This is a genomic window from Gordonia hirsuta DSM 44140 = NBRC 16056, assembly GCF_000333015.1.
In the GTDB taxonomy this organism is placed as follows: domain Bacteria; phylum Actinomycetota; class Actinomycetes; order Mycobacteriales; family Mycobacteriaceae; genus Gordonia; species Gordonia hirsuta.
In genome coordinates, this window is sequence record NZ_BANT01000043.1 from 1 (window position 1) to 45282 (window position 45282).

42 protein-coding genes, 4 tRNA genes, 1 other RNA gene and 1 pseudogene are annotated in these 45282 nt (G+C 68.8%); 20 read left to right on the forward strand and 28 right to left on the reverse strand.

What is annotated here, in order from left to right; genetic code table 11:
• The 8 genes from GOHSU_RS13660 to GOHSU_RS13690 all read right to left on the reverse strand — a co-directional run.
• The coding region (locus GOHSU_RS13660; RefSeq protein WP_005942952.1) for a DNA polymerase III subunit gamma and tau at positions 1 to 1186 on the reverse strand (1186 nt) is incomplete at its 3' end.
• Between the two features lie 46 nt (positions 1187 to 1232).
• The gene (locus GOHSU_RS13665; protein ID WP_245551753.1) at positions 1233 to 2513 is read right to left on the reverse strand and encodes a glycosyltransferase 87 family protein; all 1281 of its coding nucleotides are present in this window, start codon (positions 2511 to 2513) and stop codon (positions 1233 to 1235) included.
• 53 nt (positions 2514 to 2566) lie between these two features.
• Positions 2567 to 3835, reverse strand: a complete 1269-nt coding sequence (locus GOHSU_RS13670) for an aspartate aminotransferase type Ic (protein ID WP_005942957.1) — start codon at positions 3833 to 3835, stop codon at positions 2567 to 2569.
• 51 nt (positions 3836 to 3886) lie between these two features.
• An RNA gene (gene ffs, locus GOHSU_RS16645) (signal recognition particle sRNA small type) lies at positions 3887 to 3983 on the reverse strand.
• A gap of 90 nt (positions 3984 to 4073) precedes the next feature.
• Positions 4074 to 5519, reverse strand: coding sequence for a catalase (locus GOHSU_RS13675; protein ID WP_005942960.1), 1446 nt, complete (start codon positions 5517 to 5519; stop codon positions 4074 to 4076).
• Positions 5520 to 5732: 213 nt separating this feature from the next.
• Positions 5733 to 5817 (reverse strand) — tRNA-Ser (locus tag GOHSU_RS13680).
• A gap of 92 nt (positions 5818 to 5909) precedes the next feature.
• Entirely contained in the window at positions 5910 to 7181 is a 1272-nt protein-coding gene (locus GOHSU_RS13685; protein ID WP_005942963.1) for an AI-2E family transporter, read from the reverse strand.
• An 84-nt stretch (positions 7182 to 7265) separates the two neighbouring features.
• Positions 7266 to 8351, reverse strand: coding sequence for an HtaA domain-containing protein (locus GOHSU_RS13690; RefSeq protein ID WP_005942967.1), 1086 nt, complete (start codon positions 8349 to 8351; stop codon positions 7266 to 7268).
• 94 nt (positions 8352 to 8445) lie between these two features.
• Here GOHSU_RS13690 and GOHSU_RS13695 point away from each other — a divergent pair, with 94 nt between their 5' ends.
• The gene (locus tag GOHSU_RS13695) at positions 8446 to 8829 is read left to right on the forward strand and encodes a VOC family protein (protein ID WP_005942970.1); all 384 of its coding nucleotides are present in this window, start codon (positions 8446 to 8448) and stop codon (positions 8827 to 8829) included.
• A 28-nt stretch (positions 8830 to 8857) separates the two neighbouring features.
• Here the strand turns inward: GOHSU_RS13695 and GOHSU_RS13700 are convergent, their stop codons facing one another.
• Positions 8858 to 9922 carry a DNA polymerase domain-containing protein gene (locus GOHSU_RS13700; protein ID WP_005942972.1) on the reverse strand — a complete coding sequence of 355 codons (1065 nt, stop codon included), beginning with the start codon at positions 9920 to 9922 and terminating at the stop codon, positions 8858 to 8860.
• Between the two features lie 2 nt (positions 9923 to 9924).
• Complete coding sequence (locus tag GOHSU_RS13705; protein WP_005942975.1) at positions 9925 to 10977, reverse strand: ATP-dependent DNA ligase; 1053 nt, start codon at positions 10975 to 10977, stop codon at positions 9925 to 9927.
• Between the two features lie 40 nt (positions 10978 to 11017).
• On the opposite strand from GOHSU_RS13705, the gene gluQRS reads away from it, so the two are divergent.
• On the forward strand, positions 11018 to 11926 hold the full coding sequence (gene gluQRS, locus GOHSU_RS13710) for a tRNA glutamyl-Q(34) synthetase GluQRS (RefSeq protein WP_005942976.1): 909 nt from the start codon (positions 11018 to 11020) through the stop codon (positions 11924 to 11926).
• A gap of 111 nt (positions 11927 to 12037) precedes the next feature.
• On the opposite strand, the gene tgt is transcribed toward gluQRS, so the two are convergent.
• Entirely contained in the window at positions 12038 to 13285 is a 1248-nt protein-coding gene (gene tgt / locus GOHSU_RS13715) for a tRNA guanosine(34) transglycosylase Tgt (protein ID WP_005942978.1), read from the reverse strand.
• 28 nt (positions 13286 to 13313) lie between these two features.
• On the opposite strand from tgt, the gene GOHSU_RS13720 reads away from it, so the two are divergent.
• The gene (locus tag GOHSU_RS13720) at positions 13314 to 13778 is read left to right on the forward strand and encodes a hypothetical protein (protein ID WP_005942980.1); all 465 of its coding nucleotides are present in this window, start codon (positions 13314 to 13316) and stop codon (positions 13776 to 13778) included.
• 7 nt (positions 13779 to 13785) lie between these two features.
• Here GOHSU_RS13720 and GOHSU_RS13725 read toward each other — a convergent pair whose 3' ends face one another.
• The gene (locus tag GOHSU_RS13725; RefSeq protein WP_005942982.1) at positions 13786 to 15102 is read right to left on the reverse strand and encodes a UDP-N-acetylmuramoyl-tripeptide--D-alanyl-D-alanine ligase; all 1317 of its coding nucleotides are present in this window, start codon (positions 15100 to 15102) and stop codon (positions 13786 to 13788) included.
• A gap of 67 nt (positions 15103 to 15169) precedes the next feature.
• On the opposite strand from GOHSU_RS13725, the gene GOHSU_RS13730 reads away from it, so the two are divergent.
• Positions 15170 to 16249: a D-alanine--D-alanine ligase family protein gene (locus GOHSU_RS13730; protein WP_005942984.1), complete on the forward strand. Its 1080-nt coding sequence runs from the start codon at positions 15170 to 15172 to the stop codon at positions 16247 to 16249.
• Between the two features lie 56 nt (positions 16250 to 16305).
• Here GOHSU_RS13730 and GOHSU_RS13735 read toward each other — a convergent pair.
• The 4 genes from GOHSU_RS13735 to GOHSU_RS13750 all read right to left on the reverse strand — a co-directional run bounded on the left by GOHSU_RS13735 (position 16306) and on the right by GOHSU_RS13750 (position 17719).
• A tRNA-Ser gene (locus GOHSU_RS13735) sits at positions 16306 to 16390 on the reverse strand.
• A 68-nt stretch (positions 16391 to 16458) separates the two neighbouring features.
• A complete protein-coding gene (locus GOHSU_RS13740; protein ID WP_005942986.1) occupies positions 16459 to 16668 on the reverse strand; it encodes a hypothetical protein in 210 nt (69 codons plus the stop codon).
• A gap of 75 nt (positions 16669 to 16743) precedes the next feature.
• The gene (locus GOHSU_RS13745; protein WP_005942988.1) at positions 16744 to 17199 is read right to left on the reverse strand and encodes a nucleoside deaminase; all 456 of its coding nucleotides are present in this window, start codon (positions 17197 to 17199) and stop codon (positions 16744 to 16746) included.
• 4 nt (positions 17200 to 17203) lie between these two features.
• Positions 17204 to 17719: a tRNA adenosine deaminase-associated protein gene (locus GOHSU_RS13750; protein WP_029759833.1), complete on the reverse strand. Its 516-nt coding sequence runs from the start codon at positions 17717 to 17719 to the stop codon at positions 17204 to 17206.
• A 52-nt stretch (positions 17720 to 17771) separates the two neighbouring features.
• Between GOHSU_RS13750 and GOHSU_RS13755 the strand changes: the two genes are divergently transcribed.
• On the forward strand, positions 17772 to 18755 hold the full coding sequence (locus tag GOHSU_RS13755; protein WP_029759834.1) for a prephenate dehydrogenase: 984 nt from the start codon (positions 17772 to 17774) through the stop codon (positions 18753 to 18755).
• 9 nt (positions 18756 to 18764) lie between these two features.
• Here the strand turns inward: GOHSU_RS13755 and GOHSU_RS13760 are convergent, their stop codons facing one another.
• Genes GOHSU_RS13760 through GOHSU_RS13770 form a run of 3 tightly spaced genes read right to left on the reverse strand, consistent with a single transcriptional unit; the run spans position 18765 to position 21175 of the window.
• On the reverse strand, positions 18765 to 19355 hold the full coding sequence (locus tag GOHSU_RS13760) for a putative glycolipid-binding domain-containing protein (RefSeq protein WP_005942995.1): 591 nt from the start codon (positions 19353 to 19355) through the stop codon (positions 18765 to 18767).
• A gap of 19 nt (positions 19356 to 19374) precedes the next feature.
• On the reverse strand, positions 19375 to 20106 hold the full coding sequence (locus tag GOHSU_RS13765; RefSeq protein ID WP_005942997.1) for a hypothetical protein: 732 nt from the start codon (positions 20104 to 20106) through the stop codon (positions 19375 to 19377).
• Between the two features lie 49 nt (positions 20107 to 20155).
• Complete coding sequence (locus GOHSU_RS13770) at positions 20156 to 21175, reverse strand: AraC family transcriptional regulator (protein WP_024332617.1); 1020 nt, start codon at positions 21173 to 21175, stop codon at positions 20156 to 20158.
• 342 nt (positions 21176 to 21517) lie between these two features.
• Here GOHSU_RS13770 and GOHSU_RS13775 point away from each other — a divergent pair, with 342 nt between their 5' ends.
• Together GOHSU_RS13775 and GOHSU_RS13780 are read left to right on the forward strand one after the other, a co-directional pair.
• Entirely contained in the window at positions 21518 to 23086 is a 1569-nt protein-coding gene (locus GOHSU_RS13775) for a long-chain-fatty-acid--CoA ligase (RefSeq protein ID WP_005943004.1), read from the forward strand.
• Positions 23087 to 23114: 28 nt separating this feature from the next.
• A pseudogene (locus GOHSU_RS13780) lies at positions 23115 to 23845 on the forward strand (SDR family NAD(P)-dependent oxidoreductase).
• On the opposite strand, the gene GOHSU_RS13785 reads toward GOHSU_RS13780, so the two are convergent.
• The 3 genes from GOHSU_RS13785 to GOHSU_RS13795 all read right to left on the reverse strand — a co-directional run bounded on the left by GOHSU_RS13785 (position 23842) and on the right by GOHSU_RS13795 (position 25819).
• Positions 23842 to 25449 carry a hypothetical protein gene (locus tag GOHSU_RS13785; protein ID WP_024332618.1) on the reverse strand — a complete coding sequence of 536 codons (1608 nt, stop codon included), beginning with the start codon at positions 25447 to 25449 and terminating at the stop codon, positions 23842 to 23844. The pseudogene GOHSU_RS13780 and the gene GOHSU_RS13785 sit on opposite strands and share 4 nt — an antisense overlap.
• 134 nt (positions 25450 to 25583) lie before the next feature.
• A tRNA-Arg gene (locus GOHSU_RS13790) sits at positions 25584 to 25659 on the reverse strand.
• Between the two features lie 71 nt (positions 25660 to 25730).
• Positions 25731 to 25819, reverse strand: a tRNA-Ser gene (locus GOHSU_RS13795).
• A gap of 118 nt (positions 25820 to 25937) precedes the next feature.
• On the opposite strand from GOHSU_RS13795, the gene hisC reads away from it, so the two are divergent.
• The gene (hisC, locus tag GOHSU_RS13800) at positions 25938 to 26996 is read left to right on the forward strand and encodes a histidinol-phosphate transaminase (protein WP_005943011.1); all 1059 of its coding nucleotides are present in this window, start codon (positions 25938 to 25940) and stop codon (positions 26994 to 26996) included.
• Here the strand turns inward: hisC and GOHSU_RS13805 are convergent, their stop codons facing one another.
• Positions 26997 to 27980 (reverse strand): alpha/beta hydrolase, encoded by a 984-nt coding sequence (locus GOHSU_RS13805; RefSeq protein ID WP_005943015.1) that lies wholly within the window; start codon positions 27978 to 27980, stop codon positions 26997 to 26999.
• A gap of 94 nt (positions 27981 to 28074) precedes the next feature.
• On the opposite strand from GOHSU_RS13805, the gene GOHSU_RS13810 reads away from it, so the two are divergent.
• The 4 genes from GOHSU_RS13810 to GOHSU_RS13825 all read left to right on the forward strand — a co-directional run bounded on the left by GOHSU_RS13810 (position 28075) and on the right by GOHSU_RS13825 (position 31663).
• Positions 28075 to 28512, forward strand: a complete 438-nt coding sequence (locus tag GOHSU_RS13810; protein WP_005943017.1) for an acyl-CoA thioesterase — start codon at positions 28075 to 28077, stop codon at positions 28510 to 28512.
• A gap of 140 nt (positions 28513 to 28652) precedes the next feature.
• Positions 28653 to 28892 (forward strand): FeoA family protein, encoded by a 240-nt coding sequence (locus GOHSU_RS13815; RefSeq protein WP_005943019.1) that lies wholly within the window; start codon positions 28653 to 28655, stop codon positions 28890 to 28892.
• Complete coding sequence (feoB, locus tag GOHSU_RS13820; protein ID WP_081597799.1) at positions 28885 to 31017, forward strand: ferrous iron transporter B; 2133 nt, start codon at positions 28885 to 28887, stop codon at positions 31015 to 31017. Before GOHSU_RS13815 ends, feoB begins: the two co-directional genes overlap by 8 nt.
• 1 nt (position 31018) lies before the next feature.
• Positions 31019 to 31663: a NifU family protein gene (locus GOHSU_RS13825; protein WP_005943024.1), complete on the forward strand. Its 645-nt coding sequence runs from the start codon at positions 31019 to 31021 to the stop codon at positions 31661 to 31663.
• 52 nt (positions 31664 to 31715) lie between these two features.
• On the opposite strand, the gene GOHSU_RS13830 is transcribed toward GOHSU_RS13825, so the two are convergent.
• Entirely contained in the window at positions 31716 to 32930 is a 1215-nt protein-coding gene (locus GOHSU_RS13830) for a hypothetical protein (RefSeq protein WP_005943026.1), read from the reverse strand.
• A 90-nt stretch (positions 32931 to 33020) separates the two neighbouring features.
• Positions 33021 to 33767, reverse strand: coding sequence for a LysR substrate-binding domain-containing protein (locus GOHSU_RS13835; protein ID WP_024332620.1), 747 nt, complete (start codon positions 33765 to 33767; stop codon positions 33021 to 33023).
• 81 nt (positions 33768 to 33848) lie between these two features.
• On the opposite strand from GOHSU_RS13835, the gene GOHSU_RS13840 reads away from it, so the two are divergent.
• From GOHSU_RS13840 to GOHSU_RS13870, 7 genes are all read left to right on the forward strand, one after another.
• Positions 33849 to 34616, forward strand: a complete 768-nt coding sequence (locus GOHSU_RS13840) for a hypothetical protein (RefSeq protein ID WP_005943037.1) — start codon at positions 33849 to 33851, stop codon at positions 34614 to 34616.
• 66 nt (positions 34617 to 34682) lie between these two features.
• On the forward strand, positions 34683 to 35933 hold the full coding sequence (locus GOHSU_RS13845) for a helix-turn-helix domain-containing protein (protein ID WP_005943040.1): 1251 nt from the start codon (positions 34683 to 34685) through the stop codon (positions 35931 to 35933).
• A gap of 280 nt (positions 35934 to 36213) precedes the next feature.
• The gene (exaC, locus tag GOHSU_RS13850) at positions 36214 to 37737 is read left to right on the forward strand and encodes an acetaldehyde dehydrogenase ExaC (protein ID WP_005943041.1); all 1524 of its coding nucleotides are present in this window, start codon (positions 36214 to 36216) and stop codon (positions 37735 to 37737) included.
• 80 nt (positions 37738 to 37817) lie between these two features.
• Positions 37818 to 38240 (forward strand): DUF779 domain-containing protein, encoded by a 423-nt coding sequence (locus GOHSU_RS13855; protein ID WP_005943044.1) that lies wholly within the window; start codon positions 37818 to 37820, stop codon positions 38238 to 38240.
• A gap of 156 nt (positions 38241 to 38396) precedes the next feature.
• Positions 38397 to 39926, forward strand: a complete 1530-nt coding sequence (locus GOHSU_RS13860; RefSeq protein ID WP_005943047.1) for an FAD-dependent oxidoreductase — start codon at positions 38397 to 38399, stop codon at positions 39924 to 39926.
• 3 nt (positions 39927 to 39929) lie between these two features.
• The gene (locus GOHSU_RS13865; RefSeq protein ID WP_005943049.1) at positions 39930 to 41123 is read left to right on the forward strand and encodes a hypothetical protein; all 1194 of its coding nucleotides are present in this window, start codon (positions 39930 to 39932) and stop codon (positions 41121 to 41123) included.
• Between the two features lie 13 nt (positions 41124 to 41136).
• Entirely contained in the window at positions 41137 to 41727 is a 591-nt protein-coding gene (locus GOHSU_RS13870; protein WP_005943052.1) for a TetR/AcrR family transcriptional regulator, read from the forward strand.
• Positions 41728 to 41759: 32 nt separating this feature from the next.
• Here GOHSU_RS13870 and GOHSU_RS13875 read toward each other — a convergent pair whose 3' ends face one another.
• Entirely contained in the window at positions 41760 to 42782 is a 1023-nt protein-coding gene (locus tag GOHSU_RS13875; protein WP_035739588.1) for a YeiH family protein, read from the reverse strand.
• 107 nt (positions 42783 to 42889) lie between these two features.
• Between GOHSU_RS13875 and GOHSU_RS13880 the strand changes: the two genes are divergently transcribed.
• Positions 42890 to 43813: a LysR substrate-binding domain-containing protein gene (locus tag GOHSU_RS13880; RefSeq protein ID WP_005943056.1), complete on the forward strand. Its 924-nt coding sequence runs from the start codon at positions 42890 to 42892 to the stop codon at positions 43811 to 43813.
• Here the strand turns inward: GOHSU_RS13880 and GOHSU_RS13885 are convergent.
• Both GOHSU_RS13885 and GOHSU_RS13890 read right to left on the reverse strand, forming a co-directional pair.
• The gene (locus tag GOHSU_RS13885) at positions 43810 to 44763 is read right to left on the reverse strand and encodes a D-isomer specific 2-hydroxyacid dehydrogenase family protein (protein ID WP_174293549.1); all 954 of its coding nucleotides are present in this window, start codon (positions 44761 to 44763) and stop codon (positions 43810 to 43812) included. The two genes, GOHSU_RS13880 and GOHSU_RS13885, sit on opposite strands and share 4 nt — an antisense overlap.
• Positions 44732 to 45148 carry a CBS domain-containing protein gene (locus tag GOHSU_RS13890; protein WP_005943060.1) on the reverse strand — a complete coding sequence of 139 codons (417 nt, stop codon included), beginning with the start codon at positions 45146 to 45148 and terminating at the stop codon, positions 44732 to 44734. Before GOHSU_RS13890 ends, GOHSU_RS13885 begins: the two co-directional genes overlap by 32 nt.
• Positions 45149 to 45282 lie beyond the last annotated feature (134 nt).

Sequence of the window (45282 nt, forward strand, 5' to 3'; positions counted from 1 at the left end):
CGGGCGCTCCGGCAGCGAGCGCCGGGCCGGCCGCGGCAGGTCGTCGTTCCAGGGTCTCCACCCGCTGCAGGAGTGCGGCATCGTCAGCGGATGCGGCCGGCAGCAGCAGCCGGGCGCACATCACCTCCAGCAGCAGCCGCGGCGAGGTGGTGCCTCGCATCTCGCCGAGTGCCGCGTGCGCGACCTCCGCGTAGCGGGTCAGGGTGGCCGGCCCCAAAAAGTCGATCACCGACCGCATCCGGGTGACCTGATCGTCGGGGGCCTCGACCAGCCCGCGTTCGGCGGCGTCCGGGACGGCCTGCAGCAGCAGCAGGTCCCGGAACCGGTCCAGCAGATCGATGGCGAAACGGCGCGGGTCGTGCCCGGCATCCACCACGCGTTCGACGACCCCGAACAGCGCGGCGCCGTCGCCGGCGGCGAGTGCGTCGACCGCACCGTCGATCAGCGCGACATCGGTGACACCCAGCAGCGATAGCGCGCGCGTATAGGTGACACCGTCGGGTCCGGCACCGGCCAGCAGCTGATCCAGGATCGACAACGAGTCGCGCGGCGATCCCCCGCCGGCCCGGATCACCAGTGGGAAGACCTCGGGCGCCACCGTGACGCCCTCGCGCTGGCAGATGTTCTCCAGCAGGCCCCGCATCACCGGCGGCGCCAACAGCCGGAACGGGTAGTGGTGCGTGCGCGAGCGGATCGTGGTGAGGACCTTCTCCGGCTCGGTGGTCGCGAAGATGAAGATCAGGTGCTCGGGCGGCTCCTCCACGATCTTGAGCAGCGCGTTGAAGCCGGCCGAGGACACCATGTGCGCCTCGTCGATGATGAACACGCGATACCGGGATTCGGCGGGCGCATAGAACGCCCGATCGCGCAGCTCCCGGGTGTCGTCGACACCGCCGTGGCTGGCCGCATCGAGCTCCACCACGTCCAGGTTGCCCGGACCGCCGGGGCCCAGCGCCACACACGAGGCGCACACCCCGCACGGGGTCGAGGTGGGGCCCTGTTCGCAGTTCAGCGACCGCGCCAGAATGCGTGCCGAGGACGTCTTACCGCAACCGCGCGGACCCGAGAACAGGTAGGCGTGGTTGATCCGTCCACTGTCCAGCGCTCGGCTGAGCGGAACGGTGACGTGCTCCTGCCCGACGACCTCGGCGAACGTCGCGGGCCGGTAGGTGCGATAAAGAGCCACGTGCCAACCCTACCGGCGGCCGGGGACAGTCGACCGCCGGACCCGGTCAGACCGCCGGTGCCATCTCCGCCGGGTCCCCACGTCCCCCCGCACGCCGGCGATCGGCCCACCAGAGCCCGCCGACGGTGGCCACGACGGCGATCGCATACACCCACAGATAATGGTTGACGACGAACCACTGCAGTCCGCCGATACCGTCCTTCACATACAGCCCCACCAGGTAGGCCTCACCGTACGGTTTCGCGATCCTGGTCGGCCAGATGAACGACACCAGGAACACCGCGATCGTGCCCGCACCGCTGAGCAGCCGTGCCGGTGTCGGCAGATCCGTCCGGAGGGCCAGGTCCGCGCCGATCACCAGCAGCGGAACGAACCACACCCAATGATGTCCCCAGGTCATCGGCGAGACGGCGCAGGAGCTCATCCCGATCAGCGTGATGGCCAGCAGTTCCTGACCGCGCCGGTGCGCATAGAGCGCCGCCCCGAATCCGGCGATCAGGGCGATCGCCACCAGTGTCAGCCACCACGCCGTGCTCGGCTCGGTGGTCTGCAGATGGTTGGCCAGCATTCCGCGCAGCGATTGGTTACCGCGCAGCCGCGCGCTTCCCACCCGCTCGGATTCGAAGAGTTTGTCGGTCCAGTACTGCCAGGAGTCCCGCGGCAGCACCGCGAAGCCGACCACCACGGTCGCGGCGAAACCGGCCAGCACCCCGGCGGTGGCGGTGCGATTGCGGCGCACCGCGCAGTAGACGGCGAAGATCATCGGTGTCAGCTTGATCCCGGCGACGATCCCGGTACCCACCCCCTTGAAGCGGGCACCGTCGGGGCGGGTCAGGTCGGCGATGATCACCAGCATGATGAAGATGTTGATCTGCCCGTACCAGATCGTGGTGCGCACCGGCTCGATCAGCATCAGCACCGCCACCAGCGCCACCGCGACGATCCGCAGCGTCGCGGTCGGGGTGCGGCCCAGGCTGCGCAGGCTCAGCATCACCACCGCGTACAGCGCGACCAGGATCCCGGCGCTCCAGACGACGCTGGCCACCCCGAACGGCACCCAGCCCAGCGGCTGCATGATCAGCGCCGAAAACGGCGAGTAGGTGTAGTCCAGTCCGTAGTGCAGCGGGGTGTTGTACAGATCGCCGCCGCGGCGGACCAGCAGCGCACCGTCCCGGTAGACACCCAGGTCGAGCTGGTTGTCGAACAGCCCCCAGAACGGGACGGTGTAGGGCACCACCCGGCCCTGCAGCCACAACGCCACCACGGCGACGACCACGGCAGCCGCCCCGATCAGGCCCGATCGGTAGCGCAAAGGCGTTTGAGTCACCTTGACACAATGCCATGTCCGATGCCCCGGACAGGGGAGGCTCCGGTCAGGAGTCAGGAATCGCGCTCGGCCAGCGTCTCCGCCGCGGCCAGCAGCGCGCAGGTGGCGACCCCGTCCATCGCCACAGCGAGTTCGTCGATCGGCGGGAAGGTCGGCGCCAGCCGGATGTTCCGGTCGTTCGGATCCTTCTTATAAGGGAACGTCGAACCGGCCGCGGTCAGTGCGATCCCGGCGTCCTTGGCCAGTTGCACGGTGCGCGCGGCGGTACCGTCGATCACGTCCAGGCTGATGAAGTAGCCACCGTCGGGTTCGGTCCAGCTGGCGATCTTGGCCTCGCCCAGCCGCTTCTCGAGGATGTCGAGCACGAGTGCGAACTTCGGTGCGATCAACTCCCGGTGCCGGGCCATATGCGCCCGCACCCCGTCGGCGTCGACCAGGAACTGCTGGTGCCGCAGATGGTTGAGCTTGTCCGGACCGATCTTGGCGATCGACAGCGACCCGGAATACCAGTCCAGATTCTCCGTCGACGATCCGAAGAACGAGACGCCCGCACCGGCGAAGGTGATCTTGCTGGTGGAACCGAAGACGTAGACGCGGTTGGGGTTGCCGGCCTCGGCGGCCATATCCAGGATCGGCAACGGCTCCGGTGCCTGATCGATCAGCGTGTGCACCGCGTAGGCGTTGTCCCAGTAGATCCGGAAGTCCGGTGCGGCCGGCATCGAGACCAGCGCGCGGGCCACCTGCTCGGAGACGGTGTATCCGGTCGGGTTGGAGTAGGTCGGCACCAGCCACATGCCTTTGATCGCCGGATCGGCGGCGACCAGTTCTGCGCAGATGTCCACATCCGGACCGTCCGGGTTCATCGGGACGTTGATCATCTCGATGCCGTACCGCTCGGTGATCGCGAAATGGCGGTCGTACCCGGGAACCGGGCAGAGGAACTTGATCGGGCCCGGTTCCTGCGACCACGGGCGCTCCGAATCGGGGGTGCCCAGCAGCAGGGCGAAGACCGTCAGGTCGTGCATGATCTGCAAGCTGGCATTGTTCTCGGCCAGGATCCGGTCCGGTCCGGTGCCCAGCAGCTCGCCGAAGATCGCGCGGATTCCCGGCAGCCCGTTGATCCCGCCGTAGTTGCGGCAGTCGACGCCCTCGGGGCTCAGATGGTTTCCCTCGCCCGGCAGCGCCAGCATCGGCTCGGACAGGTCGAGCTGGTCGGCCGCCGGCTTGCCGCGGGTCAGATCCAGTGCCAGCCCGGCGGCGCACAGGTCGTCGTACTGTGCGCGCAGCGCATTCTGGGTGTCGCGAAGCTGATCGGCGCTCATCGAGTGAAAATTCAACGGGGGCCTTCCCGGACAACCCAAGAGACGGTGCGAAGTTAGCGGACCCCGCGCACCCGAGAGAGCCCGTTGACCCTTGCTGCCTTCCGGCCCTGGGGGAGTTCACAGGATGCACGCCGCGCGGGATCCGTGGTCCAGTGTAGCCGGTAGCGGCGGCCACCTCGAAACGAGGCTGTGTCGAGGTGGCCGCCGCCGACCGTCAGGAACGACGCCGTCGCCCGGTTCAGTCGGCCCGGACTGCTGCCTCGATCCGCGAACCCAGGTCTGCGTCGATGTTCCGCCAGTATTCGAAGGCCCGCTCGAGTACCGGCTCGGATACACCGCCGCGCAGGTGCCCGGCCGCATTCGAGACCAGTCGGTCGCGAGCGGCGTCGTCGAGCACCTCGCGCACCAGGGTGCCGGCCTGGCCCCAGTCGTCGTCCTCGGCGTGCAGCTCGTAGGCGCTGCGCACGATCTCGCCGTCGGCGGCCCACTGTGGCTCCGGCTGCCCGGGATAGTCGGCGGCCGGGCCGCCCTTGGAGTTGGGCGCGTATACCGGATCGCTCACCGGATCGACCCGCATGGCGCCGTCCTTGGAGTACGAGTTCACCTGGTTGCGGGGCCGGTTCACCGGGATCTGCTGGTAGTTGGCGCCGATCCGCGCACGGTGGGCGTCGGGGTAGGAGAAGACCCGACCCAGCAGCATCTTGTCCGGGCTGAAGCCGATGCCGGGCACCACATTGCTCGGCGCGAAGGCGGCCTGCTCGATCTGGGTGTGATGATCGACCGGATTGGTGTGCAGCGTCATGCGGCCGACCTCGATCAGCGGGTAGTCCGCGTGCGGCCACACCTTGGTCAGGTCGAACGGGTTGAAGCGGTACGTCTTCGCGTCGTCGAACGGCATCAGCTGTACGTGCAGAGTCCAGCTGGGGTGGTCACCGGCGGCGATCGCGTCGAACAGGTCCCGCGTGTAATGGTCGCTATCGGTCATCGTGTAGCGCGCGGCCTCGTCGTCGGTGAGGTTCTCCACGCCCTGATCGGTCTTGAAGTGGTACTTGACCCAGTGCTTGATGCCCTCGGCGTTGACCCACAGGTAGGTGTGCGAGCTGTAGCCGTTCATATGCCGCCAGGTCGACGGCGTCCCGCGGTCGCCCATCAGCCAAGTGACCTGGTGCGCCGTCTCCGGGGACAGCGTCCAGAAGTCCCACTGCATATCGTGGTCGCGCAGGTTGTTGTCCGCACGGCGCTTCTGCGACCGGATGAAGTGCTGGAACTTGAGCGGGTCCCGCAGGAAGAAGATCGGCGTGTTGTTGCCGACCATGTCGTAGTTGCCCTCGTCGGTGTAGAACTTCAGGGCGAAACCGCGCGGGTCCCGCCAGGTGTCGGGGCTGCCCCGCTCGCCGGCGACCGAGGAGAAGCGGGCCATCATCTCGGTCTTGCGGCCGGGCTGCAGGAAGTCCGCGCAGGTGTAGGCGGAGACGTCCTGGGTGGTCTCGAAGGTGCCGAAGGCGCCGCTGCCCTTGGCGTGCGGCTGCCGTTCGGGGACGCGCTCGCGGTTGAACTGGGCCATCTGCTCGATCAGGTAGTGGTCGTGCAGGACGATCGGGCCGTTGGGTCCGACGGTGAGCGAATGGTCGTCGCTGCCCGCGGGCGCTCCCGAATCTGTGGTCGTGTACCGCTTTTCCGACATGACTGTCGCCTCCCGGTGATCGGCTCTCGATGGGCTGAGGAGGGGCCCGGAGCCTTAGAGCCCCTGCATTTCCACCGTACCGCGAGGCGGCGCCGCTGACCGGGGATCACCGCGGACACCCGCCCGGGGCCGGACGGCGGGGATTGCCGGTCCGCGCGTACCGATGCATTCGGCCCCCACCCGAGAACCCGGAATGGGGGCCGAACTCATCTGCGGAGGATAGGGGATTCGAACCCCTGAGGGCGTTAACCCAACCCGCGTTCCAGGCGAGCGCCATAGGCCACTAGGCGAATCCTCCAGGCGTCGATGGTAGCCGCTGGCGGCGCGCGACCCAAAACCGGTGGTCTCGATCGGCGGGGGTGGCCGCTATCGCACCGGGCACCGGGGCACCTACGACGACGATGCCGATTCCGGCGCCGCGGCCACGTCCACCGGTTCGACCGTCGTCGCCTGTCTACCCGTCTTCCGACGCAACCACGCGGCGAACCTGCTGTCGCGGTGCACCGGCGGCGGCTGTCCGGGGCGCCACTTGGCGGCGGTGTAGACGAAGGACAGCAGCGGCACCGCCAGCAGACCGCCGACGATGCCGGCCAGCATGATGCCCAGCGCGATGGCCAGGATGATCGCGACCGGATGCAGTTTGACCGAGTGCCCCAGCACGAACGGCTGCAGGATGTGCCCCTCGAAGGCCATCACGAAGACGAGCACGCCCAGCACGATCAGGGCGTTGACCCAGCCCTGCGTGGTCAGGGCGACGAACACCGCCAGCGTGCCGGCCACGAACGAGCCCACGATCGGGATGAACGAGCCCAGGAAGATGATCGCGACCAGCGGCAGCACCAGCGGCACGCCCAGGATCGCCAGCCCGATACCGATGACGGCGGCATCGATCGCCGCGACGATGACCGTGGCGCGGACGTAGGCCTCCAGGGTGCCGAAACCGGCCGCACCGGCACCGCGCACCCGGGCACGACTGCCCTCGGGCACCACGCGGGTGACGTAACGCCAGATCTGCGGTCCGTCGTACAGGAAGAAGACCAGCAAGAACAGGGTCAGCAGCAGGCCGGTGCTCACGCGTCCGGCGAAGGCCGCCGTACCCAGGGCACCGCTGGCGATCTTCCCTTCGTGCGACTGCAGCCACTGCAGGATCTCGTCGGCCACCGACCGGATGTTGTTCGCATCCAGGTGCAAGGGGCCGTCGATCAGCCACCGTTTGGTGTCGTTGATCGTCTCGGTCAGCTGGGCGATCAGCTCGGGGCCACCGGCGATGCCCTGCTGGATCGCAAACCCGAGGATCGCGATGACGGCCGCCAGGGTGACCAGGATCGAGGCCAGGACCGCGACGATCTTGGGTACGCCGCGGCGCACGGCCCGGTCGACGACCGGCCGCAGCAGCGCGGCGAACAGCAATGCCAGCGCCATCGGGAAGAAGACGTCCTCGAAACGCTTGAAGATCGCGCCCACGGCGACCACGAGCGCACCGATGACGAGCACTCGCCAGCTCCAGGCCGCGGTCTCGCGCACCCCGCGGGGAACGGAGTCGGCGATCGGCCGGTCCGGCGACGTCTCCGTCCGCGTCTCTGTCGCGGCCACGGCCGGCTCCCGGTGTTCCGGACCCGGCTCGCCGGCGACCGGATCGGTAGAACGCGGCTCGGTAGTCATCTGCCGAGCTTAACCACTTTCGTCGAGACACCGGCCCCGGGATCGCCGTGGCGGTCCCGGGGCCGGAAATCATCGTCGTACCGATCAGAACAGGATGTTGACCGGGGAGGCCTGGCTCAGCGAGAGGGCCCCCAGCAGCGGCGGGGTGACCCCGCTGCGGAAGGTCGCCGGCACACCGAGCACATCCTGGCCGTTGTTGAGGCGCTGCAGCTGTGCACGGGTCAGCGTCAGATCGGCCACATCGATTCGGCGCAGCACATCGGTGCCGTTCTGGTCGGTGGTCGAGGTCTTCAGGCTCAGCACGGCCTTGGCCCCGTTGACGCGGATGATCGGGTCGACCAGCGCGATCTCGTACAGGTGGAACTTGGTGTAGGCGACGATCGAGCCCTTGTAGCGCAGTTCGCCCTTCCCGTTCTGCACGGTGTTGGCGGCCAGTTCGTAGCCGAGCTTGCCGTCCTTCACCGAGGCGCCGTCCCTACCGACGACGGCACCCTGGGTGCTCTTGGCGAAGGTCGAGTAGAAGTTCGGCGAGTAGCCCCAGACGATGTTGCGGACGGCCGGCTTCGGGGTGTTGGGGCCCGGTTCGGTCGAGTAGTTGATCGGGACGTACCGCTCCTGTGCGGCGTTGATCGCATCCGCACCACCGAAGGTGTAGATGCCCCAGCGTCCGTTGGCCGGCGCATCCTTCGGGGTGGTCAGCGTGATCTTGGCGGTGAAGGTGCCGTTCTTGTTCAGCGGCACCGAGCCCACCCGCACCGTCCGGCGCATATCGAACGGAACGTTCGGCACCTGGTTGAGGGCGTCGTGGGAGATGGCCCACTTGGTCTGCGAGCGGTCGGTGGTGCGCGCGGACTCCGGGGCACCCTTGGACGGGCGCCAATTCTGGTCGAACTTACCGAAGGTCACGAACGTGCCGTGCGGAACACCCGGCGGAACCGGGACCGGCAGACCGCCCTCGCGGTTGGCGTTCGGATCGAATCCGGTGCCCTTGACCACGACGACGTCGCCCGGATGCATCTGCGTCTGGCCGACCGGTGTCACACCGTCGGCGAGGAAGACCTGGATGACCGGAGTGAACGGTGCGGCCTGCACCGGCGCTGCGAGCGCGGCCCCGGCGACTGCGGTGCACATCGCCAGCAGGCTGATGACGACGAAACGAACGAATTTCATTAGCTGAGCCTAACCGATCTAGATTTCGGCCGACAAAGGACCTAAGGCCCAAAACCGGCGGCACGCGTGTGGCATCGGCCCCATACTTGATGGTATGAGTGCCGCCACCGACCACAACATCTGGCCCGGTCTGGTGTACCGGGATCCGTTCGCCGCCCGCCAGTGGCTCACCCGACTGGGTTTTGAGCCCGGCGTGCTGGTCGACGGCGATACCCCGGGCGCGGTCCGGCATTCGGAGATGCGGTGGCCCGAAGGGGGGCGCGTGATGCTCAGTTCGGCCGGGGGCGATCTGCCGTCGGCTCCCGGCGCCGGCAACGTCTACGTCGTCGTCACCGATCCGGATGCGGTGTATGCGCGGGCTCGCGAACTCGGGGCGGTGTTCCTGCGTGAACTGAAGGACGAGGAGTACGGCTCCCGCGGCTTCACCATCGCCGATGCAGAAGGCAACGCCTGGAGCTTCGGCACCTACGCCGGCTGACCGGACCGTCCGGTGCGCACCTGCCGGTTCACTCGATCCGGTTGCCGTCGGCGTCCCAGTGTTCGGCGACCATCCGGCTCGGCTGCACCCGCGGCGGCTCGCCCGGCATCTTCGGGTAGGTCGGCGGATAGGGCATATCGCCCAGGCCGTCGGCGTCGTCGCGCTGGACCATCTCCAGCAGCGGCTCGATCCCCACGCGCCGCCGGTCGATGTCCGACCACGGGTCGCCGCGCCGTTCCAGCAGCGCCGGGACCGTGGTCATCGTGAAATCTGCCGGACCGGCGTCGGCCAACTCCTCCCAGCTCAGCGGGGTGGAGACGTGCGCCTGCGGAGTCTTGCGCACCGAATACGGGGCGGCCATCGTGCGATCGCGCGCGTTCTGGTTGAAGTCGATGAACACCCGGTCGCCGCGCTCCTCCTTCCACCACGAGGTGGTGACCGCCTGCGGATCGCGGCGCTCGAGTTCGCGGGCCAGGGCGATCACCGCCCGGCGGGTGGCGATGAAGTCCCAGTCCGGCTCGATCGGGATGTACACGTGGACGCCGCGTTTACCCGAGGTCTTGGGATATCCGGGCATGCCCAGTTCGTCCAGCAGCGGACGCAGGAGCTCCAGGGCGACCCGGCGGGCATCGGCGTAACCGGTGTCGCCGGACGGATCCAGGTCCAGCCGCAACTGGTCGGGATGATCGTTGTCGGGATCCAGGGTGGGCCAGGTGTGAAAGGTGACCGTCCCCAGGTTCGCCGCCCACACCGCATCGGCGGGGATCGCCGGGCAGAACGCATGGCCGGTTCGCTTGGACGGGAACTGCACGGTCGTCGATCGCACGTGCTCGGGGTGATACTTCGTCAGGTGCTTCTGGTAGATCTGTTCACCGTCGATGCCGTCGGGGTAGCGCTCCAGATAGGTGGGGCGACCAGCGATCGCGGTCGTCAGCGCCTCGGTGGGTCCGGCCGCCACCGCGCGGTAGTAGTCGACCAGATCGCGTTTGCGGCCGCCGTCGTCTCCCAGGTCGGGGAAGTAGATCTTGTCCGGGTTGGTCAGGCGTACCTCGACGCCGTCGACATCGAGCAGTTCCGGGGCGGGTTTGGGCACGGTCAGGCTCCTTCCAGGACGTCGTAGACGTCATAGGTCAGCGGCACGTCCAGCTGGTCGTAGGTGCAGCTGCGCGGGTCGCGGTCGGGCCGCCAGCGCAGGAACTTCACCGTGTGCCGGAAGCGCCGGTTCTCCATCTGGTCGTAGGCGACTTCGACGACCAGGTCCTGGCGGATCGGGATCCACTCCCCCGACGCCGAACTGCGCCAGCGGCTGGGTTCGCCCGGTGCGACGGCATCGGGGTCGAGCCGGAGCCGTTCGAGCTGCGCCTGCAGTGCGAGTCGTTTCGCATCCGAGAAGGCGCTGGACCCGCCGACCAGGTGGGCTTCGCCGTCGTCGTCGTACAGGCCCAGGAGCATCGACCCCAGGCCGGTGCCGCTCTTGTGGACGCGGTAACCCAGCACCACGCAGTCGGCGGTGCGTGTGTGTTTGATCTTGAGCATCTCGCGTTTGCCCGGAACGTAGCGGCCGTCGAGCCGTTTGGCGACGACCCCGTCGAGGCCAGCGCCTTCGAACGCGGTGAACCAGTCCTGCGCCTGCTCCGCGTCCCGGGTGGTCCGGCCCAGCCGCAGTCGCGCATCCGGTCCGGCCGGGCCGATCGCCTCGGCCAGTGCCCGGCGCCGCTGCACATAGGGTTCGGGCATCAGGTCCTGCGTACCGAGGGCCAACGCGTCGAAGCCGATGAACAGCGCCGGGGTCGCCGCCGCGAGTTCGGCGACGCGGGAGGCGGCCGGGTGGATCCGCTGGGACAACTGATCCCAGTCCAGGCGGGTGACCCCACCGATCATGCGGGGAACGCAGATCTCCCCGTCGATCACCGCCCGGCTCGACAGCTCCGTCGCGGCGGCCGCTACCAGCTCTGGGAAGTAGCGGGCCAGATCTTTCCCGCTGCGCGAGGAAATCGCGATCTCGTCCCCGTCGCGGAAGATCACTGCGCGGAAACCGTCCCATTTCGGCTCGTACGACCACTGCGGCTCGCCCGGCGGCTGGGTGGGCACCGCAGCCACCGCTTTGGCCAGCATCGGCGCGATCGGCGGGTTCACTGGCAGGTCCATGTACTCACGCTACCGCCGCTGCTCGGTATCGTCAGGGCTCATGAGCGCCGCCGGCCGTTTCGCACCGTCCCCGTCCGGAGACCTGCACCTCGGTAACCTGCGGACCGCGCTGCTGGCCTGGCTGTTCGCCCGGTCGACCGGCCGGGACTTCGTGATCCGGATGGAAGACCTGGACCGGGTCCGTCCCGGCGCCGCGCAGCGGCAGCTGTCCGATCTGGCCGCGATCGGGCTGGACTGGTCCGAGCCGGTGATCTGGCAGTCCGCCCGCCGGGAGGTCTACCGCGCGGCGGTGGCCGAGCTGACCTCCGCCGGCGAGACCTTCGAGTGCTTCTGTACGCGCCGGGAGATCCAGGAGGCGCCGTCGGCACCGCACGCGCCGCCAGGCGCCTACCCCGGTACCTGCCGGGATCTGACCGAACCGCAGCGTGCGCAACGCCGCGGCGACCGGCCCGCCGCGATCCGGCTGCGCGCCGACACCGCCTCGTTCACCGTGCACGACCAGCTGCACGACCAGCTGCACGGCGACTACACCGGCGAGGTCGACGATTTCGTTCTGCTGCGCGGGGACGGTACCCCCGCCTACAACCTGGCGGTGGTGGTCGACGATGCCGCCGCCGGCATCGACCAGGTGGTCCGCGGCGAGGATCTGCTCTCGTCGGCACCGCGGCAGGCGTATCTGGCCGTGCGTCTGGGATACCCGGTACCCGAGTACGCCCACGTACCGATGGTGCTGAACACCGACCGGATCCGGCTGTCCAAGCGGGACGGCGCGATCACGCTGGCGCAGCTGGCCGACCACGGGATCGACTCCGCCCGGGCGCTGACCCTGATGGCAGAGTCGCTGGGTCTGGCCGCTCCCGGCGAGTCGGTGGACGTCGAGACGCTGCTGCGCCGCTTCGATCCGGCCCGGATTCCCCGGGAGCCGTGGCTGTTCACCCCGCCCGGATGAACTTGTGTTCCGTTTCCGACCTCTCCGGGGAGGAAACGGAACACGAGATCGCGCTGCGCCCGCCCGGTGTATCGAACAGCGGCATTTTTCCTCCGGCTCTGCGTGACGCGGTCAGGTCCGGCGGGCGGCTCCCGCGTAGTACCGGGCCAGGAATTCGTCGCGGTATTCGAAGTAGTTCCCCGCGTCGATGGCGCGGCGGGCACGGTCGACCAGAGTCACCGTGAACGACAGGTTGTGCAGGGTCGCCAGCGTCGCGGCGAGACCTTCCTTCGCCCGGAACAGATGGTGCAGGTAGGCGCGGGTGTACTGGGTGGAGTAGTTGTCCAGTTCGGCATCCAGCGGCGAGAAATCGGCCTTGTATCTGGCGTTGGTGATGTTGTAGCGCCCGTCGAAGGAGTAGATCGCGCCGTTGCGGGCGACCCGGGTCGGTGACACGCAGTCGAAGGTGTCGGCACCGTTCTCGATGGCCGTGAAGATGTCGTCGGGTTCGCTGATGCCCAGCAGGTGGCGCGGCGCATCCTCGGGCAGCTCGTCGGTGACCCAACCGACGATGGTGCCCAGGTTCGCCTTCTCCAGCGCCCCGCCGATGCCGTAACCGCCGAACCCCTTGCCGCCGGCGTCCCGGTCGATCCGGGACAGTTCGAGCAGGTCCCGGGTGGCCTTACGGCGCAGGTCCTCGTACTGGGCGCCCTGCACGACTCCCCACAGCGACTGCTGCGGCCGATGGGTCCGGGCGGTCGAGAGCCGGTTGTGTTCGGCCAGGCAGCGGATCGCCCACTGCCGGGTGCGCTCGAGCGAACTCTCCTGGTAGCCGCGGGTGTTCATCAGCGTGGTCAGCTCGTCGAAGGCGAAGATGATGTCGGCGCCCAGCTGGTGCTGGATCTGCATGGACACCTCGGGGGTGAACCGGTGGCGGGATCCGTCCAGATGGGACTTGAAGGTGACGCCGTCGTCGTCGACGTCGGCCAGCCGTTCCTTTCCTTCAGCGACTGCCGAGTCGTCCTGGCGACCCTCGACATCCATCGAGATGACCTTCTTGAAGCCCACGCCCAGGCTCATCACCTGGAAGCCGCCGCTGTCGGTGTAGGTCGGTCCGGGCCAGTTCATGAAAGCGCCCAGACCGCCGGCGGCGTCGACGATCTCCGGACCCGGCTGCAGATAGAGGTGGTACGCGTTGGCCAGTACCGCCTGAGCCCCCAGCGCGGCCACCGCTTCGGGCAGCACCGTCTTGACCGTCGCCTTGGTGCCGACCGGGATAAAGGCGGGGGTGGCGATGTCACCGTGCGGGGTGCGGATGATCCCGGTCCGTCCCGCGGTGCCGTGCAGGGTGCTGCGTGCAACGAACTCACTGGTGGTCACGCGGGCGATTCTCCCATAGCGTAAGGGAATGACGCCGATATGCATCGCCGGGTCGACGCGCACCCGCGCGCGAGCCGCCACCGTCCTGTTCGCCGCCGGGCTCGGCCTGATCCTGGCCGGCTGCGGCACCGAACAGCAGGCCCCCGATTCCAGTCAGGCCGCCCACACACCACCGGCCGACCGCAGCATTCCCGTGGTAGGCGGCGTGAGCCCACCAAGCCGCGACTCGGCGGAGTCGCCTTCCAGTGCACCCAAGGACGCCGACGAATGCGGCCGGGTCGGGGGCCCCGACGGCTCTCTGTTCGTGCGGCTGGCCGGCGGCGATGTGACCTGCGAGACCGCGATGTCGATCGCCAAACAGTACAGCCCGCTCATCTCCACCGGCGAGCCGCAGACCGTGTCCGGCTGGGATTGCGGGCCGTCGGCCGAGACACACGGCGAGTTGGCCCGCTGCACCAAGGACAACCAGATCATCGCGTTCACCGCGATCTGAGGCGGCCTCAGATCAGCGCATCGGCCACACGCTCGAGTGCGGCGACCCGGCTGCCCTTGACCAGAACCGCGTCCCCGTCGGACAGGTCCCCCAACGCGGCGACCGCGGCGTCCACATCGGCGACGTGGGTCACCGACTCCCCGTAGTCGGGCTCGTCGACGGCGATCACCGTGATACCCAGCGCACGCGCGTGTTCGGCGATGCCCCGGTGCGCGGCCGGACCGTCCGCACCGAGTTCGGCCATGGTGCCCAGGACCGCGAACCGGCGCGCGGCCGTCAGCCGCCCCAGTGAATCCAGTGCGGCCGCCATCGACGTCGGATTGGCGTTGTAGGCGTCGTTGATCACCCGCACGCCCGCGGCGGTGGTGGTCAGTTCCATCCGGAGTCCAGACAGCCGGGCCTGCGCCAGACCGGCGGCGATCGCCTCGATCGGCACTCCCAGGCCGCCGCCGGCGGCCGCGGCGGCCAGTGCATTGGGGACCTGGTGTTCCCCGCGCGCCCCGAGTGCCACCCGGGTGGCGCCCCACGGAGTCACCAGATCGAAGCTGGCGCGCAGCTGATCGTCGAGCAGAACGTTCTCGGCACGCACATCGGCGCCGCCCCCGGATCCGTAGAACAGGGTCCGCGCCTGGGTGCGGGTGTGCATCGCGGCCACCAGTTCATGGTCGGCGTTGAGCACCGCCAGCCCGTCGGCAGGCAGCGCTTCGACCAGTTCCCCCTTGGCGCGCGCGACATCGGCCAGCGAGCCGAACATCTCCAGATGCACGCCCTCCACGCGGGTCAACACCCCGACGGTGGGCGAGGCGATCTCGCACAGCAACTGGATGTGCCCGACGCCGCGGGCGCCCATCTCCAGCACCACCGCTTCGGTGTCGTCCGGCGCACCCAGCAGGGTCAGCGGCAGACCCAGTTCGTTGTTGAAACTCTTCTCGCTGGCGGCGGTGCGGAAAGTCGTCTCCAGCACCCCCGCCAGCAGATCCTTGGTGGAGGTCTTGCCGACCGATCCGGTGACCCCGACGACCCGGTCGGGTACCTGGCGGCGCGCCTCGCGCCCCAGCGCGGCCAGCGCGATCGCGGTGTCGGCGACCTGGACGGCGGTGGCCCGCACTGCGGGGTCGGGGGCACGATCGGTCAGGTAGGCGGTGGCTCCCGCCGCGACGGCGGCGCCGATGAAATCGTGCCCGTCGCGGGCGGCGACGATCGGAACGAACAACTGGCCCGGCCGGGCCGAACGCGAATCGATACCGGCCGAGTCGACCCGGACATCGGGGCCGTGGAGGACGCCGCCGGTGGCGGCCGCGATCTGACTGGTGAACAGGTGCACACGCCAAACGCTACCCGCCGGGGCCAGCGCGGCGGCAGCCGATATCACCGATCAGTATCCTGACCCCATGAGTTCTCCCCTCCTGCGACTGGTGGTCCTCTACGGCGGGGTCTCCGCCGAACACGATGTCTCCCGGATCTCGGCCGCGCACGTACTGGCCGCCGCCGATCGCACCAGGTACACCCTGGTTCCGGTCGGCATCGCCAAGGACGGGACCTGGCATCGCAACGACACCGCCGCCGCTGCGCTGACCGCCGGCGAGGATCTGGGTTCCAGCCTGGACATCACCGGACCGGTGGTCGATCCAGTGCAGGTCCTCACCGACGCTCCCGCCGGCAGCGGCGAGACGGTAGTGCTGCCGCTGCTGCACGGACCGCACGGCGAAGACGGCACCGTCCAGGGGCTGCTCGAGATGCTGACCGTCCCCTATGTGGGCTGCGGTGTGCTCTCCTCGGCCCTGTGCATGGACAAGGGAATGGCCAAAGAGGTCGCCGCGCGCGCCGAGATCCCGCAGTGCCGCTGGCTCACCCTGCGGTACGGAGTCGACGAGCCGGAGACCTTCGCCGCCGAGGCGATCGCCGTCCTGGGCCTGCCGGTCTTCGTCAAACCCGCCAATATGGGCTCGTCGGTGGGCGTCACCCGCGCCGAGTCCGCCGCCGAACTGTACGACGCGATCACCCTGGCACTGCGGTACGACGATGTGGTCGTGGTCGAGGAGGCCGTGACCGCCCGCGAGATCGAGGTCGGCGTGCTCGGCAACGGTATCGGCGCGACCACCCTGCCCGGCGAGGTCCGGCCCGGCAGCGACTTCTACGACTACGAGGACAAGTACATCACCGGCGCCGCCGAACTGGTGATCCCGGCTGAACTGTCCGACGCCGCCATCGCCGAGGTCCGCCGGCTGGCCGCCCGCGCCTTCGTCGCCCTGCGGTGCGCGGGGATGGCCCGGGTCGACTTCTTCTACGAGGAAGGCGGCCGCGGCTGGCTGCTCAACGAGATCAATACGATCCCCGGGTTCACCCCGGCGTCGATGTACCCGAAGATGTGGGAGGCCACGGGGGTCTCGTACCCGGAGCTGATCGACCGCCTGGTGGAACTGGCTCGGGCCACCCATCGTCGTCGTAGCGGCTTCTCCCTGGAGCACTGACCGGACCCGCGCAGTGAAAAGGCCCCTGACCTGCATTGCAGATCAGGGGCCTTGCGCGGTGGCGAGGGGATTTGAACCCCTGGTGCGTTGCCGCACACAGCATTTCGAGTGCTGCACCTTCGGCCACTCGGACACGCCACCGCGGAAAACTGTACCCGAGCGCCGACCGGGAATTAAATCCGCTGGTCAGCTACCCGCTGCACGCGAATTCAGTTGCCCGCCAGCTTGTCCTTGACCTCGCCGGCCTTCTCGGTCACGCTGCCGATGACACCCTTGACCTGCTCGTTATCGGCCAGCTCGCCGACCTTCTCCTTGACCTGGTCGACGACACCGGAGACGGTCTCGTTGTCGGCGAGCTCGCCGACCTTGTCCTTGACCTGGTCCACGATTCCGCTGATCTTGTCCGACAGTTCCGACATGTTGGTTCCCTTCGTCTACTGGCGCGTCGCAACGACGGCGCACGTGTCCGATTCTAGTCCGCGGCACCGGCTTCGTCACCGGGGACGCCGGACGGCGAAGAACTCCTCGAGCAGGGCGGCGCACTCGCGCGCCAGGACCCCGCCGCGTACCTCGGGACGCCAGCTCAACCGCCGGTCACGCAGCAGATCCCACTGCGAACCGACCGCACCGGTCTTGGGCTCGTAGGCGCCGAAGACCAGCGAGGAGATGCGGGCCAGACCGATCGCTCCGGCACACATCGCACACGGCTCCACCGTCACCGCCAGCGTGCATCCCTCCAGCCGCCAGCCGTCCCCGTGGACACGGGCGGCTTCGCGCAGGGCGAGGATCTCGGCGTGGGCGGTCGGATCGCCGTCGGCTTCACGACGGTTGGCGGCGCGGGCCAGCTCCCGGCCGTCGGGGCCGAAGACGACCGCACCGATGGGCACGTCTTCTGCGGGCGCGCTCCGTGCCGCGGCCAGCGCCGCGCGGATCTGCGCCTGCGCGGGCACCGGCTCAGTCCCCGAGGTCGTCGAGCACCCCGGACAGTTCGTCGGCGAACCCCAGGCGTGCGGCGATCATGCCGAGCTGTTCGTCGGCATACAGGTCGGTGTCACCGACGATGATGCTCATCACCCCGTCGGGCAGACCCAGATCGGCCAGCACCGCCACATCGCCTTCCTCCCACGGGTCGACGTCGTCGACGTCGTCCGGATCCAGATCGGGGACGTCGATGTGTAGACGCTCGAGCACGTCCTCGGCGATGTCGTAGTCGACGGCGGCGGTGGCGTCCGAGAGCAGCAGTCGCGCACCACTGGGGGACGGGCGAATGACGATGAAGAACTCGTCGTCCACGTTCAGCAGCCCGAAGACCGCACCGGCCGCCCGCAGCTCCCGCAGCTGCTGCTCGGCCTCCTGCAGGCTGTCCAGGGCCCCGCCGGACAGCGGAGTGACCTTCCAGCCGGTCTCTTCGCGGACCACCGCGACCGCGTAACCATCGATATCGGAGGTGTGGTCGGCGGCGGATCCCATGCAGGCCACGGTAGCCGGTTTCACCCCCTCCCCCAAGTCATATCGCCCCGTGATGTGCGACGCTGAATCGGTGGTTCACGACAATGCACGCCCGGTCTGCATCCTCGGTCTCGGCCTGATCGGCGGATCCCTGCTGCGCAGGCTCGCCGACCCCGCGGCGGCCGAGCCGCGGCCGGTCTACGGATACAACCGGTCCCCCGGCACGGTCGCCGACGCGACCGCGGCGGGCTACGACGCCACCGCCGATCTGGCCTCCGTGCTGACCCGCGCGGCCGCCGACGATGCCCTCGTGGTGCTGGCCGCCCCGCTGCCGGCGCTGCCCGCACTGGTCGTCGCCGTTGCCGAGCACGCCCCCGGCTGCCTGCTGACCGATGTGGTCAGCGTCAAGGAGGAGGTCGGCCGGATCGTCGCCGAGCATCATCCGCGAGCCCGCTACGTCGGCGGCCACCCGATGGCCGGCACCGCCGAGTCCGGCTGGGCGGCGACCGATCCGGAATTGTTCACCGGCGCGATGTGGATGGTGACCACGCACGACGGCACCGATCCGGACGACTGGCTGAGGGTGGCAGATCTGGCCCGGGCCGCCGGCGCCTACGTGGTGCCGGCCGCCGCCGACGCCCACGACCGGGCGGTCGCAGCGATCTCACACAATCCGCATCTGACCGCCGCGGTCACCGCGACGGTCGGCGCCGGGGAGAGCGAACTGGCACTGCGGCTGGCCGCCGGCAGTTTCCGGGACGGAACCCGGGTCGCCGGCACCGCTCCGCAGCTGCAGCGCGCCATGCTCGAGGGCAATGCGAACGCGCTGCTGAACACGTTGAGTGAGACCATCGACCGGTTGACTGCGGCCCGCGATGCGCTGCGCGATCACGGCAGTGTCGAGGTGATCGTCGACGACGGTCACCGGGCTCGCCGCCGGTACCAGCAGATCGCCGCCGCCGAACCCGCACCGATCGAGAACGTCCGGGTCGGCGAGGCCGGTTGGGCGCAGGAGCTCCGGAGACAGGCCCACCAGGCCCGGGTGTGGGTCGGCTGACCGGACGGATCAGATCCGGTCGGCGATGCCGGGGAAGTCGGTGACCAGACCGTGTTCGTCGACCTTCAGTTCCCAGCTGCCCCGCATCGAGGTGAGCCGGGCGACACCGCCGTCGGCCCCGAGGCCGGCGAAGTCGTACGACTTGTCGATCAGGTCGACACTGCAACTCGGCAGGATCAGTTCGACCACCGGGATGTCGATGGCGGCACGCTCTTCGATCAACCCGTACCGACGCACCACCAGCGACTTGAGGAACGGCGAATGCCACAGGTCCACGGTGTCGGCGCCGCCGAACTCGCTGTGGACCACGCTGTCGGGGGTCTGCACCATCCAGCGGCCGTCCATATCGCGGCTGATGTCCAGCGAGATCTCCCCGCTGGCTTTGAGCATCCGCGCCGACAGTCTGCGGGTCGCTCCCGAATCGGTGGTCACCAGCTCGTACGAGACCGAAAAAGCTTCGTACTCGTCGGTGGCCGCGCTGATGATCCGCCCATAGGCACGGATGCGTGCGCCGCGAAGATTCAGCCGGACCTGCTCCATGCTGCCGGCGTCGGCACCGCGCCAAGTGAGCATGGCCTTGAGGTTGGAGGTTGCAGACACGCCTCTACGGTAACCCTTGTCAGCCCCGGCAGGTGAGTATCCCCGGCCCAGACGTCGGATCGAGCCGCTCGGCGGCCACCTCCCGGCCGCCGACGACGATCGAGCACTCCGCAGCACTGCCCTTTTCCACGAAGACGGTGATCTGCCCGTTGCCCTGCGTCTTGGTGATCAGCTCCCACCCGCCGGCGGGGATGCGGGCCCACCGGGAGCGCCCCTGATCGGCGAAGAAGACGGTCGCCGGAACCTGCGTGACCACTTCGTAGCGGACCTCTTGCAGCGGCCCCTGCGGCCGTGCCGACCGGGGTGCCGACGGCAGGGACCGCGGTGTACTCGGACGTGGGGGCAGCACCGTTTCCGGCGGGTTCGGGTCCTCGTTGCCGTCGAGGTACGGGTCGTCGAGCGGCTGGCTGGCAGGCGGTGCGGATCGGATCTGATCGGCGGTGTCGTCCCCGCCGGAGCTGAACAGGGTGAGGGCGAAGGCGACCACCAGGATCCCCGCCAGCGCCACGGCCAGCCAGGTCACCACCTGCCGCACCGGGTCTCGTTTCGGCGGGGGCGGGGTGGCCGCCGGCGGTTGCGGAGGGGCCGGCGGCTGGTCCGGCGGCGGTGTGGCGGCGGCCGGGGTCGGCGCGGTGTATTCGTAACGCGGGGTGCCGTCGTCGGCGAAGCCCAGCGGCGGGTAGCTCTGCCCACGGGCGACCGGCGGCCGGTACGGCGGGGCGGGTCGCGGGGTGTGCGGAGGCCGGGTCATGGTCTCCATTGTGACCGACGGGTATCGGACTCACCGACCTGTCGCGGGTTCACAGCGGTCGCGGATGAGACTCCTGGCGCCCGAGTTCACGTCGTACCGCCAGCGGCGTGACACCGAACCAGCGCCGGCAACTGCGGGTCAGCGAACTCTGTTCGCTGTAGCCCAGGCGGGTGGCCACCACCGACAACGGCAGATCCGGTACCGCCAGCAGTTCCCTGGCTAGGGCCACCCGCCGCTCGTCGAGGAGTCCTTCGAAGGTCGTACCGGCCTCGGCGAGCTGACGCTGCAAAGCGCGCGGGTGCATCAACAGCACCCCGGCGATGTCTACCAGGGTGGCCTGGCCGACGGGCAACAGCTTGCCGATCAGCTCCACCACGTGCTTGTCGACGCTCGGGTAGCGGTGCTGTTCGCCCAGGTATCGGGTGGCCAGCGCATAGGCGAGCCCGTCCTTTCCCGGGATCGCCCGACTCAACAGCCCGGTGGGGAACACCAGCGCGTCGGCTTCGGCATCGAATTCGACCGGGGCCTGAAAGCAGTCCAGATAGGTGTCGGCGCTGGAGATCTGCGCATGCTGGAAGGCGATTCGCGAGGCCCGGAATCCGGCATCGGTCATCAGCTCGAACATGCCGCTGATCACGCCCAGCGACAATTCGACCATCTGGGCGCGGTAGGGCACCCGGGGAAGCACGATCTCGAACTCGAACGACGACAGCCGGGCCCCCACCCTCAGGTGCGACCGAATCGCCGGGGAATACGTATGCAGATATTTGATGACACCGAGCAGGCCGGCCTCGACCGAGTCGGCATTGCGCGCCAGCGCGGCGATCGGTCCGAGCATCTCCAGATTCTGCCGCCGCGACAGGCGCAGGCCCAGATCGGCCAGACCGAGCTCTTCGGCCGCGGTCCCCAGCGTCTTCGCCAGCGCCGAGTACCGGATGTAGCGGTTGTAGTCGCCGACGCTGCGCAGATCGATACCCGCACCCCGCAGATATATCTCCGGGTCGCCCCCGTGCGCAGTGATCAGTTCCGGCAGGTTCGTCAACGACGATCCTCGAATCAGGTCCGCCATAGTCGCCAAATGTAAAAACATCGTCGTCTTGTGTCAAGAAATGCCCAGGACTTGCTGTGAGTCTGAACACAGGCGACGAATTCGAGTCCGCCAGCCCACAGAAGAACGAAGGAAGATCCCATGACCACCATCGACATCCCTCTGGCCCTGACCATGCAGACCAAGACGGTTCCCTGGGCCCACGACATCCTCGCAACTTCGTCGGCCACATGGATGCGGCCAACACCCGGGAGGCCTACCGCGCCATCCTGGAGGCTCAGGGCGATGAGGTCCCCGAGTTCGTCATCGGCGGCAGCTGCATCTACAGCCGCTGACCTGCACCGTCCCGAGGAAGGCATCGTGATGACAGCGAACATCTCTGCAGCACTGGACCGCGCCGTCGCCCTGTTCGGCGATGAGACCGCCATGGTCGACGGCGACCACCGATGGACCTACCGCGATCTCGATGCGCGCGTTCGTTCCTTCGACGCCGCACTCGGCGAGGCCGGTCTCATCGCCGGCGACGTGGTCGGCGTGCTGGCCCTCAACAGCCGGGCACACCTGGTCGCATGGCTGGGCGTACCGCGGAGCGGCCGCGTACTCAACGAGATCAACACGCGGCTCTCGGAGACCGAAATCGCCTACATCATCGACGATTCGGCCACCCGGCTATTGCTCGTCGACGATGCCTTCCTCGAAACGGGACGGGCCCTGCGCACCCGCTGCCCCTCTCTGGACACCCTGATCTACTGCGGCGGCGGGACAGCGCCGGAGGACTGCCTCGACTTCGAGGTGTTCACAACCAGCGGGCGGTCACCGCAGCCGGTGATCGTCGGCGGCGACGACGTGGCCGGCATCTTCTACACCGGCGGAACGACGGGACGCCCCAAGGGGGTGCTGCTCTCACACGACAATCTGATCGCGAACGCCAAGCACGCCCTGATCTGCTTGCGCTACACCCACCACGACACCTACCTGCACGCCGGGCCGATGTTCCATCTGGCCGACGGAGCCTCGACGGTCGCGCTGACCTGGGTCGGCGGCACGCATGTGATCATCGGCGGGTTCGACCGAGAACTCTGGCTGGAGACCGTCGAACGCGAAGGTGTCACCCGCGCGATGCTGGTGCCGACGATGCTGACCATGCTGCTCTCCGAGCCGCTCGGCGACCGCGACCTGAGCACCCTGCAATCGGTGCTCTACGGCGCCTCGCCGATGCCGACGGCCCTGCTGCGCACCGCGATCCAGACTCTGGGGTGCGACTTCTGCCAGGTGTACGGCATGACCGAGGCCGCACCGATCGTCACCTTCCTGACGCACGAGGACCATCGCGACGGTATCGCCGCGACCAGTCCGGAAGCGCAGGCACGACTGCGGTCGGCGGGCCGGCCCATCGTGGGCGTGGACGTGGTCATCCGCGATCCGCAGGGCTCGCCGTTGCCGACCGGCGATGTCGGCGAGATCACCGTGCGGGGGATGAACGTGATGCAGGGATACCTGAACAAGCCCGACGAGACCGCCGACGTGCTCATCGACGGCTGGTTCCACACCGGCGATATGGGATACCTCGACGGCAGCGGCTACCTGTACGTCGTCGACCGGCTCAAAGACATGATCATCACCGGCGGTGAGAACGTCTATTCCACCGAGGTCGAGAACGCGCTCTACCGGCATCCCGACGTCATCGAGGTCGCGGTCTTCGGGACTCCGGATCCACGGTGGGGCGAGGCCGTCACCGCGGCGGTGGTGCTGCGGCGCGACGGCGACGAGCTGGTCGAGGAGCTCCGGGACCACTGCCGAGATCTGATCGCCGGATACAAGGTGCCGCGGGTGATCCACATCGTCGACGAAGCCCTGCCCAAGTCGGGCGCGGGCAAGATCCTCAAACGAAATCTCCGTGACCGCTACAGTCCCGCAGGCCAGCTGCGCTGAGTCCCCACTACCGACAGGAAAGATTCTCATGACCGACCCGACCACTCCCTTCGCCGGCCACACCGTTCTCGTCACCGGCGGGACCTCCGGAATCGGCGCCGCCACCGCCGAACACGTCGCTCGCCTCGGCGCCACCGTCCACGCGGTCGGGCTCGGCGCCGACGCCGCCGGGTTCCCCGACGGCCTGGACATCACCGCCACCGAACTCGATGTCACCGATCGACCGAAGGTCGACGAGTTCTTCGACCGGCTCACCGAACTGGATGTCCTCGTCCCCGCCGCCGGGGTCACGCTCGGCGAGGCCGAGCTGACGCCGGACGGCTTCGACAAGGTCATCGCGATCAATCTGCTCGCAGTGCAGTACTTCGCCTACAAGAGCGCTCCGCTGCTGGCGCGCAGCGGCCGGGGAACGATCGTGACGCTGGCCTCCATGCTGAGTACCTTCGGTTCGGCCGACGGACCGGGCTACGCGGCGAGCAAGGGCGCCGTGGTCCAGCTGACCAAATCGCTGGCACAGCTGCATGCAGGTTCAGGCATCCGGTGCAATGCCGTGGCCCCCGGCTGGATCGAGACGCCACTGCTCGAGTCGGTGCAGACCGTCGCTCCCGAGGTCTACACCGGGCTCCTGGCGCGCACTCCCCTGGGCGTTTCGGCGCACCGGTCGAAGTCGCCAAGGCCATCGCCTTCCTCGCCGGTCCGGACTCGTCCTTCGTCACAGGCGTCGTACTGCCGGTCGACGGCGGCTATCTGACGGTCTAGCCAGTTCGGCGCGTCAGCGTGACCATCGGCTGGGTGAGCAGCCCTGCCGGTGAGATCACCAGCCTGCTCTTCGTGGCCGACAGGCTGATCTCGTAGATCCTGCGGCCGTCCAGCACCGAGTTGACGAACCGGGTCAGTTCCGGCGAGGCACCGGCCTTGGTCACGTCGAGGGCACCGGCCAGCGTGCGCGGCTCGGTGTCCAGGCCGGAGCCGCGGGGAACGAACCGCAGACCGTCGGTGGTGTGCATGAACGCCCGATAGGTACGCCCGGACGGCGCGGTGAGGGTGACCGGGTTGGTGGTCTGCGCCCAGTCGTAGTCGTCGATGCGCGCCGTCCACCCGCCCGGCAGACGGCCGGCGAAGTCCACTCCGCTGGGTGCGGCCAGGGTCTGGGCCGACTGGTCGGTGGACGGATCGGCACCGGTGAGCACCTCGTCGACCAGGTTCTGGCCAGTGGCGGTGAACGTCCAGGCCCGCTCGTTCAGGCCCTTGTGCCAGTAGCCGGTGCGGCCGTTGCTGCGGCCTTCGACCCGCAACTGGCGGTTCTCCATTCGGCGGCCGTCGTCGTGGATGGAGATCCGCGAGGTGATCTCGCCGGGGATCTTCGGCTGGTGCTGCCACTCCGGAGCCGGCAGCGAGATGGCCGCGAATCCCGGGTTGAACCGCTCCTGCAGCTGATCGGGCGCCGACGGGGTGTTCCGGGGCTGGATCTGCCAGGTGTAGCGGCCCGGGATCTCGTTGGAGCCGGCCAGGTCCAGATCGTATTTGCGGGTGTACATATCGCCGTAGCGGTTCATCACAAAGGTGACCGAACCCGAGCCGGAGATCGATTCGGCGATGAACCGGCCGCCCAGCGGGCCGCCGATCTCGTAGCTGTGGTCGGGCGGCAGCCATGGATCCTGGTAGACGATGCGTGAGCCGTCACCGGCCAGGCTGACCAACTGGACCAGTCCGGCCTGGGTGGGATGGGTGAAGCCGCGCGCATCGACGAAGCTCTCCGACATCCGGTGGCTGATGGACCACTTGTTGCGGTCCTGCCCGTGCTCGGGGACCTGGATGCCGGGCCAGAGCCAGATGGGTGAGCCGAACAGCCGGGTCCAGTTCCAGAGCATCGGCCCCGACAGCACGTTGTCCATCGAGTAGATCCAGCCGTTGCGATCGAGTGCGACCACCATGTTGGAGTCGACCGACATCGAGACGATCCGCCCGTCGAGGCAGCCCGGGGTGGCGACCTTGCGCCAGGTGGCCCCGGAGTCGCGGGCCCGGGTGTACAGCGAACCGCGGCGCAACGCGAATTCGGCGAAACCGTTGAAACCCTGGCTCGCGTCCCGGTAGTCGACGCGGGTGGGCAGGTTCAGACCGTGCGGTGCGGCGGGCAGGTCGCGGAACTCCGACACTCCCCGAATGCTGGGGAGCGGCAGGAACAGACCGGGCAGAGGCAGGACCACCTGAAAGGTGCTCAGCATCGGCACGCAGGCCAGCGGTCCGGCGGTCGCGGCGGGTTTCGGTTCGGCCGAGGCCGGGGCCGGAACGCCGATCCCGCCCAGTGCCGTCATCGCCGCGATCGTCATACCGATCATCGCCCTGATCACGCCGTGCCTCATCGTCGGACCCCTCGCAGAATTGGAACACGTTCCATCGACTGTTTCTCCGGAATCGTAGCCTGCGGGATTCTCAGCCCGTGCCCGCCGACGACAGAGGCCCTCCCCCGGCGATCCGGGAAGGGCCTCTGTGCTGGTGGTGCGCCCGTAGGGATTCGAACCCCAAACCTTCTGATCCGTAGTCAGATGCTCTATCCGTTGAGCTACGGGCGCGTGTACCTCGAACGACTATACAGAACGTCTGTCGTTCGACGCTATTCGGTTGTCCGGGCGAACCCGGTCAGCGGAGACGAGAGGATTTGAACCTCCGGTCCCTTTTTCAAGAGACAACTCATTAGCAGTGAGTCCCATTCGGCCGCTCTGGCACGTCTCCTGGTCTCAAGTCCTTGCGGACTCGCTCGCCGTGGAGAAAGGTTACACAGGGCCCACAGCGGGGGCAAATCGCCCGGGTACCGGCTGGGCACAGCAACCGCGAGGCCTACATTGGATGGGTGACGCTGCGCATCCGACCCGATCTCGACTCGCTGCCCACCTATGTTCCCGGCAAGAACTTTCCCGGCGCGCTGAAGCTCGCCAGCAACGAGGTCGTCGAACCCCCGTTGCCGGCGGTCACCGAGGCGATCGCGGCCGCTGCCACCGGGATCAACCGCTACCCCGACAACGGTGCGGTGGCCCTCACCGAGGCGCTGGCCACGGCGCTCGGGGTGACCACCGACCAGATCCAGGCCGGCTGCGGTTCGGTGATGCTGTGCCAGAACCTGATCACCATCACCAGCGGACCGGGCGACGAGGTGCTCTTCGGCTGGCGCAGCTTCGAGACCTACCCGCTGGCCACCCGCGTCGCCGGGGCCACGCCGGTGCAGGTGCCGCTCACCGGCGACGCGGTCTACGACCTGGAGGCGATGGCCGCGGCGATCACCGACCGCACCCGGCTGATCTTCATCTGCAATCCGAACAACCCGACCGGCACGGTCGTGGAGGCCGCCGATCTGCGCCGCTTCCTCGAGCGGGTACCCGACGATCTGATCGTGGCGCTCGACGAGGCCTATATCGAGTACACCCGGCCCGACCAGGCCCACGCCTACGACGCCCTCGAACTGCGCCGCGAGTTCCCCAACGTCGTCGTGCTGCGCACCTTCTCCAAGGCGTACGGGCTCGCCGGTCTCCGGGTCGGCTACGCCGTGGCCGATCCGCAGGTGATCACCGCACTGGGCAAGGTGCACGTTCCGTTCTCGGTCAACAGCCTCGCCCAGGTGGCCGCGATCGCCGCGCTCGGCGCCCGGGAGCAGCTGCTGGCGCGCACCGATCTGGTCGCCGCCGAGCGCGGCCGGGTGACCGATGCCCTGCGGCAGGCCGGCTATCGCGTCGCCGACAGTCAGGCCAACTTCGTCTGGCTGGAACTGGGCGAGGAGGCGGCGCCCTTCGCGGCCGCCGCCACCGCCGCCGGGCTGGTGGTGCGCCCGTTCGCCGGCGAGGGTGTGCGCGTGACGGTCACCGTGCCGACCGAGAACGACGTCTTCCTCGACTTCGCCCGGAACTGGATTCGCTGATCAGGCGATAGCCGGGGCGATCGCCCGCCACGCCTCGGGCAGGTCCTGCTTCCAGTACGCCCAGTTGTGGGTGCCGATCAGCCGGAAGCCGGGGGTGAACGCGATCCCCGCCGAGGTGAGCTTGGTCGCGAACTCCAGCGAGCAGCGGTAGGCACCGATCTCCAGCGCCGAACCCGCCGCGATCTGCGCGTCTTCGGGCCCCTCGGCGGGATCACGTTTGACGGTGAAGTCCAGCGGGCCCACCGCACCCGAACCGGCGCCCAGGAAGATGGCCTTACCGCGCAGAGCGTCAAGCTTCAGCGAGGGGTCGTGGCTGCGCCAGCGCTTGGCTCCCGACGGTCCCCACATGTTGTTCGCATCACCGCCGGCCTTGGCCACCGTGGTGCGCACATAAGCCTCGTTCGCCGGACTGGACACCGGCGGGCAGCCGCTGAGCGAGGCGACCCCCCGATACAGCTGCGGGTGCCTGGTCGCCAGGGCGAACGCGGACTGCCCGCCCATCGACAGGCCCATCACCGCATTGCGCCCGTTGGCGCCGAACTGCTCGGCGATCACCGGCGGCAGTTCTTCGGTCAGGAAGGTCTCCCACTGCGGTTTGCCCAGCTTGGCGTCCTTGCGCATCCAATCGGTGTAGAACGAGCCGGCACCACCGGCCGGCAGCACCACGTTCACGTTCTGGCCGGCGAAGAACTTCGCGGCACCGCCCTTGGTGATCCAGTCGCTCACCTCGTCGCCGCCGTCGGCGCCGTCGAGCAGGTACAGGGTGCCGCGCGGTCCCGGCCCGCCGGGCGAGAGAACGGTGACCGGCACCGTGCCGCCCATCGCGCGACTCTTGATGTTCAGATCCGTCCGGTGCAGCCCTCGCTGTACCTTCTTGAGCACCTTCGCTCCCGGCGGGGCGGCGAACGCCTCGGCCGGTGCAGCGAGGGCACCGAAGGCAACGGTGACGGCGGCCAGGATCGAGATGAAGCGGCGCGGGGTCATGACGCACCACGGTAGTGATCGGATGTTGCAGCCCGGTAAAGGTTGGCTGTGGATCACCTTAAAACGACGCGTACACGGCCGATACACTGCGGCAATGAGTGCTGAGCAGAGTCGGTATGCCTTCGTCGCCCACGTCCCGGTGCGTTGGTCGGACATGGATGCCTTCGGCCACATCAACCACGCGCGCATGGTCACGCTGATGGAAGAGGCACGCATCCAGTGGCTGCTCAGCGCGGGCGAAGAGTACAGCCCGCTGATCAAGAGCGCGATGATCGTGCATGTGGAAATCCGCTACCAGGCGCAGCTGCGGCACGACGACTCTCCGCTGTCGATCGCCATGTGGATCAAAGGCCACCGCAGCGTCGACTTCACCATCGGCTACGAGATCCGCGGCGCCGAAGCCGGGCTGGAAGGGCGGCCGGCCTGCGTGGCGAGCACCCAGATGGCCGTGGTCGACGTCGAGGCACACACCCTGCGGCGGCTCACCGAGGTCGAGAAGGGCTATCTGGCCGAGTGGGGCCGCCGCAGCTGAGGCGCCCTAGTGACATACGAGACTCATGCACCGGGACCAAATCCCCTGCCGAGGATAGGCAAGCCTTGGTTAAAATTGGCGTACCGCATTCGCCCGTGTCCGCATACTCAGACCGGGATGGACCAAGGAGGATGGACGCGATGACACCACTCTCCCGGGTCGCCGTCGGCGCGACCGCGACCATCCGCGATGTCTCGGATTCCTGCCCCGAACCTGTGCGGCGGCGCCTGGCCAGCCTCGGATTCGACGACGCCACCCGCGTCAGGAAGGTTCGCCGCGCACCGATGGGTGATCCCAGTGTCTACGAAGTGATGGGGTACCAGATCTGTCTGCGCGACCGGGAAGCCCAGCACATCGTGTGCGAACTCGCTGATGAGTGACTGCTGCACATCGGCCGGGGGATTGACTGGAGACGACGATCCTGGACGAACGCGCGCCCACGATGCTTCGTGCGCTCACCACAGCGACCACGCCGCCGAACCCGCCGCCGGTGACACCCGCACCCGTATCGCGCTGATCGGCAGCCCGAACGCCGGAAAGACGTCGTTGTTCAACGCGCTGACCGGGCTGCGACTGAAGACCGGCAACTATCCGGGAGTCACCGTCACCCGTTCGGTCGGCCGGGTGCGCGTGCGGCCGCCTTCGGTCCGGCTAACACGGGCCGGCAACACGCCCGGAGGCCGGGCCTCCACGGTGCACCGGCACGTCTACCTCGAAGACCTGCCCGGAACCTACAGTCTGGCGCCGATCTCCCCCGACGAGCAGGTCGTGGCCGATCTACTGGCCGGGCAACTGCCCGGGGTGGCGCGTCCGGACGCGGCACTGATCGTCGTCGATGCGACGGTACTGGAACGGTCTCTGGCACTGATCGCCGAAACCCTGGGACTCGGGATCCCCGTCGCCGTCGCCCTGACCATGAGCGATGAGATGGAGCGCCGCGACGGCCACGTCAACGCCGCCGCCCTCGAGGACGCCCTCGGGGTACCGGTCCGAGCCGTGATCGGCACCCGCGCTTCCACGCTGGAACCGGTGCGCGAACTACTCGCCGATCCGTCGGCCTGGCCGCGGCCCGTCGTTCCGCCGCCGGCCGAACCGGGGCGCGAGCGAGCCGACTGGGTGGCCTCGACACTGTCCGAAGCCGGCTATCGATCTCCCCGTGCGCATTCGCGAACCACTGCGGTGGACCGCCTGCTACTGCATCCGGTGTGGGGCACGCTCGCCTTCCTGGCCGTCATGTTCGTCTTTTTCCAGGTGATCTTCACCGTGGCGGGCCCGCTGCAGGGCTATATCGAGACCTTCTTCGGCTGGCTCGGCGCCCTGGTCGCCGACCATGTGAGCATTCCGCTGCTGGCAGATTTCCTGGGCACCGCCTTGATCGGCGGCGTCGGCGGCATCCTGGTGTTCGTCCCGCAGATCATGCTGATGTTCCTGCTGATCTCGCTGCTGGAGAACGTCGGGTACATGTCACGGGCCGCTTTCCTGACAGACCGGGTGATGAGCCGGGCCGGATTGGAGGGTCGGGCCTTCGTGGCGATGCTGTCGTCCTTCGCCTGCGCGGTTCCCGGCATCATGGCCACCCGCACGCTCCCGTCGTCCCGCGACCGCATCGCGGTGGCGATCACCGCCCCGCTGATGACGTGTTCGGCGCGCATCCCCGTCTACGTGCTCCTGATCGGCATGCTGGTTCCGGCCGACACCCGTTTCGGCCCGTTCCAGGCGCAGGGTGTGGTGATGTTCGGGCTGTACCTGCTCGGCGGGATCTCGGCGATGACGGCCGCCGCGATCTTCAAACGCAGCCGGTCTCTGCGCAGCGACTTGATGCCCTTCTACATGGAGATGCCGCCCTACCGGGTGCCTGGGATCAAGACGGTGCTACTGACCATGTGGGACTCGTCCAAGCAGTTCCTGCAGAAGGTCGGCAAGATCATCCTGGCGACGGCGATCGTGCTGTGGGTCCTGTTGTCGTTGCCGGCGCACACCGAGCAGGCACAGGCCATCCACGACGACGCAGTGGCGGCTGCACTCGCTGAGGGCGCCGACCCGGAGGAGGCCGAAGCCGTCGGCGAGGCACAGTCGCGGTCGTTCGTCCTGGACAACAGCATCGCGGCGTCGATCGGCAAGGCCGTCGAACCGGTCTTCCGCCCGTTGGGCTTCGACTGGCGTATCGACATCGGCATCCTCGGCTCGTTCGCGGCTCGCGAAGTGGTGGTCTCCACCCTCGGGCAGATCGCCGCGGCCGAGGATCCGGAGAGCCCGGAAACCGCCCTGGCGCAGATGCGCTACACGCAGGGACCGCATACCGGCCAGATTGTCTTCAGCCCACCCACCATCGTGGCGATGCTGCTGTTCTTCGCCTACGCGCTGCAGTGCATGTCGACTGTCGGCGCGATCCGCCGGGAGACCAACTCGTGGAAGTGGCCGCTGATCTCCTGGGGCTACATGTTCGTCTTGGCTTGGGTGGCCGCCTACCTCGGCTACACCATCACCGCGGCGATCACCGGCTGACGTGCGCGAACAGCCCGTTCACCTGCGGCCCGAATCCGTCGGCGAAGACCCCAGCGCCATCCGCTGGAGGATCGCACCGGGCCTGATCCGCCACACCGGTGATGTCCCCGCGTCCCTCGCCCCGCCGTCGATCCGGCGACTGTTCGACGACGGTGTCCTGGCCTCGGTGCACGTGCGCCCGGGCCACATCACCACCCGGCTGTGCCCCGGGCTCGCCGCGGCCGATGCGGGTCGGGCCGTGCGTTCGGCCTTGTTCGAGGTGCTGTCGGCACCCGGCGGCTGGCCCGACGACGCTGCCGCCGGCGCACCGGGGCCGCGCGAGACGGTCGCAGCGGCCGCCGACCGGGAGATCGCGGCAGCGGTTCAGTCGGTGCTCGACGGCGAGTTCGGCTCGTACACCTCTGCGCATGGCGGTCTGGTCACGCTGTTAGGCGTCACTGACGGACAGGTCCGCGTGCAGCTCGGCGGACGTTGTCACGGCTGCGCTTTCGCCGACAACACCATCCGTAACAACCTGGTAGCCCGACTCTCCCCGATCCCCGGATTTCGCGGTGTGACCGTTGCCGGTGACTCCGAGTGCTCAGCTTCCGCTGAGATCGGACGGATACGCCTGTCACTGCCGCGTCTGCGCCGGAGCGTGAACTAAGACGGACGGTGATGCGGTCATGCTGTCGCTACTCGCGGCAGCAAGATTGCCTCTAGGGCTCGTACCGTTGCGGAAGTTCGTACTGCTGCTCGTACGGAGCGATCCGGGCGATGTCGCCCTGCAGAACGTCTCGGTACATCCGCAGCTGCTCCTCCCCCGAGCGCACCTGTTCGGACAGCATCCGGGTGTGATCGGCCGACAGCTCACGGTCCCCGGATCGGGCCAGCAGATGGTCGATGCGCGAATCGAGGGTCGAGGCGCGGTCGTACTCTTCGAGCAGCCGCAGCTCCGCGGAGGCCGACTCGACGGTCTGGGCGATCCCGATCAGTGCGTGCACCCGCTCGAGCAGTTGCGTCCAGACCGGACGCAGAGCCGCCTCCCGCTGATCCAGGTGCTCGGCGAACCCCTGATCACCGCTGCCGCCGGCCCGGGCGCGATCCAGATCGATGCGCAGGTTGCGCAGCGCCACGACGTCGGCGGAGATCTCGGCCAGTTCGGCGTGCAGATTCACCGCGGTGCGCTGGAATTCGAAGAAGTCCGACCGCCAGGCCGGGCTCTGCTGGATGCGCTCGTAGAAGTGTCCGGCGACGAACATCAGCGTCTCGTAACCGTCGGCGAAGGCGGCACCGCGACCGCTGGGGACGGCGGTCTGGCCATCCGGCGGTCCCAGCGCCTCGTTGATCCATTCCTCGACGTTCTGCGCCGCATTGCGGCCGGCCAGACTGCCCACCAGACCCGCGATCCGGTCCACCGCTGCGCTGCCGGCCCGCCGCACCCCACCACCGACCGGCAGATTCGCCACCGGCGTGGCCAGCAGTCCCTCGAACAGCTTCTCCCGCTCGTCGATCTCCAAGTAGATGTTCTCTCGGCGTTCGCGCCGGATCGCGCGGGTGCTGGAGGCGAACACGCCTTTGCCCAGCACGATGATGCGCCGGGCGTCCTCGCGTTTACGGATCATCCCCGACAGTCGGGTGCGCAGCACGGTCGCCACCACATTGGGCATCATTCCGGTGCGCAACTGGTGTTCCAGCCCGAGGATCGAATGCTGGCGCCGGCGCAGATTCGCCGCCGGCTCGGTCATCCGCGGCATCGGCAGGCCCATCGACATGCGCCGCACGATCAGTGCCCGGCCGGCCGGCGAGGTGTATCCGGCGGCCAGCAGCATGGCGGCGTCGTCGGACAGCATCGGGGGGTCTCCGGGCAGCCGGGACTCCTGCGTCCAGCGACGCAGATCGGCGGTGGTGACGGGGACCGCGGCGGAACTCATGGACACATTCTACCGGCCTGAAATGCGGCGCCGCCTGGAGAAATCGCCCACACCGCTGCACGACGCCCCGGCTCGGACACCGGGCGCAGGTCAGCGCGTGCTGCGACGCGGCGAGCGGCGAGCCCCGGGCCGGCGCGCATTCTTGGCCGGCCGCGGCGGCACCTTCCCGGCCGCTTCGAGCCCGGCGCGCCGGGCGGCCGCCTTCTCTTTGGCCGACCGTTTGGGTGCCGGTTCACTCTGCCCACGCGAGGATCCGGGACGACGGCCCCGCACCACGCCGATGAACTCCTCGACCAGTTCTCCGGTCGGTTCTCGCCACAGCAGCCCCACCGGCGCGGCCGGCCCATCGGTCAACGGCCGGAAGGTCAGGTCGCGCCGGTGGTGCAGCCGGGCCAGCGACATCGGGACCACCAGCACGCCGAGCCCGGCCGCGACCAGTTCCACAGCGTCGGCAGTGGTGTCCGGACGGTGGTCGATCAGTGTCCCCGGGCGCCCGGTCCAGCCCAGCACATCGTCGTGCGGCAGCAGGTACCGCTCGTCGGCCAGATCCTGAACGGTCAGCTCGTCGGCTGCGGTCAGCACGTGATCGGTGGGCACCACCACCACCGGCACTTCGTCGTACAGCCGGATCAGGGCCAGCCCGTCGTCCCCGTCGGCCGACGGTCTGCCCAGCACCGCATCGGCACCGCCGGCGCGGACCAGTGCGGCGGCACCGGCGGCCGGGCAGGCGATCAGGTCGACCTCGACCCCGGGGCGCCGCTGCTCAAAGGTGCGCACCCATTTAGCCGGCATCACACCCGGCACATACGCCAGGCGAAAGCGGATCGGCTCGGTCACCGGTTCAGCGTAGCGATCCGGCCGCCCGGACGGCACCGCATGCGCGGCCGGGCACCGGAACCGGCCAGTACGCTGGGTGCCATGACAGCGCTGATCTGGATCGTCGTGGTGCTCATCATCGTGATGCTGGTGGTCGCACTGATGCAGGGCGGCGGTGCCGATCGCGCTCAACGCGAACTCGCCGACGCCCAGGCCGATGCGCGCCAGGCCATCAACCGTCTGGGCGGGCAGGTGTATCTGCTCGAGGGCACCAATCCCGCGGCCACCCAGGCCCTGGCCGACGCCGGTGAGCGGTACAACGCGGCCGGTGCGCAGATCGATCACGCAGACACACCCCGGCAGGCACACCTGGCCAAACAGACCGCGCTGGAAGGGCTCTACTACGTGCGGGCGGCCCGCACCGCGATGGACATGGATCCGGGTCCGCCGGTGCAGGGTCTGGACGGGCAGGCCGCGGCCGGCCGGGTCACCGAGGTGCGGACCGTCGACTTCGAGGGGCGACAGATCTCGGCCTCACCCGATCCCAGCGCCACCACCCCCAACTACTTCCCCGGCGGCCGCGTCGCCGGACGTCCCGTCCCCGCCGGGTGGTACTCCGAGGCCTGGTGGCGCCCCGCACTGATCGGCGGCATGTGGGGCGTCGGATCGATGCTGCTGTTCTCGTCGCTGTTCAGCGGGATGAGCGGGGTGCACTACGGCGCCGACGCCTTCGCCCAGGGCGATACCGGCCTCGACGACGGCGGTATGGGCGACGCCGGCATCGGTGATGGCGGCATGGGCGACGGGGGGATGGGCGACGACTTCGGCGGTGGCCTGGAGGGTTTCGACTTCGGCGGCTTCGACTTCTGACGCAGCGGACAGAACCTGGTTTTCAGGGCAGAATCGAAGACCCGAGACTTGGGACCCGGAGGCGCCATGGCAGATCCCGCACTTTCGCGGATCCGGCGTGCCTACGATCAGTTGCTCACCGGCGATGAACCGGCGCCCGAGGGCGTGCGTTCGGTCGTCCGCGATTCGTGGCTGCGTTCACTGCGCCGCGGCATCGATCCAGGCGGCGGCGTCGATCGCGCCACCGATGCGCTGCCCCCACCCGATTTCGCCACCTACCGTTCCGAGCATCGACTGGCCGCCGTGCGGGATCTGGTGCGCTCGCTCATGCTCGACGACCTCGCCGGCACCGATGTGGTGGTCGCCCTCACCGACCAGGTCGGGCGGCTGCTCTGGGTGGAGGGCGATCATGCCGCACTCGATAAGGCCGCAGCCATCAACTTCGTCGAAGGCTCGCTGTGGAGTGAAGACACCGTCGGCACCAATGCGCCCGGACTGGCCCTGACCGTCGGCCGCGGCGTGCAGATCCTGGGACCCGAACACTTCGCCGGCGCGGTCCAGAAATGGAACTGCGCCGCCGCCCCCGTGCACGATCCGGTGACCGGCGAACTGCTCGGGGCCATCGATGTGACCGGTGGCTCGGCCGCCGCCGCACCCTTCGCGCTGGCCGCCGTCCGCTCGGTGGTCGCCGCGGCCGAGCGAGAACTGCAGTCCCGCGCCGTCGACCTGTCCCTCCCGCGACCGGCCGCACCGGTGGTCAACCGGTTGACGGTGCTCGACGGGCTCACCTGGACCGGCGCCGAGGGCACCACCCTCTCCCTGTCACCGCGGCATGCCGAGATCCTGCTGCTGCTGGAAGCCCATCCTGAGGGACTGAACACCGACCAGCTGGCGATGGCACTGTCCGATGAGGAACTCGGCGCGGTCACCGTCCGCGCGGAGATCTCCCGGTTGCGGCGCGACCTGGGCGACCTGATCGCCGCCCGGCCCTACCGGGTGACCACCGGCCTGACCTCCGACGTCGGCGCGGTGCGCCGGCTGATGAACGACGGCGACCTGGCGGCGGCCGTCACGACCCTGGGCAGCGGCGGCCTGCTCGCCTCCTCCTTCGCTCCGGGCATCACCGAGCTCTTCGAAGAACTGCGCGAAGACCTGCGCTCCCGGATCCTGGCGGCCGGCGACCCACGGGCCCTGTCGGCGTGGACCGCTTCCCCGCACGGGCGCGATGATCTGGCGGCCTGGCAGCGTCTCGTCGTCGTTCTTCCCGCCCGGCACCCCGACCGGGCCGTGGCCCAGGGCCGGGTGCGGCTGGCCGATCGGCGCCTCGGCCGCTCCTGAGCAGGTCCGGGTCCGGCTGCTCCGGACATTCGCGGCGCTCCGCACGCCTCCGCGGCCTTCCTCTGACGTTCGCGGCGCTCAGCACCGAACGCGGCGCCCGCGAAGGCCGCGTGCGGATCGACCGCCGCGAACACCCTAAGAGCGCCGCGAACACGGATCGAATGCCGCGAACATCCAGGCCCCGCATCGGTTGCAACGTGACTGCAACCACACCCGGTCTACCGTATGCGGTAGATCACTTTTGTGACCAACTGAACGCCTCGCAAGAATGGAGTCCATCATGGCGGTATTCGCTAAGCCCGGTTCCGAAGGCTCGCTGATGAGCTACGAGTCCCGGTACGACAACTGGATCGGCGGACAGTGGGTCCCGCCGGTCAAGGGCCAGTACTTCGAGAACCCCTCGCCCGTCGACGGCAAGACCTTCTGCGAGGTGGCCCGCTCGACCGCCGAAGACATCGAGCTGGCACTGGACGCCGCACACGCCGCCGCACCGGCCTGGGGCAAGACCGCCGTCGCCGAGCGCTCGGCAGTCCTCAACAAGATCGCCGATCTGATGGAGGCGAATCTGGAGGCCATCGCCGTCGCCGAGTCGTGGGAGAACGGCAAGGCCGTCCGCGAGACCCTCGCCGCCGACATCCCCCTGGCGATCGACCACTTCCGCTACTTCGCCGGTGTGATCCGCGCGCAGGAGGGCGGTATCTCCGAGATCGACCAGGACACCGTCGCGTACCACTTCCAGGAGCCCCTGGGCGTGGTCGGCCAGATCATTCCCTGGAACTTCCCGATCCTGATGGCCGTCTGGAAGCTCGCCCCGGCCCTGGCCGCCGGCAACTGCGTGGTCCTCAAGCCGGCCGAGCAGACCCCGGCGTCGATCCTGTTCCTGATGAGCATCATCAGCGAAGCCCTCCCGCCCGGCGTGATCAACGTCGTCAACGGCTTCGGCGTCGAAGCCGGCAAGCCGCTGGCCTCGAGCAACCGGATCCGCAAGATCGCCTTCACCGGCGAGACCACCACCGGCCGCCTGATCTCCCAGTACGCCTCGGAGAACCTGATCCCGGTGACCCTGGAGCTGGGCGGCAAGAGCCCCAACATGTTCTTCGACGACGTGATGAGCGCCGACGACGGCTACCTGCAGCGCGCGCTGGAGGGCTTCGCCATGTTCGCGCTCAACCAGGGCGAGGTGTGCACCTGCCCCAGCCGCGCGCTGATTCAGGAAGGCATCTACGACGCGTTCCTGGAGAAGGCCGTCGACCGGGTCAGCAAGATCAAGATGGGCAACCCGCTGGACACCGAGACCATGATGGGCGCGCAGGCCTCCAACGACCAGTTCGAGAAGATCACCTCGTACCTGAACATCGGTCGGGAGGAGGGCGCCGAGGTGCTGATCGGCGGCGAGGCTGCCGACCTGGGCGGCGATCTGTCGGGCGGCTACTACATCAAGCCGACCGTCTTCCGCGGTAACAACGATATGCGGATCTTCCAGGAGGAGATCTTCGGCCCGGTGCTCGCGGTGACCAGCTTCCGCGACTACGAGGACGGCATCCGGATCGCCAACGACACCCTCTACGGCCTGGGCGCCGGCGTGTGGAGCCGCAACGGCACCGTCGCCTACCGCGCCGGACGGGACATCCAGGCCGGCCGGGTGTGGACCAACACCTACCACGACTACCCGGCGCACGCGGCCTTCGGCGGCTACAAGCAGTCGGGCATCGGTCGCGAGAACCACCTGATGATGCTCTCGCACTACCAGCAGACCAAGGCGCTGCTGGTGGGTTACGCCGGCGACCCGAAGGGCTTCTTCTAAGAAGACGCCCCCGGCTTCGACAGACCGCCGCGCTCCGGGAGGATCCCCCTCCCGGAGCGTTGCGGCCGGTAAGGAGAGTGATGAGCCAATCCACTGCACCCGATCGCGCGATCGGCACCGAGGCAGGCCTCGCACTGCTGACCAAGCTGACCGAACTGCACGGGCCGCTGATGATGCACCAGTCCGGCGGCTGCTGCGACGGCAGCGCCCCGATGTGTTATCCGGTCGGCGAGTACCGGATCGGCCAGCGCGATGTGCTGGTCGGCGAACTGGAACTGCCCGAACCACTGCCCCCGGTGCGTATCTGGATCAGCGGTGATCAGTTCGAGGTGTGGAAGCACACGCAGCTGATCATCGACGTGGTGCCCGGCCGCGGCGCGGGCTTCTCCCTCGAAGCCCCCGAGGGGCTGCGCTTCCTGTCTCGCTCCCGGGTGTTCGACGACGACGAGCTGGCCGCCCTGGACGCCTCCCCACCGCCGACGGGCGCCTCCCTGGGTTTGTGAATTCACCGATCCGAACCCGCGACGCCGGCCGTGCAGCTGCCCTGCTGCACGGCCGGCGTCGTCGTTTCACCGAAAACCCTTGACAGCTGTGACGGGCGTCTCTTACGGTTTGACATCATACGAAAACTGTATGACGTCAAAGAATGGAGGTCGGCGATGGGTCGTGGTCAACGCGCGGTGGTTCTCGGCGGCAGCATCGCGGGCATGTGCGCCGCCGGTGCCGTCGCCCCCTACTTCGATGAGGTGGCGGTGCTGGAACGGGATGTGATCGGCGAGGACACCGAGCATCGTCGCGGTGTTCCGCAGAGCAAGCATCCACACTTCCTGCTGAACTCCGGGCGCCGGGCGCTGGACCGGATCTATCCGGGTTTCGAGGAGGCACTGATCGACGCCGGTGCGCTGCACATGATGCCCTCGCAGGCCGCGGCGCACTGCGAGGGCGCCGGCTGGATCCCCCGCGGGGAGAGCACGATGTCGATGATCTACTCCTCGCGTCTGCTCATCGAACGCACCCTGCGCGACCAGATGTCCCGGGTCGACAACATCCATCTCGAGGAGGGCGTGAGCATCCTCGACCTGGAGGGCACCGAACCGGGCCCGGACGGACGGATCTCCGGCGTCTGGGTCACCGACGGCGCCCCTGGTAGCCGCCGGCTTATCGAGGCTGAACTGGTGATCGACGCCCTCGGCCGCGGATCGGGTGTCTCGCAGTGGCTGGCCCACGCCGGGTGGCCCCAGGTGCCGGTGCAGTCCCTCGACGCCGGTGTCACCTACTCCTCGCGCTGGTACCAGAAACCGGCCGAGCTGCCGGCGGACTGGTGGTGGGCGCAGATGTCGGTGATGCCGACCTCCGACACCGGCCCGCACCCAGCCGAGCACGACTTCCTGTGCCAGATCTTCCCCATCGAGAACGACCGCGTACTGGTGACGATGGGCTCGTGGGGCCATGCGATGCCGCGCACCGAAGAGGACTTCGTCGCCACCACCAAGAAGGTGCGCGCCCCGGCGTTCGGCCGCGCGGTGGCCCAGTGCGAACCGCTGACCAAGGTCTTCGTCACCAAGTCGACCGGCAACATCCGCCGCCGGTACGACCAGCTCGATCCGGTGCCCGGCGGCCTGGTGTCCATCGGCGATGCGGTCTGCGGTTTCAATCCGTTCTACGCCCAGGGGATGAGCTCGGCCGGAAAATCGGCGGTGCTCCTCGGCGAGAAGCTCGCCGAGGCCTCCTCTTTGGACTCGGGTTTCGTGGCCGACTACTACACCGCCCAGCGCCGGCTGCTCGACGACATCTGGACTCTGGCGCTGGCGCGTGATCAGGGGTACGCCAACGCCGAGGGCACCGAGATCGCGCCGCGCTGGCGACAGAAGATCGCCTACCGCGCCTCGTGGCCCATCTTCAACCACATCTCGGCTACCAGCCGGGAGAACGCGGCCGTGGAGCAGCACTTCACCGCGGTATTCAACCTCGACGAGTCGGTGACCGACATGGTCAAGAGCCCCCGAGTGCTGGCCGGTCTGGCCTGGCACGGGATCAAGCGCGCATTGCACCGCACCCGGCTGCCGATGGGCTTCGACGCCCGGCAGGATCCGCCGTCGGCGATCTGGCGCGACGGCAAACCGTATCCAGGCGGCCGCGCGCAGGTGCTGCCGCGGGGTGTCAACCCGAACGTCACCGCGCAGAGCTGATCCGTGGCGATCTGCGAGCCGGGCACTCCCGCCTTCATCATCACCCGCTACCTGGGTTTCGTCTGCGAGGACGCCTCCCCTGTGGTGACCCTGCGCAATCCGGCCGGTCTGGAGAACTGGACGCTGCCGGTCCTGGAGGTGACCATCATCGTCGGGGCGGTGCTGGCGCTGATACACGCGCTGCGCCGCCGCCGAGAATGCGATCCCACCAACCTGGTGCTCTGGTTCGGTTCGCTGGCCTATCTGTTCATCATCGAACCGCCGCTGTACTTTCCCGAATGGTTCGGCATGCAGGACGCGATGGGCTTCATGTTCGCCCACAACGTCTTCACCGTCGACCTGATGTACGACAGGCTTCCGCTCTACATCGTCTGCTTCTATCCGGCGATGAGTCAGGTGGCCTACGAGATCGTCCGGGCGCTGGGTTTCTTCGACGGCAGCCGCTGGTCGGCGCTGCGCGGCTCCCTGGTGGTGGGCCTGGTGTTCCAGGTGTTCTACGAGATCTTCGACCAGCTCGGGCCGCAGCTGCGCTGGTGGGCCTGGAACGTTCCCGAGCCCTACTACGGCGATCAGGCCGACCTGCTGGGCAATCCGTCGGCGGTACCGCTGTTCGAGTCGGTGCCGTGGAGCAGCGCATGGCTGTTCGCGACGGTCTCGTTCGCGGTGCTGACCCTCTTCTGCGTGCTCTGGGTGAAGAATCCCGTCGAACGCGGGCAGGCGCCCGGCGGCTGGTCGCTGGTCTGGCGGACAGTCGCTGCCGGCGCGTTGGCGGTGCTCTCGATGCCGGTGCTGTCGATCACCACGGCGGTCTTCGGGCGGGGCGACGATGCGAACACCACCGCCCAGAGCGTGATCTTCGCGATCCAGGTCTTCGGGATCTGGGTGATCGGACTGTGGCTACTCGCCCAGCAGTCCCAGCGCCTGCGGGCGAACCCCGTCGATCCCCTCCCGGCCCGCCAGGCCGCCGGATTCCTGCGCTTCTTCCCGTGGCTGTTCCTGGGAGTGCTCCTGGTGTTGTGGCTGGTGGCACTGCCGGCCTATCTCGGGGCCACCGACGGGATCACCGCGGCCGATGCGGTGCCGACCGGCGGCACTCCGACGGGCAGTCTGTCGTACGTGATCGGCTGCTACGTGATCGCCGTGGGGACGCTGGTGTGGGCGCTACGGCGGGCTCGATCGGTGCCTGCGCTCGTGTGAGACGATCGGGACCGTGAGGACGCGCGGCTGGCAGGGTGATCTGCCTCAGGACGAGGACGAGGCCCGGGCCCGCATCCTCGCCGCGGCCACCCGGATCGTCGAACGTGTCGGGTTGGCCAAGACCCGCTTGGCCGATGTGGCGATCGAAGCGGGGGTCACCCGGCAGACGGTGTACCGCTACTTCTCCTCGGTCGACGAGATGCTCACGGCGGTGGCCACCGCCGGTGCGGCGGATTTCCTCGACCGCATGGCCCAGGCCCTGGATCACGTGCGCACCGCCGACGAGGCAGCCGTGGAGACCATCCTGTACTGCCTGCGATCGATGCCCGACGAACCGGCACTGGGCCTGATGCTGCGCGCCGGGGCCACCGAATTCTTCACCCGAGAGGCCACCTCGGCCAGTGCGGTGACCCTGGGCGCGGAGATGCTGCGCCGGCTGCCGGTCGACTGGGCCACCGAGGGTTACGACGACGAGGCGCTGGAGGGGCTGGCCGAACTGGTGATGCGGATCTGGCTGAGCTTTCAGCAATACCCGAACCACCCGCCGCGCAGCGACGAGGAGCTGCGCACCTACCTGCGCACCTGGCTGGGCCACAACCACTGACCGGGCGCGGTCGCCGACCAGGCGAGCCGGAGTCAGCCCACCAGTAGCGCCCCTGCCAGACCCAGCACGCTAATCCACACGGTGGCGGCCGCCCCGAGCAGGATCGGCCGGGGCCCCAGCGCCCGCAGGGTCGCCAGCCGCACGCCCGTCCCGAGGGCGAACATCGCCGCCGCCAGCAGTACGGTCTGCACCTGTGCCGCCCCGGCCAGCACCGGCCCGGGGATCACACCCGACGAGCCCAGCGCCACACAGGCGGCGAAGCCGGCGACGAACAGCGGCACCAGTGGCGGGCGGGCACCGGTCCGGCCGGTGTGTGCGCGCCGCTGCCGCACGCCCAGGACCACCAGCACCGGCGCCAGCATCAGCACCCGCCCCAGTTTCACCACCACCGCGGTCGCCAGCGCGCCGGAGCCGATCAACCCGCCGGCCGCCACCACCTGCGCGACCTCGTGAATCGAGATGCCCGCCCAGAGACCGCCCGCTTGCGGGGACAATCCGAGTAGCCACACCGCCAGCGGAATCCCTCCGAGCAGCAGCGTTCCGAAGACCACGACCACCCCGATCGCGGCGGCCGCTTCCTCCTCCTCCCCGTCGACGACACCGTCGGCGGCCGCCACCGCTGCGGCACCGCAGATGGATGTCCCGCAGGCGATGAGCAGCCGCTGCGCCGGACTCAGCCCCAGGAACTTGCCGAACCACAGACTGCCCGCCAGGCTCAGGACCACGGTCAGCACAATCAGCCCGATCACCCCCGGCCCCAAGCCGAACACATCCCCGACCACCAGCTGCAACCCCAGCAGCGCCACCCCCAGACGCAGCAGGGTGCGCGAAGCGACGGCGAACCCGGGCGCGTATCGCGGCCCCGGCGGAGCGAGATTGCCCACCGCGATTCCGAGCAGGATCGCACTCAGCAGCGGGCTGACCATCGGGAGCCAGCGGTGCAGCCCGACCGCTGCCGCCGTGGCCGCGGCGACCAGCGCCAGCCCCGGCAGTCGTACCGGACGGCGCCGCCACGGGAGCGCCGCAGAGCGCAGGAGGTCAACAGTGGCGGTCATGCTTTCAGCCTGAGGCAGAACAGACCGGCCCAGAAGACCCCGAACCGACATGGATGCATATCCGAATCGATATGCCGGCAGGGCTTCGCGGAGTACTCTTCGGTGCCATGGCGCCCCGCTCGCTCGATCTGACCGCACTCGCACTGCTGGTCGGCGTCGACGACCACGGCAGTCTGAGCGCCGCCGCACGCGAGCTCGGGTTGGCCCAGCCCAATGCGAGTCGTTCGCTGAGCCGGCTCGAGCGGCAACTCGGCGTGGCGCTGACCGAGCGCACGACAGCCGGCTCGCGGCTGACCGCCCAGGGCACAGTGCTGGTGCACTGGGCCCGGCAGACGCTGGCCGGCGCGGCACAGTTCCTCGAGGTCGCTGCCGGTCTGCGCGACGACGGGGCCGCCGAGCTGACCGTCGCGGCGTCGCTGACGGTGGCCGAACATCTGCTGCCGCGCTGGCTCGGCGAACTGCGCACCAGATATCCGGAGGTCACCGCACATCTGCAGGTGCACAACTCGGCCACGGTGCTCGAGTTGCTGACCGGCGGCCACTGCGATGTGGCCTTCATCGAATCCCCCGCAGCGATCCCCGGCCTGCACAGCACGGTGGTGGCCCGCGATCGGCTGGTCGTGGTGGCCCCTGTCGGTCATCGGTGGACGCGACGGCGCCGCCCGTTGACCGCGGCAGAGCTGGCGGCCACACCACTGCTGGTGCGCGAGCCGGGATCCGGTACCCGCGAAACCCTCGACGCCGCCCTCGCCGGACATGCGCGGGCGGCGCCGTTGCTGGAGTTGGGCAGCAGTGCCGCCATCGCCACCGCGGTGGCCGCCGGGGTGGGCCCGGCCGCGCTCAGTGCTCTGGCCGTCGACGGTGCGATCGCCTCCGGTGCGGTGAGCACCGTCGAGGTGACCGGCCTGGCGGCAAGCCGTGAACTGCGCGCCGTGTGGCGTCCGCCGCGTGTGTTGCGCGGCCCGGCCGGCGCCCTGGTCCACATCGCCCGGAGCGGCGCAAGCGAAGGCAGCGTGCCCCCGCTCCGCTAGTAGTCGGCGTTGGGATCGACTGTGGAGATCAACTCTTCACCGGCCTGGAAACGCCGCAGGTTCTCGGCCAGCCAGGGCGCCATTTCGCGGGTCAGATCCGGGGACGGGTTGGCGATGTGCGGGGTGACGATCAGGTTGGGCAGCGTCCACAGCGGGTCGTCGTCGCCGGGTGGCTCCGGATCGGTCACATCCAGGGCGGCCCCGGCGATGATGCCGCTCCGCAGTGCTTCACCCAGCGCGGTCTGGTCGATCAGCGGGCCGCGCGCCACGTTCACGATCCAGCTATGCGGTTTGAGCAAGGCCAGCGTGCGCTCGTTGATCAGGTGGTGGGTCTCGGGGGTGGCCGGCGCCGCCAGCACCACATGATCGGCGGCGGTCAGGATCTCGTCCAGGTGCGCCGAGGTGACGGTCCGGTCAGCGCCGGCCACGGGCGTACCCGAGCGGTTGACAGCCAGCACCGTGGCCCCGCAGGCCTTCAGTCGCGGCGTCAGTTCCCGGCCGATTCCGCCGGCACCGATGATCGCCACCGTCGCCCCGCGCAGGGTTCGCACGGCCGGCGGGATCACTTCCTCGTTCCAGCCCAGCAGCACGGCGGTGTGCACCTGGCGCAGCCCGGCCAACAGCAGCGTCAGGGCATGCTCGGCGCATCCGGCAGCATAGAAGCCGGAGGCGTTGGTCCAGCGGCGCCGGTCGTCGATCACCCCGGCGGCCCGGAAGGCCTCGATACCGGCGGTCTTGAGCGCGACCCACTCCACCGCGTCGGGAAGCGGCGGCAGGTCGGCCGGCTCCCCGATCCAGACCAGCACCCGTGCTTGTGCCAGCGGTACGACGACGCCACCGGCCTCGGTCACCGCCCGGACCAGATGTTCGTCGTGCTGCGGTTCGATCGCGACCGGCACAGCCGTGGCCACGGCGCCGTCAGCCTCGGGCGCCGTCGGAGTCGCCGGCATAGACGCCCAGCAGATCTCGCGCCGAGATGATGCCGACCAGGGCGTCGTCGCGCTCGACCAGAATGTGCCTGATGTAGCGATCGGTCATCCGGGTGGCGACGGCATCGACGGTCTCATCGTCACCGCACCAGACCAACTCGGTGCTGGCGACCTCGGGGGCCGGAACCGACTCGGGGTCGTGCCCTTGCGCCACCACCTGCACCACGTCGCGCTCGCTGAGCACTGCCTCCGGCCGCGGCTCGTCACCGACCACGACCACGCCGACGCGCTCGTCCATCATCACCTTGGCCGCACCGGCGACGGTGGATCCCACGGGAATCCGGATCACCGCACCCCCGATCAGGTCGGCGACGACGATGGAACCGGCAGAAGGAATAGCAGTCATGCCTCCATTTTGGCACCAAATATCCTGCTGGGAGCCGAACGCTCGGAGCAATGCCCCAAATGTGGACTTCGGACCCTGCCCCACGGTGAGACATGATTCGGGACACCGCGTTTAGACCGAGTTAGAACGGTGGC

Coding starts and splice junctions, on each gene's coding strand:
- GOHSU_RS13805 (WP_005943015.1), bottom strand. CDS start 27,980: ATGACCCCGCGCCGCTTCATCTCGATCCTGGCCGCCGTCACCGTTGCC.
- GOHSU_RS13690 (WP_005942967.1), bottom strand. CDS start 8,351: ATGAAATTCGTTCGTTTCGTCGTCATCAGCCTGCTGGCGATGTGCACC.
- GOHSU_RS13775 (WP_005943004.1), top strand. CDS start 21,518: ATGACAGCGAACATCTCTGCAGCACTGGACCGCGCCGTCGCCCTGTTC.
- GOHSU_RS13755 (WP_029759834.1), top strand. CDS start 17,772: ATGTGCGACGCTGAATCGGTGGTTCACGACAATGCACGCCCGGTCTGC.
- GOHSU_RS13670 (WP_005942957.1), bottom strand. CDS start 3,835: ATGAGCGCCGATCAGCTTCGCGACACCCAGAATGCGCTGCGCGCACAG.
- GOHSU_RS13750 (WP_029759833.1), bottom strand. CDS start 17,719: ATGGGATCCGCCGCCGACCACACCTCCGATATCGATGGTTACGCGGTC.
- GOHSU_RS13770 (WP_024332617.1), bottom strand. CDS start 21,175: ATGGCGGACCTGATTCGAGGATCGTCGTTGACGAACCTGCCGGAACTG.
- feoB (WP_081597799.1), top strand. CDS start 28,885: ATGAGTGACTGCTGCACATCGGCCGGGGGATTGACTGGAGACGACGAT.
- GOHSU_RS13685 (WP_005942963.1), bottom strand. CDS start 7,181: ATGACTACCGAGCCGCGTTCTACCGATCCGGTCGCCGGCGAGCCGGGT.
- GOHSU_RS13810 (WP_005943017.1), top strand. CDS start 28,075: ATGAGTGCTGAGCAGAGTCGGTATGCCTTCGTCGCCCACGTCCCGGTG.
- gluQRS (WP_005942976.1), top strand. CDS start 11,018: ATGAGCGCCGCCGGCCGTTTCGCACCGTCCCCGTCCGGAGACCTGCAC.
- GOHSU_RS13890 (WP_005943060.1), bottom strand. CDS start 45,148: ATGACTGCTATTCCTTCTGCCGGTTCCATCGTCGTCGCCGACCTGATC.
- exaC (WP_005943041.1), top strand. CDS start 36,214: ATGGCGGTATTCGCTAAGCCCGGTTCCGAAGGCTCGCTGATGAGCTAC.
- GOHSU_RS13885 (WP_174293549.1), bottom strand. CDS start 44,763: ATGCCGGCGACTCCGACGGCGCCCGAGGCTGACGGCGCCGTGGCCACG.
- GOHSU_RS13720 (WP_005942980.1), top strand. CDS start 13,314: ATGACGCCGATATGCATCGCCGGGTCGACGCGCACCCGCGCGCGAGCC.
- GOHSU_RS13880 (WP_005943056.1), top strand. CDS start 42,890: ATGGCGCCCCGCTCGCTCGATCTGACCGCACTCGCACTGCTGGTCGGC.
- GOHSU_RS13695 (WP_005942970.1), top strand. CDS start 8,446: ATGAGTGCCGCCACCGACCACAACATCTGGCCCGGTCTGGTGTACCGG.
- GOHSU_RS13840 (WP_005943037.1), top strand. CDS start 33,849: ATGACAGCGCTGATCTGGATCGTCGTGGTGCTCATCATCGTGATGCTG.
- GOHSU_RS13740 (WP_005942986.1), bottom strand. CDS start 16,668: ATGTCGGAACTGTCGGACAAGATCAGCGGAATCGTGGACCAGGTCAAG.
- GOHSU_RS13785 (WP_024332618.1), bottom strand. CDS start 25,449: ATGAGGCACGGCGTGATCAGGGCGATGATCGGTATGACGATCGCGGCG.
- GOHSU_RS13845 (WP_005943040.1), top strand. CDS start 34,683: ATGGCAGATCCCGCACTTTCGCGGATCCGGCGTGCCTACGATCAGTTG.
- GOHSU_RS13730 (WP_005942984.1), top strand. CDS start 15,170: ATGAGTTCTCCCCTCCTGCGACTGGTGGTCCTCTACGGCGGGGTCTCC.
- GOHSU_RS13875 (WP_035739588.1), bottom strand. CDS start 42,782: ATGACCGCCACTGTTGACCTCCTGCGCTCTGCGGCGCTCCCGTGGCGG.
- GOHSU_RS13705 (WP_005942975.1), bottom strand. CDS start 10,977: ATGGACCTGCCAGTGAACCCGCCGATCGCGCCGATGCTGGCCAAAGCG.
- GOHSU_RS13855 (WP_005943044.1), top strand. CDS start 37,818: ATGAGCCAATCCACTGCACCCGATCGCGCGATCGGCACCGAGGCAGGC.
- GOHSU_RS13765 (WP_005942997.1), bottom strand. CDS start 20,106: ATGACCCGGCCTCCGCACACCCCGCGACCCGCCCCGCCGTACCGGCCG.
- GOHSU_RS13830 (WP_005943026.1), bottom strand. CDS start 32,930: ATGAGTTCCGCCGCGGTCCCCGTCACCACCGCCGATCTGCGTCGCTGG.
- GOHSU_RS13860 (WP_005943047.1), top strand. CDS start 38,397: ATGGGTCGTGGTCAACGCGCGGTGGTTCTCGGCGGCAGCATCGCGGGC.
- GOHSU_RS13815 (WP_005943019.1), top strand. CDS start 28,653: ATGACACCACTCTCCCGGGTCGCCGTCGGCGCGACCGCGACCATCCGC.
- GOHSU_RS13675 (WP_005942960.1), bottom strand. CDS start 5,519: ATGTCGGAAAAGCGGTACACGACCACAGATTCGGGAGCGCCCGCGGGC.